At 41.5% G+C, this 57,671-nt stretch carries 45 protein-coding genes and 1 pseudogene (1 of these 46 cut by a window edge); 25 read left to right on the forward strand and 21 right to left on the reverse strand.

Going from position 1 to position 57,671, the window contains the following annotated elements; translation table 11 throughout:
- Positions 1 to 432 precede the first annotated feature (432 nt).
- The 8 genes from lepA (at position 433) to typA (ending at position 10,564) form a co-directional block, all read left to right on the forward strand.
- Positions 433 to 2,247 (forward strand): translation elongation factor 4, encoded by a 1,815-nt coding sequence (lepA, locus tag A4U55_RS05260; protein WP_003657149.1) that lies wholly within the window; start codon positions 433 to 435, stop codon positions 2,245 to 2,247.
- Positions 2,248 to 2,304: 57 nt separating this feature from the next.
- Positions 2,305 to 3,399: a signal peptidase I gene (gene lepB / locus A4U55_RS05265; protein ID WP_003658710.1), complete on the forward strand. Its 1,095-nt coding sequence runs from the start codon at positions 2,305 to 2,307 to the stop codon at positions 3,397 to 3,399.
- Between the two features lie 14 nt (positions 3,400 to 3,413).
- Positions 3,414 to 4,202 carry a ribonuclease III gene (gene rnc / locus A4U55_RS05270; protein ID WP_003658709.1) on the forward strand — a complete coding sequence of 263 codons (789 nt, stop codon included), beginning with the start codon at positions 3,414 to 3,416 and terminating at the stop codon, positions 4,200 to 4,202.
- Between the two features lie 45 nt (positions 4,203 to 4,247).
- Positions 4,248 to 5,243: a GTPase Era gene (era, locus tag A4U55_RS05275; protein ID WP_003670660.1), complete on the forward strand. Its 996-nt coding sequence runs from the start codon at positions 4,248 to 4,250 to the stop codon at positions 5,241 to 5,243.
- 23 nt (positions 5,244 to 5,266) lie between these two features.
- Entirely contained in the window at positions 5,267 to 6,076 is an 810-nt protein-coding gene (recO, locus tag A4U55_RS05280) for a DNA repair protein RecO (protein ID WP_003657141.1), read from the forward strand.
- A gap of 25 nt (positions 6,077 to 6,101) precedes the next feature.
- On the forward strand, positions 6,102 to 6,851 hold the full coding sequence (locus A4U55_RS05285) for a pyridoxine 5'-phosphate synthase (protein ID WP_003657140.1): 750 nt from the start codon (positions 6,102 to 6,104) through the stop codon (positions 6,849 to 6,851).
- Positions 6,852 to 7,102: 251 nt separating this feature from the next.
- Positions 7,103 to 8,464, forward strand: a complete 1,362-nt coding sequence (locus tag A4U55_RS05290; RefSeq protein ID WP_003662682.1) for an OmpA family protein — start codon at positions 7,103 to 7,105, stop codon at positions 8,462 to 8,464.
- Between the two features lie 255 nt (positions 8,465 to 8,719).
- Complete coding sequence (typA, locus tag A4U55_RS05295) at positions 8,720 to 10,564, forward strand: translational GTPase TypA (RefSeq protein WP_063454096.1); 1,845 nt, start codon at positions 8,720 to 8,722, stop codon at positions 10,562 to 10,564.
- Between the two features lie 224 nt (positions 10,565 to 10,788).
- Here typA and glmU read toward each other — a convergent pair whose 3' ends face one another.
- The 7 genes from glmU to A4U55_RS05330 form a co-directional block, all read right to left on the reverse strand.
- The gene (glmU, locus tag A4U55_RS05300; RefSeq protein ID WP_003663922.1) at positions 10,789 to 12,150 is read right to left on the reverse strand and encodes a bifunctional UDP-N-acetylglucosamine diphosphorylase/glucosamine-1-phosphate N-acetyltransferase GlmU; all 1,362 of its coding nucleotides are present in this window, start codon (positions 12,148 to 12,150) and stop codon (positions 10,789 to 10,791) included.
- Positions 12,151 to 12,177: 27 nt separating this feature from the next.
- Positions 12,178 to 12,891: an ABC transporter permease gene (locus A4U55_RS05305; RefSeq protein ID WP_063454097.1), complete on the reverse strand. Its 714-nt coding sequence runs from the start codon at positions 12,889 to 12,891 to the stop codon at positions 12,178 to 12,180.
- A complete protein-coding gene (locus A4U55_RS05310; RefSeq protein WP_003657130.1) occupies positions 12,888 to 13,610 on the reverse strand; it encodes an ABC transporter permease in 723 nt (240 codons plus the stop codon). The genes A4U55_RS05305 and A4U55_RS05310 overlap by 4 nt, the downstream gene beginning before the upstream one ends.
- 188 nt (positions 13,611 to 13,798) lie before the next feature.
- On the reverse strand, positions 13,799 to 14,596 hold the full coding sequence (locus A4U55_RS05315) for a transporter substrate-binding domain-containing protein (protein WP_003657127.1): 798 nt from the start codon (positions 14,594 to 14,596) through the stop codon (positions 13,799 to 13,801).
- 81 nt (positions 14,597 to 14,677) lie between these two features.
- On the reverse strand, positions 14,678 to 15,475 hold the full coding sequence (locus tag A4U55_RS05320) for a transporter substrate-binding domain-containing protein (RefSeq protein WP_003657125.1): 798 nt from the start codon (positions 15,473 to 15,475) through the stop codon (positions 14,678 to 14,680).
- Positions 15,476 to 15,543: 68 nt separating this feature from the next.
- Positions 15,544 to 16,332, reverse strand: a complete 789-nt coding sequence (locus A4U55_RS05325; RefSeq protein WP_003657124.1) for a transporter substrate-binding domain-containing protein — start codon at positions 16,330 to 16,332, stop codon at positions 15,544 to 15,546.
- Positions 16,333 to 16,371: 39 nt separating this feature from the next.
- Positions 16,372 to 17,145: an ABC transporter ATP-binding protein gene (locus tag A4U55_RS05330; protein WP_003657123.1), complete on the reverse strand. Its 774-nt coding sequence runs from the start codon at positions 17,143 to 17,145 to the stop codon at positions 16,372 to 16,374.
- A 379-nt stretch (positions 17,146 to 17,524) separates the two neighbouring features.
- On the opposite strand from A4U55_RS05330, the gene A4U55_RS05335 reads away from it, so the two are divergent.
- The 3 genes from A4U55_RS05335 to topA all read left to right on the forward strand — a co-directional run bounded on the left by A4U55_RS05335 (position 17,525) and on the right by topA (position 23,515).
- Positions 17,525 to 20,125 (forward strand): DNA translocase FtsK, encoded by a 2,601-nt coding sequence (locus A4U55_RS05335; RefSeq protein WP_063454098.1) that lies wholly within the window; start codon positions 17,525 to 17,527, stop codon positions 20,123 to 20,125.
- A gap of 9 nt (positions 20,126 to 20,134) precedes the next feature.
- A complete protein-coding gene (locus tag A4U55_RS05340; protein ID WP_013108205.1) occupies positions 20,135 to 20,731 on the forward strand; it encodes a hypothetical protein in 597 nt (198 codons plus the stop codon).
- 156 nt (positions 20,732 to 20,887) lie between these two features.
- Positions 20,888 to 23,515 carry a type I DNA topoisomerase gene (gene topA, locus A4U55_RS05345; RefSeq protein ID WP_063454099.1) on the forward strand — a complete coding sequence of 876 codons (2,628 nt, stop codon included), beginning with the start codon at positions 20,888 to 20,890 and terminating at the stop codon, positions 23,513 to 23,515.
- Positions 23,516 to 23,849: 334 nt separating this feature from the next.
- Here the strand turns inward: topA and polA are convergent, their stop codons facing one another.
- Positions 23,850 to 26,729, reverse strand: a complete 2,880-nt coding sequence (gene polA, locus A4U55_RS05350) for a DNA polymerase I (RefSeq protein ID WP_063454100.1) — start codon at positions 26,727 to 26,729, stop codon at positions 23,850 to 23,852.
- 104 nt (positions 26,730 to 26,833) lie between these two features.
- The gene (locus A4U55_RS05355) at positions 26,834 to 27,142 is read right to left on the reverse strand and encodes a hypothetical protein (RefSeq protein ID WP_003662663.1); all 309 of its coding nucleotides are present in this window, start codon (positions 27,140 to 27,142) and stop codon (positions 26,834 to 26,836) included.
- A gap of 283 nt (positions 27,143 to 27,425) precedes the next feature.
- Here A4U55_RS05355 and A4U55_RS05360 point away from each other — a divergent pair, with 283 nt between their 5' ends.
- From A4U55_RS05360 to A4U55_RS05370, 3 genes and pseudogenes are all read left to right on the forward strand, one after another.
- Positions 27,426 to 29,012, forward strand: coding sequence for a peptide chain release factor 3 (locus tag A4U55_RS05360; protein ID WP_063454101.1), 1,587 nt, complete (start codon positions 27,426 to 27,428; stop codon positions 29,010 to 29,012).
- A 17-nt stretch (positions 29,013 to 29,029) separates the two neighbouring features.
- On the forward strand, positions 29,030 to 29,914 hold the full coding sequence (locus tag A4U55_RS05365) for a DMT family transporter (RefSeq protein ID WP_003657107.1): 885 nt from the start codon (positions 29,030 to 29,032) through the stop codon (positions 29,912 to 29,914).
- Positions 29,915 to 30,011: 97 nt separating this feature from the next.
- Positions 30,012 to 30,817 (forward strand): annotated as a pseudogene (locus A4U55_RS05370) (putative RNA methyltransferase).
- A 108-nt stretch (positions 30,818 to 30,925) separates the two neighbouring features.
- On the opposite strand, the gene parC reads toward A4U55_RS05370, so the two are convergent.
- Both parC and A4U55_RS05380 read right to left on the reverse strand, forming a co-directional pair.
- Positions 30,926 to 33,163, reverse strand: a complete 2,238-nt coding sequence (parC, locus tag A4U55_RS05375) for a DNA topoisomerase IV subunit A (RefSeq protein WP_003658691.1) — start codon at positions 33,161 to 33,163, stop codon at positions 30,926 to 30,928.
- A 133-nt stretch (positions 33,164 to 33,296) separates the two neighbouring features.
- Positions 33,297 to 33,581: a 4a-hydroxytetrahydrobiopterin dehydratase gene (locus tag A4U55_RS05380; RefSeq protein WP_003657103.1), complete on the reverse strand. Its 285-nt coding sequence runs from the start codon at positions 33,579 to 33,581 to the stop codon at positions 33,297 to 33,299.
- 514 nt (positions 33,582 to 34,095) lie between these two features.
- Here A4U55_RS05380 and A4U55_RS05385 point away from each other — a divergent pair.
- The 4 genes from A4U55_RS05385 (at position 34,096) to A4U55_RS05400 (ending at position 39,045) form a co-directional block, all read left to right on the forward strand.
- Complete coding sequence (locus A4U55_RS05385; protein ID WP_013108203.1) at positions 34,096 to 36,054, forward strand: DUF4407 domain-containing protein; 1,959 nt, start codon at positions 34,096 to 34,098, stop codon at positions 36,052 to 36,054.
- A gap of 42 nt (positions 36,055 to 36,096) precedes the next feature.
- Complete coding sequence (locus A4U55_RS05390; protein WP_063454102.1) at positions 36,097 to 37,494, forward strand: MotA/TolQ/ExbB proton channel family protein; 1,398 nt, start codon at positions 36,097 to 36,099, stop codon at positions 37,492 to 37,494.
- Between the two features lie 98 nt (positions 37,495 to 37,592).
- A complete protein-coding gene (locus A4U55_RS05395) occupies positions 37,593 to 38,207 on the forward strand; it encodes an OmpA family protein (RefSeq protein WP_003657096.1) in 615 nt (204 codons plus the stop codon).
- Entirely contained in the window at positions 38,194 to 39,045 is an 852-nt protein-coding gene (locus tag A4U55_RS05400) for an HNH endonuclease signature motif containing protein (protein WP_003657094.1), read from the forward strand. Before A4U55_RS05395 ends, A4U55_RS05400 begins: the two co-directional genes overlap by 14 nt.
- Before the next feature lie 129 nt (positions 39,046 to 39,174).
- On the opposite strand, the gene A4U55_RS05405 is transcribed toward A4U55_RS05400, so the two are convergent.
- The 4 genes from A4U55_RS05405 to A4U55_RS05420 form a co-directional block, all read right to left on the reverse strand.
- On the reverse strand, positions 39,175 to 40,704 hold the full coding sequence (locus A4U55_RS05405; RefSeq protein WP_003672045.1) for a PepSY-associated TM helix domain-containing protein: 1,530 nt from the start codon (positions 40,702 to 40,704) through the stop codon (positions 39,175 to 39,177).
- A 105-nt stretch (positions 40,705 to 40,809) separates the two neighbouring features.
- A complete protein-coding gene (locus A4U55_RS05410; RefSeq protein WP_003657091.1) occupies positions 40,810 to 41,283 on the reverse strand; it encodes a hypothetical protein in 474 nt (157 codons plus the stop codon).
- Positions 41,284 to 41,615: 332 nt separating this feature from the next.
- A complete protein-coding gene (locus A4U55_RS05415; protein WP_003657089.1) occupies positions 41,616 to 41,876 on the reverse strand; it encodes a GNAT family N-acetyltransferase in 261 nt (86 codons plus the stop codon).
- A gap of 73 nt (positions 41,877 to 41,949) precedes the next feature.
- Positions 41,950 to 42,270: a hypothetical protein gene (locus A4U55_RS05420; protein WP_003657087.1), complete on the reverse strand. Its 321-nt coding sequence runs from the start codon at positions 42,268 to 42,270 to the stop codon at positions 41,950 to 41,952.
- 388 nt (positions 42,271 to 42,658) lie between these two features.
- Here A4U55_RS05420 and ettA point away from each other — a divergent pair, with 388 nt between their 5' ends.
- The 4 genes from ettA (at position 42,659) to A4U55_RS05440 (ending at position 47,434) form a co-directional block, all read left to right on the forward strand.
- Positions 42,659 to 44,320, forward strand: a complete 1,662-nt coding sequence (gene ettA, locus A4U55_RS05425; RefSeq protein WP_003658683.1) for an energy-dependent translational throttle protein EttA — start codon at positions 42,659 to 42,661, stop codon at positions 44,318 to 44,320.
- A gap of 416 nt (positions 44,321 to 44,736) precedes the next feature.
- Positions 44,737 to 45,546 (forward strand): FKBP-type peptidyl-prolyl cis-trans isomerase, encoded by an 810-nt coding sequence (locus tag A4U55_RS05430; protein WP_003665494.1) that lies wholly within the window; start codon positions 44,737 to 44,739, stop codon positions 45,544 to 45,546.
- Positions 45,547 to 45,715: 169 nt separating this feature from the next.
- Positions 45,716 to 46,366: a leucine efflux protein LeuE gene (leuE, locus tag A4U55_RS05435; protein WP_003657084.1), complete on the forward strand. Its 651-nt coding sequence runs from the start codon at positions 45,716 to 45,718 to the stop codon at positions 46,364 to 46,366.
- A gap of 72 nt (positions 46,367 to 46,438) precedes the next feature.
- Entirely contained in the window at positions 46,439 to 47,434 is a 996-nt protein-coding gene (locus A4U55_RS05440) for a hypothetical protein (RefSeq protein ID WP_063454103.1), read from the forward strand.
- Positions 47,435 to 47,565: 131 nt separating this feature from the next.
- Here A4U55_RS05440 and A4U55_RS05445 read toward each other — a convergent pair whose 3' ends face one another.
- The 3 genes from A4U55_RS05445 to A4U55_RS05455 all read right to left on the reverse strand — a co-directional run bounded on the left by A4U55_RS05445 (position 47,566) and on the right by A4U55_RS05455 (position 49,518).
- Positions 47,566 to 47,943: a rhodanese-like domain-containing protein gene (locus A4U55_RS05445; RefSeq protein WP_003657082.1), complete on the reverse strand. Its 378-nt coding sequence runs from the start codon at positions 47,941 to 47,943 to the stop codon at positions 47,566 to 47,568.
- Positions 47,944 to 48,007: 64 nt separating this feature from the next.
- Positions 48,008 to 48,568, reverse strand: coding sequence for a DUF302 domain-containing protein (locus tag A4U55_RS05450; RefSeq protein WP_003670277.1), 561 nt, complete (start codon positions 48,566 to 48,568; stop codon positions 48,008 to 48,010).
- 155 nt (positions 48,569 to 48,723) lie between these two features.
- Positions 48,724 to 49,518 carry an acetoin reductase gene (locus A4U55_RS05455; RefSeq protein ID WP_003657080.1) on the reverse strand — a complete coding sequence of 265 codons (795 nt, stop codon included), beginning with the start codon at positions 49,516 to 49,518 and terminating at the stop codon, positions 48,724 to 48,726.
- Between the two features lie 499 nt (positions 49,519 to 50,017).
- Between A4U55_RS05455 and A4U55_RS05460 the strand changes: the two genes are divergently transcribed.
- Complete coding sequence (locus tag A4U55_RS05460; protein WP_063454104.1) at positions 50,018 to 51,361, forward strand: FAD-dependent oxidoreductase; 1,344 nt, start codon at positions 50,018 to 50,020, stop codon at positions 51,359 to 51,361.
- A gap of 103 nt (positions 51,362 to 51,464) precedes the next feature.
- Here the strand turns inward: A4U55_RS05460 and A4U55_RS05465 are convergent, their stop codons facing one another.
- Positions 51,465 to 52,493 (reverse strand): bifunctional nicotinamide-nucleotide adenylyltransferase/Nudix hydroxylase, encoded by a 1,029-nt coding sequence (locus A4U55_RS05465; protein ID WP_063454105.1) that lies wholly within the window; start codon positions 52,491 to 52,493, stop codon positions 51,465 to 51,467.
- Positions 52,494 to 52,733: 240 nt separating this feature from the next.
- Between A4U55_RS05465 and nfuA the strand changes: the two genes are divergently transcribed.
- Positions 52,734 to 53,345, forward strand: a complete 612-nt coding sequence (gene nfuA, locus A4U55_RS05470; RefSeq protein ID WP_003657076.1) for a Fe-S biogenesis protein NfuA — start codon at positions 52,734 to 52,736, stop codon at positions 53,343 to 53,345.
- 134 nt (positions 53,346 to 53,479) lie between these two features.
- On the opposite strand, the gene A4U55_RS05475 is transcribed toward nfuA, so the two are convergent.
- Complete coding sequence (locus A4U55_RS05475; protein ID WP_063454106.1) at positions 53,480 to 54,499, reverse strand: adenosine kinase; 1,020 nt, start codon at positions 54,497 to 54,499, stop codon at positions 53,480 to 53,482.
- Between the two features lie 134 nt (positions 54,500 to 54,633).
- Positions 54,634 to 55,083 (reverse strand): universal stress protein, encoded by a 450-nt coding sequence (locus A4U55_RS05480; protein ID WP_003658675.1) that lies wholly within the window; start codon positions 55,081 to 55,083, stop codon positions 54,634 to 54,636.
- A gap of 272 nt (positions 55,084 to 55,355) precedes the next feature.
- On the opposite strand from A4U55_RS05480, the gene A4U55_RS05485 reads away from it, so the two are divergent.
- Positions 55,356 to 57,671, forward strand: the 5' portion of a protein-coding gene (locus A4U55_RS05485; protein WP_063454107.1) for an insulinase family protein. The gene runs 654 nt beyond the window's last position; only the first 2,316 of its 2,970 coding nucleotides appear in the window; the start codon lies at positions 55,356 to 55,358; its stop codon lies beyond the right edge, outside the window.

A 57,671-nucleotide genomic window follows, 5' to 3' on the forward strand; every position in this document is an offset into this window, starting at 1 on the left:
GCTTTTGGGCAAAGGCGATAATATTTAAAACCTATATAGCCTTTAGCATACTTTAGTTTAATTAATATTTTATTTATATTTACGAATGAAACAAATTTTGATTAAAGATAAGTTATTAAAGATAATAAAAACATAAAGCGATCAATTGACCAGTTTGGTTTGCCAAAGTATGTGGCTAACTATGATTTGGCTTGGGGATTGTTGTGGTGTTTAGAATGGCTGCTTTAATCTGATAAAACTGTTTTGATTTATCGTGAAACTATATAAAAATATTGTTTTTGGCTGCCGTTTTTGGAAGAGTGTTTAATTTTTGTGCTGTTTATTCTACCTGCTAATTACCCATAAAATCTGTGAAATTGATGGCGAAACATTGTCAGATAAGGTAGAATATTCTGTTATCTGATTTTTATTTTCTTTTGATAAGCACTTTATATGACTGCAAAAAAACCAACTGATATTTCCCATATTCGTAATTTTTCTATTATTGCTCATATCGATCATGGTAAGAGTACTTTGGCCGACCGTTTTATTCAAGTTTGTGGTGGTTTGTCAGACCGTGAGATGCAAGCTCAAGTGCTAGATAGTATGGATATTGAGCGTGAACGAGGAATCACGATCAAGGCACAATCGGTAACTTTGTACTATAATCATCCCAATGGCGAAACATATCAACTCAATTTTATTGATACACCCGGCCATGTGGATTTTAGTTACGAAGTATCTCGTTCATTAGCGGCTTGTGAAGGTGCATTGCTTGTTGTTGATGCTGCTCAAGGTGTTGAGGCGCAAAGTGTTGCAAATTGTTATACAGCAGTAGAACAGGGGCTTGAGGTTTTACCTGTTTTAAATAAAATTGATTTACCCCAAGTTGAACCTGAGCGAGTGATTGAAGAGATTGAAGATATCATTGGTATTGAGGCTGTGGAAGCACCGAGAGTATCTGCTAAAACTGGGGTTGGTATCGAAGAATTATTAGCAACATTGTGCGATGTTATTCCTGCTCCAAAAGGTAATCGTGAGGCACCGCTGCAGGCTTTGATTATTGATTCTTGGTTTGATAATTATTTGGGTGTCGTGTCATTGGTGCGTGTGCGTGAAGGTCAGGTATCCAAAGGCGATAAAATTTTTATTAAATCAACTGGTGAGACGCACATTGTGACCTCGGTTGGGGTTTTTACACCAAAATCACTAGAAACCGATGTGCTACATGCAGGCGAAGTAGGTTTTGTCATTGCAGGGATTAAGGATATCCAAGGCGCTCCTGTGGGCGATACCATTACGCATGCCAAAACACCAGATGTAGAAAATATTCCAGGATTTCAAAAAGTTACGCCTCAAGTCTATGCAGGGATGTTCCCGATTGATTCCAGTGATTTTGAAAAATTTCGTGAGGCATTACAAAAGCTTCAAATTAATGATGCAGCACTATTTTTTGAGCCTGATACTTCTGAAGCACTTGGGTTTGGTTTTCGCTGTGGATTTTTGGGCATGCTGCACATGGAAATCATTCAAGAGCGGCTTGAGCGTGAATATGATCTTGATTTGATTACGACAGCACCATCGGTCATTTATGAAATTGTCAAGAAAAATGGTGATATTATTTATGTAGATAACCCATCCAAACTACCTGATACAGGTGTCATTGCTGAGTTTCGTGAGCCGATCGCTCGTTGCCATATCTTGGTACCTCAAGAATATTTAGGCAATGTCATTACCTTGGCGATTGAGCGTCGAGGTGTGCAAGTGGATATGAAATTTATGGCACGGCAAGTACAGGTTATATTTGATATCCCAATGGGTGAGGTTGTGATGGATTTTTTTGATAAATTAAAATCTGCCAGCCGTGGTTTTGCATCGTTAGATTATGGTTTTGAGCGTTATGAAGCGGATAAATTGGTTCGTGTTGATGTGCTGATTAATGGCGAAAAGGTGGATGCATTGGCGATGATTTGCCATCAAGAACATGCACGCCGCCGTGGCAATCAGTTGGTTGAAAAAATGAAAGAGTTGATTCCTCGCCAAATGTTTGATGTGGCCATTCAAGCAGCGATTGGCAGTCAAATCATTGCAAGAAGCACGGTTAAAGCCATGCGTAAAGATGTCTTGGCAAAGTGCTATGGTGGCGATGTCAGCCGTAAGAAAAAATTGCTTGAAAAACAAAAAGCAGGTAAAAAACGCATGAAGCAAGTTGGCAGTGTTGAAATTCCCCAAGAGGCTTTCTTGGCAGTCTTGAAAGTTGACAGTTGAATAATTTTGATGCTGTGTCGCTGTATAAATTTGGTGCATTTGCCGTAGGAGAATTTGGTGAATTTTGATATTAATTTAGTGATCGTACCGATAACTTTGGTGTTTTTGCTGATTTGGTTGGTGGATAAGCTTGTCTTAAAACAACATTTTGCCATCAAGCATCATGCCAAAGAAGTTAAGTTTACTGAAACTCAACTTTCAATGCATAAACAAAAACTTGAGCTGGCTTTAGCAAATTATGGCATGCGTAGTGATGCCCAAAGTTATACACCTGATGCTCATGCTCCAAGTGATTTGTATAGCGCCTATCAGGATTATCAGGCAAGCCGTGTCAAACTTGCTGCTTTGGTAGGCAATCCTCCCAATCATATTGCAGTTGTACGGTGGGCTTATGAATTTTTGCCCATTTTGTTGGCGATTGTGATTGTACGAGCATTTGTGATTGAGCCGTTTAATATCCCATCATCTTCTATGGTGCCAACTTTATACACAGGCGATTTTATTATTGTCAATAAAGCAGCTTATGGGCTTCGTTTGCCAATTATACATACTAAGATTTTGGATACAGGCAACCCCAAACGAGGCGATGTTGCTGTTTTTCGTTATCCTGTGAATGATAATATTTATTTTATAAAGCGAGTAATTGGCTTGCCTGGAGATACGGTAAGCTTTAATCGTGGGGTGTTGTCGATTAATGGTGAAAAGGTAGAAACGACGGCGGTGAATTATCAAATGCCAAGTGTGTTATTGGATAAAATGTTGCCCAATATGATTCATGGTCAAACACTTAGCGATGCAGACCGAGCAGGTTTTGGGCGTCAAGAAGAATATTTGGCACGCTATCAAACTGAAAATTTGGGCAACCATACTTATACTGTACGATATGTTATAAATTCAAACTCATCAGCAGAAGCACCATTTTTAATTGAGCACTCACCAGAGGTGGTTGATTCTCATGGAGAACAATGGTCAATTGTGATTCCTGAAGGTCAATTTTTTGTGATGGGTGATAACCGTGATCGTAGTGATGATGGTCGTTTTTGGGGTTTTGTGCCAGAATCTAATCTGTCGGGTAAGGCAACTTATATTTGGATGCATAAAGAGTCAGGTTTTAGATTACCAAGTTTTGGGCGTAATGGTACAATTGATTAAGATTGGAGTATGTGGTGGCAAATAAATCACCAAAAACCATGAAGATGTCACAAAAGGTGACCAAAACTCCTGATCAGATGCCTTATTTTTCTGATTTTGAACAAGGGTTGCCTGTGCTTTATGCTAAGCTTGGTTATACTTTTAAAGATGTGTCGCTACTTTGTCGTGCTTTAACCCATCGTTCTTATGATCCTAAAAAAAGCTATGAGCGTCTGGAGTTTTTGGGGGATGCACTGCTAAGCTCAATTATTACAAAAGCGTTATTTGCACAGTATCCTAAGCATGATGAAGGCAAGCTTACACGAATGCGAGCAGCTTTAGTACGCCAAGAAACCCTCGTGCAGATTGCTGACCACCTTGAATTGTCTCGGTATCTGATTTTGGGAGTTGGCGAGCGTAAAGGTGGGGGTCGCCACCGTGCATCAATTTTGGCGGATGCAGTCGAGGCACTCATTGCTGCTGTGTATTTGGATAATTTAAACAGCGATGGCGAAAATATTATTCATCGTATGGTGATGGATTGGTACAAAGATCTGATTCAAGAGGTAGGTCAAGAACAGGTACTCAAAGATGCCAAATCTCGTCTACAGGAGCTACTTCAGGGCAATCGCTTACCATTACCAACTTATGAACTTATCCAAACTTTGGGTAGTGCGCCTAATCAAGTGTTTGTCGTTCGCTGCCATTGTACGGTTGTCGGCGTTGACCCCATTATCGAAACAGGTGCCAGCCGCCGTATTGCTGAACAAAAATGTGCCGAAAGAATGATTAATCAATTAAATAAATTATTGCCTAATAGTTAAGTTTGCTTTAAAGATATTAGCCAAAGTGCAATCATAAGGAAAAATATGTCTGATAATACCAAGACCCATAGCAATGAAGATACCATTTCGGCGTTTTTTGAGAATCGATCAACACCAAAAAATGAGTCTTTTAGGGCAGGGTTTGTTGCAATTGTTGGGCGTCCCAATGTTGGCAAATCAACGCTTATGAATCACATGCTTGGACAAAAGCTGTCGATTACTTCAAGAAAGCCACAGACAACCCGCCATCGTATTCATGGTATCTTGACAGATGAAGATAGGCAAATTGTGTTTGTTGATACACCCGGAATTCACGGTAAAGAGGTGCGTGCTATCAATGAGCGAATGAATAAAGCTGCCATTTCTGCGTTAGCTGATGTGGATGTGGTGCTGTTTGTGGTTGATGGCATTCAATGGCGAGAAGATGATTTATTAACGCTTGAGAAGTTATCAGCGACCAATTTACCCGTTATCTTAGTCATTAATAAAGCAGATACCGTTAAAGACAAATCAAAACTTTTGCCTGTCATCGAAAGCTTTAGCGAAAGTTTTGATTTTGCAGATATCATCCCTGTTTCTGCACTTCGTCGCCATAATCTTGATCGATTACAGTCTGTCATTGGTGAGTATTTGCCAATCAGACCAGCCATTTTTGATGCTGAACAAATTACCGACCGCTCAGAGCGTTTTTTAGCATCAGAGATTATTCGAGAAAAAATCATGCGTATCTCTGGTGATGAAGTGCCTTATGATTTGACGGTACAAATTGATACCTTTAAAGATGAGCCTGCACATAAAGACCCAGAGACAGGAAAATGGCGTAAAGCGGTGACATTCATTGATGCGACAATTTTTGTAGAGCGTGCAGGTCAAAAATCAATTATCATTGGCGATAAAGGGGCAAAAATCAAACAAGTTGGTATTGATGCCCGTAAAGATATGGAAGTGTTATTTGACCGAAAAATTATGCTGACTTTATGGGTAAAAGTTAAGCGTGGTTGGAGTGATGATGAGCGCGCCCTCAATAGTTTGGGTTATTAAGTCAAATATTTTGAGATACATTCATGCGTGCCACTGCACTTAATGGCTATCTGCTTCATCAGCGTCCTTATCAAGAAAAGCGGGCAATTTATCAATTCTTTTCGTATGAAAAGGGCGTGGTACATGGTATCGGTGGGCGTGGCATGCCTTTGTTTACGCCCATTTGGCTTATGTCAAGTGGTACAAAGTCATTAAAAAGCTTTGGTCAAATCAGCTTGGGATTTTCAGATGAATTTGTGCGGCAACTAACAGCACAGTCAAACGAAGCGGCTTATCATCCAGCAAGTTATGGTTTGATGACAGGGCGAGTGCAGTATGCACTGTTATATATGAATGAGATACTTGATAAGCTACTTGCCACCGAAAGTCCTTGTCCTAAGCTGTGGCAAGTTTATCATACCAATATGACCAAACTTCATGCATTGGATCGGTTATCGCTGATGGCAGTAGATAAGATGCAGGCAATGAAGCTTTACTTACGCAGCTTTGAAAGAGGACTGTTTTCAGAGCTTGGGGTTATGATGGATTTTTGTGTTGATGGGCATGGTGTGCCCATCAATGCCGATGCCATGTATTGCTTTATACCTCAAATGGGTTTTATGTTAGCACATCTTGTACGGACGCAAATTGACCCTAAGATTCGGTTTGATGGCGTATGTTATACAGGCTCACAAATTTTACAGATGGGTGCTGCAATGGAAGAACCAGAACTTGCTTTGGAGTTTTTGGATCAATTTAGCCAAATCCAAAAGGCAGTTTTGGATAATTTATTGAACCATCAGCCCTTACATAGTCGCACATTATGGCAACAAAGTATCCAATATTTGCAATAGCGATTTAACTACATTAAGGAATATGATGAATATACCATTATTAGGTGTCAATATCGATCACATTGCCACATTACGAAATGCACGAGGTGTCGGCTATCCTTGCCCCATTAAAGGAGCGCTGATTTGTGAGCAAGCGGGCGCATCAGGGATTACCTTGCATTTGCGAGAAGATCGTCGACATATTCAAGATGAAGATGTTTATGAATTGATTGGGCAATTGACAACACGCATGAATCTTGAGATGGCAGTCACTGATGAGATGCTAAATATTGCCCTAAAGGTACGACCAGCATGGGTGTGTTTAGTACCAGAAAAACGCCAAGAGCTGACTACAGAAGGTGGGCTTGATATCGCCAATTTATCAAATATTCAAGCATTTATACACAGTCTTCAGCAGGCGGATATTAAGGTTTCTTTATTCATCGATCCAGATCCGCATCAAATTGATGCTGCAATTGCTTTGGGTGCTGATGCGATTGAACTGCATACGGGAGCTTATGCTCAAGCGACTTTACAAAATAATCAAAAGCTTGTTGATAAAGAGCTTGACCGTATTCAAAAAGCCGTTGCAATGGCACAAAAAAAATCATCATTATTGATTAATGCAGGTCATGGTTTGACGCGTGATAATGTTGCAGCGATTGCCCAAATTGATGGTATTCATGAGCTGAATATCGGGCATGCATTGATTTCAGATGCGATATTTATGGGGCTTGATAATGCAGTCAAGGCAATGAAAATGGCTTTTGTTCAAGATAAAACGACCAATCATTGATGCGTTAGAAAGAAAATCGTAAATAATGATGACTATTGTGTAATATTATGTATTTTTGTTCAAAAAAAGGTTGTAAAAAAATTCATTTACCATTAAGCTAAGCCCACAAGCCAAAATGAATACCTATTGGTTTGACTCATTAGTCACTAAGAATCTGCAAAATTTTGTAACAGATTATTGGCAGGTCTTGGATCGCTATGCTAAAATAGGTGCGGTAATCTTGAAAAACCAACCATTCCTTGGAGGAATTTATGAAATTTAATAAAATCGCTCTTGCGGTCATCGCAGCCGTTGCAGCTCCAGTTGCAGCTCCAGTTGCTGCTCAAGCTGGTGTGACAGTCAGCCCACTACTACTTGGCTATCATTACACTGACGAAGCCCACAATGATCAACGCAAAATCTTACGCACTGGCAAGAAGCTAGAGCTAGATGCTACTAATGCACCTGCACCAGCTAATGGCGGTGTCGCACTGGACAGTGAGCTATGGACTGGTGCTGCGATTGGTATCGAACTTACGCCATCAACTCAGTTCCAAGTTGAATATGGTATCTCTAACCGTGATGCAAAATCTTCAGACAAATCTGCACATCGCTTTGATGCTGAGCAAGAAACCATCAGCGGTAACTTTTTGATTGGTACTGAGCAGTTCAGCGGCTACAATCCAACAAATAAATTCAAGCCCTATGTCTTGGTTGGTGCAGGTCAATCTAAAATTAAAGTAAATGCAATTGATGGTTATACAGCAGAAGTAGCCAATGGGCAAAACATTGCAAAAGATCAAGCTGTAAAAGCAGGTCAAGAAGTTGCTGAGTCTAAAGACACCATCGGTAACTTAGGTCTTGGTGCTCGCTACTTAGTCAATGATGCCCTTGCACTTCGTGGTGAAGCCCGTGCTATCCATAATTTTGATAACAAATGGTGGGAAGGCTTGGCGTTGGCTGGTTTAGAGGTAACCTTGGGTGGTCGTTTGGCACCTGCAGTACCAGTAGCACCAGTAGCAGAACCTGTTGCTGAACCAGTTGTTGCTCCAGCACCCGTGATTCTTCCTAAACCAGAACCTGAGCCTGTCATTGAGGAAGCACCAGCTGTAATTGAAGATATTGTTGTTGATTCAGACGGAGATGGTGTGCCTGATCATCTGGATGCCTGCCCAGGAACTCCAGTAAACACTGTTGTTGATCCACGCGGTTGCCCAGTACAGGTTAATTTGGTAGAAGAGCTTCGCCAAGAGTTGCGTGTATTCTTTGATTATGATAAATCAATCATCAAACCACAATACCGTGAAGAAGTTGCTAAGGTTGCTGCGCAAATGCGTGAATTCCCAAATGCAACTGCAACCATTGAAGGTCACGCATCACGCGATTCAGCACGCTCAAGTGCACGCTACAACCAGCGTCTATCTGAAGCTCGTGCTAATGCTGTTAAATCAATGCTATCTAACGAATTTGGTATCGCTCCAAACCGCCTAAATGCAGTTGGTTATGGCTTTGATCGTCCTATCGCTCCAAATACTACTGCTGAAGGTAAAGCGATGAACCGTCGTGTAGAAGCAGTAATCACTGGTAGCAAAACAACGACTGTTGATCAAACCAAAGATATGATTGTTCAATAATTGCACATGAGTATTTGGTAATCAGCTTGAATTCTCAAGCCTTATCGATAAAAAAGCCACCTTTTTGGTGGCTTTTTTATTTGGTGTAAATTTTTGGTTCAGTTAGACTGATTTATGTTATAATAAGCGGTTTTCTTAGCTTTTGAATAAATCAGATGAGTTAAGCCAACTGACTGATTTTATCAATTGAGTTATTTTTAAGCCTTTTATCAGTTCGGGCATATCGCACGACTATTAATCTTTATATGAGTATTTATGGCAGACGACATTAAGCATTTACGCAATATTGCAATCATCGCTCACGTTGACCACGGTAAAACTACCTTAGTTGATAAACTTTTACAGCAATCAGGCGCTTTGGGTGAGCGTTCTGGTGAAATCGAACGCGTGATGGACTCAAATGCCCTTGAGTCTGAACGAGGGATTACGATTCTGGCAAAAAATACCGCCATTCGATGGACTGATAAGCGTACTAACACTGAGTATCGTATCAATATCGTTGATACCCCAGGGCATGCCGATTTTGGTGGCGAGGTTGAGCGTGTCATGTCGATGGTTGACTGTGTATTATTATTGGTGGATTCTCAAGAAGGTCCCATGCCACAAACACGATTTGTGACTCAAAAAGCATTTGCTCGTGGACTTAAACCGATTGTTGTCATTAACAAAATTGACAAGCCAGCCGCTCGTGCAGATTGGGTAATTGACCAAGTCTTTGATTTGTTTGACAGTTTAGATGCGACTGATGAGCAGTTAGATTTTCCTATTGTCTATGCATCGGGTATTAATGGGATTGCAGGACTTGAACCAGATAATCTTGCTGATGATATGACGCCACTATTTGAGACGATTGTTGATATCGTTGAGCCTCCTAAGGTGGATGTCGACGGTCCATTTCAAATGCAAATATCAAGCCTTGACTACAATAGCTTTGTTGGGGTGATTGGGGTTGGTCGTATTCAAAGAGGCTCTGTAAAAACAAATACGCCCGTTGCAATCATTGATAAAGATGGCAATAAACGCAATGGACGAATTTTAAAAATTATGGGCTACCATGGTCTTGAGCGTGTTGATGTTGAATCGGCTCAGGCAGGAGACATTATCTGTATTACAGGTATTGATTCTTTGAACATCTCTGATACGATTTGTGACCCACAACATGTTGAAGCCCTGACAGCACTGTCTGTTGATGAGCCGACGGTCTCGATGACTTTTCAGGTTAACGACTCACCATTTGCTGGCAAAGAAGGTAAGTTTGTAACTTCTCGTAATATCCGTGAACGCCTTGACCGTGAATTGATTCATAATGTTGCACTGCGTGTTGAAGATACAGACAGCCCTGAAAAATTTAAAGTTTCAGGTCGTGGCGAGTTACATTTGTCGGTATTGATTGAAAATATGCGTCGTGAAGGTTTTGAGCTTGGCGTATCACGCCCGCAAGTCATCATGAAAGAGATTGATGGCGTCATGTGTGAACCGTATGAAAATGTTACTTTTGATGTTGAGGAACAGCATCAAGGAGCAGTCATGCAGGAGATGGGCAACCGTAAAGGTGAGCTGACGAATATGGAGGTTGACGGCAAAGGTCGTATTCGTATTGAAGCTACTGTGCCTTCTCGTGGCTTAATTGGTTTTCGTTCGGCGTTTTTGACCATGACTTCAGGCACAGGTATTATGACTTCCAGCTTTAGCCACTATGGCCCTGCCAAAGATGGTACGGTAGCCAAGCGTCAAAATGGTGTGCTGGTATCAATGGTAACAGGTACCTGTTTGGCTTATGCTTTATTTAGCCTACAAGAGCGTGGTCGTTTGTTTGCTAAGCCACAGCTTGAAGTGTATGAAGGCATGATTATTGGCATTAATTCTCGTTCAGATGACATGGTGGTAAACCCGACCAAGGCCAAGCAATTGACTAATATTCGAGCGTCAGGCTCTGATGATGCGATTATTTTAACCCCAGCGCTGGATTATACACTTGAGCAGGCACTTGAGTTTATCGAAGATGATGAATTGGTTGAGGTGACACCTAAATCGATCCGTATCCGCAAGCGGTATTTGACTGAAAATGAGCGTAAGCGTTTTGGTCGTAAAAAAGATTGATAATTTGGTGAATTTTCATCATATTTAAGTCATTTTATAAAGACAATTTTAAAAAGGGTTTAGTTAATAAACCCTTTTTTTGATAATTTTTTTGTTCAAATGGTATGACTTTTAGGCATAATCATGGTCAGCTTTTGATTTTTATGCTTTAACCTTTGGTTTAGCTGGCTTTTATTGAAGATAAAAACTTTTTCATGATTAAATCAAAAATCAATACCAAAGCACTAAACTTGATTTTTTTTGGGGCGTGACCAACCGATAATGGTGGCTTGTTTCGCTCTAGCCAAGGTCAAAGCATTGTCTTTGGCATCTTTGGTGATGACTGATCCTGCACCGATTGTTGCACCCATACCGACAGTCACAGGAGCAACTAAGCTTGAATTACTGCCGATGAACGCACGATCACCAATTGTGGTGGTAAACTTATTGATGCCATCATAGTTACAGGTAATTACACCAGCACCAATATTGACATTTTGCCCGATGATACTATCGCCAGCATAGCTTAGATGATTAATCTTACTGCCAACACCTACGGTCGTTTTCTTAGTTTCTACAAAATTACCAATTTTAACATCATCTGATAGTATGGTTTTTGGTCTTATATGGGCAAATGGTCCAATGCTAACATTTTGACCAATCATACTATCATCAATGACACAGTTGGGTTTAATGTGTGTTTGGTTGCCAATATGACTATTTGTAATGACATTGCCCGCATCAATCTGCACGCCCATGCCCAGATGGACATCACCGACAAATACTGTATTAATATCAATAAAAACATCTCGATCGCAGGTCAATTTGCCACGAATATCGACACGATTTGGGTCGGCAAACTGTACGCCAGCGATTTGTAATTGATGAATTTGGTGTGATTGAAAATCTCGCTCAAGATTGGCAAGCTGAATACGATCATTCACGCCTTCAATTTCAAAGGCAAACTTAGGTTCAATGGTTACAATTTCAACGCCATCATCAACAGCCAATTTGATAATATCTGTCAAATAATATTCGCCTTGAGCATTGTTATTGTTCAGTATGGGTAGATATTTATGAAGCAACGCATTATCCACACAATAGATGCCACTGTTAATCTCTGTGATTAATTTTTGTTGTACATCGGCATCTTTTTCTTCAACGATGGCAACGACCTTGCCCTGATCTCGGACAATCCGACCCAAACCAAACGGCTGTTTCACAGTTAAAGTCAGCATTGAGATACCGCTGGTATTGGCTTTAACAAGGTTTTGTAAGGTTTCGGCCTGAGTTAAAGGTACATCACCATATAAAATCAGGCTTTTACCTTCTTTTGGCAGATGGGGTAATGCCATCTTGACCGCATGACCTGTGCCTAACTGCTGTGTTTGTTCGGCAAATATAACTGTATGGGTAGATAGTGCCTCTTTGACCATCTCACCGCCAAAGCCATAAACCAAAATCGTACCATCTGCTTGAATTTGTGTACAAGTATCCAAAACATGCTGAACCAAAGTCTTGCCTGCCAAGGTTTGTAAAACTTTGGGTCGGTTGGATTTCATGCGTGTGCCTTTACCAGCAGCTAAAATAATGGTATGTAGTGTCATCAGTCTTCCTTAAATTAAATCGGTGGATTAGGATTTACCGCAGGTGGGATTATAGCGTTTATGACGATTGACACGGTGCTCAAATTGGCGAAAAATGAATAAAAACACCCAGCTGATCACCAAATAAATCATACCAGCGGCAAAAAACATCTCCAAATGAAGATAAGTAATGGAAATGATGTCTCGTGCCTTATGCGTCAGCTCAACCACCGTAATTGATGCTGCCAAAGCACTCCCCTTTAGCATAAATATCACTTCATTGCTATAAGCAGGTATCATGATACCAAAGGCACGAGGTAGGATGACACGGTGTAATTTTTGCTGTTTTGACATACCAATGGCGTCGGCGGCTTCCAATTCCCCAGTAGGCACAGCTATGACCGCACCACGAACGATTTCACCGATATAGGCCGAAGTATTTAAGGTAAAGGCGATGATGGCACACCAGTATGCTTGACTAAAAATTGGATCCCAAAGAAAGGACTCTTTGAGTGCGGTAAACTGACCCAAGCCATAGTAAATTAAAAAAATCTGAACCAATAAAGGCGTGCCACGAAAGAAAAAAATATAAGTCGCTGGAATGGCACGAAGCCACAATACTGGAGACAGTCGCCATAGCCCAAGAATCACACCAAATACAAGACCCAAAGCACAAGACAGGACCACAAGCTCAATGGTCGTAACCGATGCTGCGAGTAAATCTGGAAAATAGTTAATAATTGCTTGCCAATTCCAATTCATGATTGACCCCCTGAGCGTTTGTGAAGTAGCTTGGCATACCGTGCGGCAGGGTTGGCACGAGATTCACACCACATGATAAAAAGTGTAATCACCGAAGTCAAAGCCAAATAGATAAAAGCAGCAGCTAAATAAAATGTAAAAGGTTTTTGGGTGGATTGTGCTGCACGCTGTGCAAAATACATTAAATCTTGTAAACCAATCAACGAAACCAAGGCTGTATCTTTAAGTAGTACCAAAGTTAAGTTGCCAAGACCAGGTAGTGCCACCATCCACATTTGAGGTAGAATAATGCGTGTCAATGTCTGTATTGGCGTCATACCGATGCTTTGGGCAGACTCCCATTGTCCTTTGGGAATGTCTTGAATTGCCATGCGAAAAACTTCGGTCGCATAAGCACCAAACATGATAGATAGGGCAGTAACGCCTGCCCAAAATTGACTCACATCAATGCGTCCTGTATAGCCCATTTGCTTTGCAATGGTGACTAAAATGATACTACCGCCAAAGAAGATGAAAAAAACCATCAAAAGCTCAGGTATGCCACGGACGATTGTTGTATAGGCATCGGCAATTTTTTGTAATATCCAAACGCCAGAAAGCTTGGCAAGTGCACCAAGCAAACCGAATAACAGACCAAATACCAAACTGGCAAGCCCAAGCTTTATGGTCAGAATTGTACCTTGCAATAAAATTGGGCCGTAGCCTTGTAAGTCAAACACGCTAGTACCTTAAATTATAAAATACCATCAGTTGATTGCTGTGGTTTGTTTTATTTTAAGCAACCTGCTTAGCCAATCATTAAAAGATGGTGTCACAAAAATCAAATTACCATATAAAAAGCAACTTTCGGCGATGGATTTTACCGCCGAAAGCACAGCATTTTATGCCTTTTTGGCAGTCTTATTCATTATTCAATATTAGTTGGCATACCTGCTTCACCAAAGTGCTTAATGACAATTTGTTTATAGGTGCCATCAGCCTTGATTGCAGCCAAAGCCTCATTGAATTTTTGTAATAGTGCGGTATTGCCTTTATCGACAGCAATGGAGACTTTATCATTGATATTAATGTCCCCACCTTTGATCTCAAAATTTTGACCCAAGTCCGAGCTAAGCCAAGTTAATGCTGGCAGTTTGTCAGAAATCATAGCATCAGCACGCTCATTACCTAAATCAATAAAAGCATTGTCCAGCGTATCGTACAGCTGTGGCTTGCTGTTTGGATAAGTTTGGGTTAACCATTGACTTGAGATGGTTGAACGCTGAGCAACAATTTTGGCATTATTGATGGCATCGGTGCTGCTCGGATCAAAATTTGAACCTTTTTTTGCCAAAAATACCAAAGAGTTGACAAAATAAGGCTCGCTAAAATCCACCTGCTCACTACGCTCAGGGGTGACTGACATTGCTGCAACAATGGCATCAAACTTACCTGTTTTTAATGCTGGTATAATACCGTCCCAATCTTGGGCAATGATTTGGCATTCGGTTTGCATTTTGTTGCATAACGCATTGGCGATATCCACATCAAAGCCGCCCAAACTGCCATCTGGATTGGTGTAGTTAAATGGTGCATAAGTGCCTTCGGTCGCAATACGCAAGGTGTCACCACTGGCTTTTGTGCTTTGTTCGTTTTGACCGCTACAAGCTGAGATACTAAATGTACCAACAATGGCTGCCATAAGTCCAAATGTTTTAAATTTCACAATCTACTCCTTGATTTGGTGTGACTTAAATTTTGATGGTGTAGCGTGACTTGACTAAAACCAAACACCATCGGCTTAAAATTATTGACCTAATGCTTGGCTGTTAAAGTATTTGGCAACAATCTCATCATATTTGCCATTAGTTTTTAGGCTGGCAAGTGCAGCGTCAAAATCCGCTTTTAGGCTGCTATCTTTACGCACAGCGATACCGACTTTATCACCGATATCAATGGGCATGCCTTTGATCTCAAATTCAGAGCCAGCTTCAGTGGCAAGCCAGTCAGTAGCAGGCACGACATCAGACAACATAAATTCAACACGCCCAGCGGTCAAATCAAGATAAGCGTTGTCTTGCTTATCATAAGTTTTGATGTTGGCGTCTGGATAATGTTTTTGAAGATATTCCGCTGAAACAGTTGCCTGCTGCGTTGCAACAGCTTTACCAGCGATGTCATTGATGGTGGCGGTATTGTCTTTCTTACCAATCAAAACAAGCGTATTATCAAAATAAGGCTCACTAAAGTCCACTGCATTTAGGCGTTCTTCGGTAATGGACATACCCGCCATGATGGCATCAGACTTATTGGCGTTCAAGCTTGGAATAAGACTGTCCCAGTCTTGGCTTACGATTTGACAATCTGCTTGCATCTGCTTGCATAGTGCATTTGCCAAATCAATCTCAAAGCCGACCAATTGACCTTGCTTGTCAAGATAGCTAAATGGCTTAAAGCTAGATTCAGTAGCGATAATCAATTCTTTTTGTGAGGTCGAGCTGTTAGGTGCAGCAGCAGTTTTGGTATTGGTCGTAGACTCATTGCTACAAGCAGCAAGTAAAGAAACACAAAATGCGGCTGTGGTAAATTTTAACACGGTTGTCATGATCACCTCTTAATATGCTTAATATGCAAGAATGGATAATCGACACACCAAAAGTAGGTGTGCCAAACTTAAAAAGTATCTGATTGAAAGTGAGCTTTTTCAATTTCTGCCAATTTACCGCTTTCTTTGATTTTTGCTAAAGCTGCATCAAACTCAGCTTTTAGGCTGTCGCCTTTGCGTACGGCGATACCCAAGTGATCGTTATTATCAATCTCTTCGCCGATTAAGCCAAACTCACCATTGCCCTCTTGCTTTAGCCAGTCAATAGCCGATACTTTTTCAGCCATGACTGCATGATTGCGTCCTGCTTTTGTGTCCAAATAAGCATTGGTGTAGGTGTCATGCAGCTGAACACGATTGCCATCTTTACCATCATATTTTTCGGTGATATAGGCAGCACCAGTAGTACCACGCTGACTGGCAAGGGTTTGATTGGTGATATTATTGGGATCAAAGCTGCCATCACTTTTGGCAAGCCAAACGATCGTATTTGAAAAATAAGAGTCCGAAAAATCTACTTGTGCTTGACGCTCTGGGGTGATGGACATGCCTGCGATGATGGCGTCATATTTGCCTGCCAATAAGCTTGGGATTAAGCCATCCCAATCCTGAGCAATTATCTGACAGTGAGCGTGCATTTCGGCACATAAGGCATTCATCACATCCACATCAAAACCGATAATCTGACCGCTGGCATCCGTGTCATTAAATGGTGGGTAGGCGGCTTCAGTTGCGATCACAATGCTTTTTTGGCTTGGCTGAGCGGGTGCTGTTGTTTGGGTGCTGGTTTCTTCTTTGGTACAACCCGCCAAAGTAACACAAGCGACAGTTGCCAAAGTGGCAAATGGTTTTATCATGATAATTCCTTGGGTTAATAAAAATTGGCGACAATAAAATTAGCGGTGCGATGCCATAAATTCTCGTACGCGTGCAGATTTTGGGTGGTCAAATACTTCTTTTGGTGTGCCAATCTCTTCAATGCGACCTTGGTGTAAAAATACCACTTTGCTTGAGACTTCACGAGCAAAACGCATCTCGTGCGTGACAATGAGCATGGTACGACCCTCGTCGGCCAGCTCACGCATGACAGCAAGTACTTCATTGACCAGCTCAGGGTCTAGTGCCGAGGTGGGTTCATCAAACAGCAGTACTTGTGGCTGCATGGCAAGCGAGCGAGCGATTGCGACACGCTGACGCTGACCGCCTGACAGATTGTCAGGATAGGCATCTTTTTTATCCAAAAGACCAACCTTGGTCAAAAGCCGTTCGGCATCTTTGATGGCGTCAGCTTTTGAGATACCAAGCACTTGCGTAGGGCCTTCGATGATATTTTGTAAAATGGTTTTGTGCGGCCACAAATTGAAATTTTGAAACACAAAGCCAATTTTTGAGCGTAGTTTTTCAAGTTGTTTATTATCGGCTGCAACCAATTCGCCTTTATGTGATTTAAGTTTTAATGTCTCTTGACCGACAATGATTTTTCCCGAGGTAGGCTTTTCAAGCAGATTGATGCAGCGAAGTAAGGTGGACTTACCAGAGCCTGATGAGCCTAAAATACTGATCACATCACCATCGTATGCGGTCAAAGACACACCTTTTAACACCTCAAGTGAGCCATAGCTTTTATGAATGTCTTGTAAGTCCAGAGCAATGGGGCGTGAATCGGTCATGAAAAATCCTAAAAAGGTGCAAATTAGTACAAAGGTCAGAAAAAATCTATACAGTTTCATAAAAAAATTTATCAAGATAATTCTACCCTAAAAATGCATAAAGACAAAATATTTTTCGTAATTTTTTCTATATTTATTACTATTATCAATAATTCAGGGCGTGCTTTGGGTATCGGAGAAGCAAATATGCCCTTAGGGTGATCGCTATTAATTTTGATAAACAAGCAATTTTATAAACAAGCCAATGGCATAAGCGGTATAAAGGCACGGCTTTATTTGATACTGTATAACAATTTGCAAATGTTTGGCTAATTGAATCAAATTCGCTATAATAGACAGTTATGTCAAAAAGACACCCATCGCCTGCCAACGAGTCATCATGAGTAATCTATTTCAAAATCCGACCATTGCCCGCTTTATGGGTAAGCTGCCTACCATTAAGCAATTGATTTTTAGCATTTTTGGCATTGTATTGTTGGTATTTTTATTTTTATCGCTGCTGTCTTATGATCAGACGGATTCGGCATGGTCACATGTTGGCAGCCATTCAACCATTAATAATGTCGGTGGGCTACTTGGTGCTTGGGTATCAGATATTTTGCATACCTTATTTGGTTTTGGGGCATGGGTGGCTGTGCTGGTGCTGGCATATGAGCTGGTTCGGCTATGGTGGTCGCATGTTAAGCTATTTTGGGTACTAAGATTATTTGCCTATGGGCTGTTGATATTATTTGTCAGTGCCTTGCTTGCTTATATTGGTGAGATGACAAATGCTTTGCTTGCAACCCGTTTGGGCGGGGCGATTGGGTTTGAGCTACAAAAAAGCTTGGCTGGTATTTTTGGCGGGACGGTAACGGCTCTACTTTTGATCGGAATAATTATCCTCATCTCTTTGTTGAGCTTTGAGATTCGTTGGCGTTATCTGATGGGTCTGGTTTTTCATTGGATTGGCGGCGATAAATCCACCCCCAAAGTAGACTTGGAGCCTAAACCAGAAAGTGCAAACAGTACCATCAGTACCATACCAGATGAAAGTACAAGCCCTGTTACATCGGCGGTGGTAAGCACACCGCATAATCATGAAGGTGTGCTTGAGAGCTTTTTACGCCATTCTGGATTGCGTGATGAGCTAATCGCTGAGCGTGATAATGAAGCCAGCAAACAAGCTGCCAAAGCAGAAGCGGAAAACATTTACCAAGAAACGCAACAAGCAGCTACAACTGACCCGATGAAGTATCGTCATGATAAGTTGGATGACGCAACGCATTTGGGTGAGCCAAATGAGTCGTCCAACCAGATCGTCATTAATAACAACCCATCAACCGTAGAGCGATTTAAAACAATTCAAAAAGTTGGCCCCAACTTTGATGAAAATCAGGCGACTGAAGTTAAAACAGCCAAGGACACTAAGCCTACCCAAGAGCAGACGCATCAGACACCCAAACCAAAACAGTCAGCAACGCCTGTACAGTCTCGTGCGATGGATACCTTAAGCTATCGTTTGAGTTTAACACCGATTCCTGAGCTGGATTTATTGGATAAGCCCAATTTATCCAATAAACCTAAAGTGAGCGATGATGAACTGCAGCAAGCTTCAGAGCTTTTGGAGATTAAACTTCAAGAATTTAATATTCAAGCTCAAGTTGTCTCAGCCATGGTTGGTCCTGTGGTCACACGCTTTGAGGTTGAGCTTGCACCAGGTGTCAAGGCAAGCCGAGTCACACGCATCTCTCAGGATTTGGCACGCTCGATGTCCAAAGCATCTTTGCGTGTGGTTGAGGTGATTCCAGGTAAGCCGTATATTGGTATTGAGGTACCCAATCAAAAGCGTGAGATGGTGCATTTGCTTGAGCTGTTGGATACTAAAGATTATCAAAGTCCAAATAACCAAATTGCCATCGCTGTCGGTAAAGACATCAGCGGCAAGCCTGTGATTGCTGATTTGGCAAAAGCACCCCATATGCTGGTGGCAGGCACGACAGGGTCGGGTAAATCGGTATTGGTGAACTCATTTTTATTATCTATGCTACTAAAATACACGCCCGATGAGCTTAAACTTGTACTCATTGACCCAAAACAGCTTGAACTTGCCAACTATGGCGACATTCCGCATCTATTGACCCCTGTCATCACTGATATGAAAGATGCGGTTGCTGCTTTGACTTGGTGTGTCAATGAAATGGAACGCCGTTATCAGCTGATGAGCAAGCTTCGAGTGCGAAAAATCAGTGAATTTAATAAAAAAGTGGAAGTCGCCGAAGCTGAGGGTGAACCAATTTATGACCCTTTATGGCACATTAATCAAAGTGTCAGCCAAGATAAGCCGCCCAAGCTTAAGCCACTGCCAACGATTGTGATTGTGGCGGATGAATTTGCCGATATGATCATGCAGCTTGGTAAAACTGCCGAAGAGCCGATTGTGCGTTTGGCACAAAAAGCACGCGCCGCTGGTATTCATTTATTGCTTGCTACCCAACGCCCGACGGTGAATGTGGTAACAGGTTTGATTAAGGCGAATATTCCTGCTCGTGTTGCACTGCGTGTCAGCTCTAAAGTTGATAGTCGCACAATCATCGAAGAAGGTGGCGCTGAGGATATGTTGGGGCATGGCGATATGATGTTCATTGGGCCGGGTAAAAATCATCCTGAGCGTGTGCATGGTGCTTATGTGGATGACGATGAGGTCAATCGAGTCTGTGATGCTTGGCGTGAGCGTGGCAAGCCTGACTATATTGATTTATCTGACAGTTATTCTTTTGAAGGTGAGGGTAGCGGTGATGCAGGTGGTAGCGTTGCAGGCGATGAGTTATATGAGGCGGCAGCGGCTTTTGTGGTTGAGACTAAAAAGCCATCCATCTCATCGGTGCAGCGTAAGTTTAGCATCGGATACAATCGTGCTGCGCGTCTGCTTGATCAGATGGAAGAGCGTGGACTGGTCTCATCGATGGATAACAGTGGCAAGCGTCAGCTGCTTTTGTAGGATGATATGATGTCACTATCAAGCGAAAGTATCGCTATTATTGTTGTGCTTGTTGTTGCTGGTTTTTGGGTGGGCAATTTTATGGCAGCTCGCCCCAATGCCAATCAAATGCGAGTGGCAGATTTTCGGCTGATGGCGCGTCATTTTGGTATTTTTCCCAAACTGATTACTTGTCCAAATTGGCTTAAAGATAGGTATGATACGCTCAAACCCACCAAAAAAGATGCGTATGCCAGAGCAGATAGCATGCCTTGGGTTGCTCAGTACACTGTCATCATAGAAGACCTTAGGCTACCAATGGCTCAATATCATGTCATGGCAGATTGTTGGCATCTGATACCGCAGCAGTTTTATACGCCAAAGATGCTGACACAAGTACGCCGCCTTGATGAGCAGCCCATACATCTGCCTGAACATATCAAGGCTCAAGTTCTGGGACTGTCAATGAAAGCAAATCATATCTCGCTTTACTGGTTGGATGATAAATACCAACACAGCCAAAAGGCTTATAAGCTGGATAAAATAAAAGCTCAATCCGACTTAAACGACATCAAAACCCAGCTGATGGCTTGGGCAAAATTGATTGATGGTGGCAAATCGCCCTGATGGGCGTGATTGTTTTTGCGAAAACTTTGAGCAAATTTTTATAAAATGATTGACAAAACCACATTTGCACCCTATAAATGTACATGGATACCCATTCACCCTAGGGATTCTGGATAAATTCTCAGATATTTAGCAAATTTAAATAAAGGCATAATCATGGCAACTTCTAAAAAAACGACCACCAAAGCTGAGGCAGCATTGACCAAAGCCAATGCTCGGGGCAAATCCTTAGTGATTGTGGAGTCGCCTGCCAAAGCCAAAACCATTAATAAATATTTGGGTAAAGATTATGTGGTGCGTTCAAGCGTGGGTCATGTGCGTGATCTACCCGTTGGTGGCAGTGCGACCAAAACCAACAAAACCCAAGATGTTGGCTTGTCTCGTGAAGAAAAAGCCCAAAAAGCATTAGTTCGCCGTATGGGTGTTGACCCTGAACATGACTGGGCGGCGGTGTATGAGATATTGCCAAACAAAACCAAGGTGATTCGTGAACTAAAAGCACTTGCCAAGGAGGCCGATAAAATTTATCTTGCCACCGATTTAGACAGAGAGGGTGAGGCGATTGCGTGGCATTTAAAAGAAGTGATTGGCGGCAGTGATGATAAATACAGCCGTGTGGTATTTAATGAAATTACCAAAACAGCCATCCAAACAGCCTTTGAGCATCCTGATCAATTAAACATTGATCGTGTCAATGCACAGCAAGCTCGCAGATTTTTGGATCGTGTGGTGGGCTTTATGGTATCACCACTACTTTGGGCAAAGATTGCCCGAGGTCTGTCAGCGGGCCGAGTGCAAAGTGTCGCAACTCGTTTGGTGGTTGAGCGTGAGCGAGAAATTCGGGCATTTGTCCCTGTTGAATATTGGAAAATTCACACCAATAACACCGCAGCAGGCGAGACGCTAAACCTTGAAGCGGTCAAAAAAAATGGTAAAACGCTAAAACTTGGCAATAAAGCACAAGCCGATGAAGTTGTTTTGGCGTTAGGCTCATCAGACTTTATTGTGTCAGCGATCGAAGAAAAGCCCACTCAGTCTCGTCCATCAGCACCCTTTATCACTTCAACGCTCCAGCAAGCCGCCAGTACACGACTTGGGTTTAGTGTCAAAAAAACCATGATTTTGGCACAGCGTTTGTATGAAGCAGGGCATATTACTTATATGCGTACCGACTCTACTTTTTTGAGCCAAGACGCCCTAAATTTGGTGCGTGAATACATTACAGATCATTTTGGTGATGACTATTTGCCCCAAAAACCCAATTTTTATGGTAATAAACAAAATGCTCAAGAGGCGCATGAAGCGATTCGGCCTTCTCATGTTTTGGTAAAATCCTCGCAGCTGACTGGCATGGAGCGTGATGCTCAGCGTCTTTATGAGTTGATTTGGCGGCAGTTTGTGGCATGCCAAATGATGCCAGCACGCTATCAGTCAGTCAATTTTATGGTTGCCGCTGACGATATAGAGCTTAAAGCCAAAGGACGGACTTTGGTTTTTGATGGCTATACAAAGGTGCAGCCGCCTGCTAAGACTGATGATATCTTACTGCCCGCTGTTAAAGTGGGTGAAAAGTTGCCTTTGATTGAGATTTTGCCAACACAGCATTTCACCAGCCCGCCTGCTCGCTACAGTGAAGCAAGCTTAGTCAAAGAGCTTGAAAGCCTCGGTATCGGGCGACCATCAACCTATGCGTCTATTATCTCAACCATTCAAGAGCGTGGCTATGTTAAGCTTGAAAATAAACGCCTATATGCTGAAAAAATGGGAGATATTGTGACAGAAAGGTTGGTAGAAAGTTTCCCTGATTTGATGGATTATGCCTTTACCGCAGGGCTTGAAGATAAGCTTGATGAGGTGGCGGTTGGCGAGGAAGATTGGAAAGCGGTGCTTGACAGATTTTATCATGATTTCAAACACAAGCTTGATTATGCCAAGACCACCGATGGCATGCGTCCTAATAATCCAACCAATGTGCCTGATATTCACTGTGATTTATGTCATCGCCCAATGCAGATACGCACAGGTTCAACGGGTGTATTTTTGGGTTGTACAGGTTATAATCTACCACCCAAAGAACGCTGTAAAGGTACCAAAAATTTGATGCCAGTTTCGGCATTTGAGTTTGATGCTGATGATGATTCAGCAGAGGTCAACGCCCTCATGGAAAAAAAGCGTTGCCCAAAATGCAATACTGCGATGGATGGCTACATTGTCGACGGTGGGCTAAAGCTGCATATCTGTGGTAATAACCCTGATTGCGATGGTCATGTGCTTGAAAAAGGTGTATTTGAGATTGGGGGTGCAACCAGTGATACACCGACCATTGATTGTGATAAATGCGATGGTCAAATGGAGCTTAAAACAGGGCGTTTTGGTGCATATTTTGCTTGCCGAAAGTGTGATAATACCCGAAAAGTACTCAAAAATGGTCAGGCGGCCCCTCCTCGTATGACACCCATTGATATGCCCAAGCTGCGTTCACAAAAATTTGATGACCATTATGTGCTGCGTGAAGGTGCAGCAGGGCTATTTTTGGCGGCATCTAAATTTCCTAAAGTTCGTGAAACTCGTCCACCAAAGCTAAGTGAACTTCGTGAGATTAAAGATCAGCTTGAGCCAAAATTTTATTATTTGTTTGATGCACCAGATACAGATGATGTTGGTAACCCAACAATTTTACGATGGAGCCGTAAAAATCAAGAGCAATATGTTGGTTCAGAAAAAGACGGTAAAGCGACCCGTTTCGCCTTGGTTTGGCGTGATGGTGCATGGGTACAAGCCTAGTTATTTTACGCACTTTGGGAGTTTTGTAGGAAATATCGCACAAAGTTTGACGATTTTGGCGTATTTTCATCAGCATGGTTTTATTGCATAATATACCCATAGCAAAGGAGAACCCTGATGGATTGGGGCAAGGATGAAGTGCTATTCATGGAAGGTTGATAAGGATATAGATTTTACGGTGGTAAAATCATGTAAAGTAGCAAGCTGCATTGGTGACGATGCAGCTTGTTGCTTTTATATTGGCGAAAATTAAATTAATTAAATTCATCCAGACAAAAAGGCAAAAAATATGCGACCAATTTAGTCGCACATTGTACGGTTTCAGATGATGGCTTTAGTGTGCCTGCTCCCAGTTTTCACCGATACCTATTTCAACCACGAGTGGGACAGCAAAATCAACCGCCCAGCCCAGCTTTTTCGCTGTATCGGTTAGGGCATTTTGCATCGCTGTTTTGATCAGGTTGCCGATATCATGTGCCTTGTCAGTATCAACCTCAAAAACCAGCTCATCATGCACTTGTAGTAACAACTTGGCATCATCTTTGGGTAATACTTCATCCACCGCAATCATGGCAAGTTTGATAATCTCAGCAGCTGAGCCTTGTAATGGTGCATTAATGGCTGCACGCTCGGCAGCATCTTTAATCATACGATTGCTACTTTGGATATCAGGTGAGTAGAGTTTACGACCTAAAATGGTCTGCACATAGCCTAACTGTTTTGCCATCGTCTTGGTACGCTCCATATACTCTAAAATGGCGGGATATCGTGCAAAATACCGCTTGATATAATCTTGGGCAACGGCTCGATCAACCTCAATCTGTTTGGCAAGCCCAAAAGCACTCATGCCATATAATAGCCCAAAATTAACCGCCTTAGCAGCGCGTCGCTCACTTGGTGTCACCTCGCTGATATCTTTACTCATAATCTCAGCGGCGGTTGCCGTATGAATATCTAAATTATGATTAAAAGCACGGATCAAGCTTTCATCACCGCTAAAATGAGCCATCAGCCTAAGCTCAATTTGTGAATAATCTGCTGCCAAAATCATACGACCTTTTGGTGCGATAAATGCCTCACGAATCAGTCGCCCCGTATCTGTGCGAATGGGGATATTTTGTAGATTTGGATCGGATGATGACAGGCGACCTGTGCTGGTAAGCGCTTGATGGTAACTGGTGTGGACTCGCCCTTGCTCATCAGCGGCGTTTGCCAGCGTATCGGTATAGGTGCTTTTGAGTTTTGATAAGCTGCGATGTTCAAGTACCACATCAATCAGCGGATGTTCAATTTTTGATAATACAGCTTCTGAAGTGGCGTATTGCCCTGTTTTGGTTTTTTTGCCGCCTGCAATGCCCAGTTTGTCAAATAAAATCTCACCAAGCTGTTTTGGGCTTGCCAAATTAAACGGCTCATCTGCAATGCGTTCAGCCTCAATTTGTAGTGCCATAATTTTTTTATCAAATTCATCTGATAATTGCCCCAAAAAATCAGTGTCAATTAAAATACCATCATGCTCCATTTGGGTTAGAATTTGGGCGGTGGGCATTTCTAGATGGTATAACAGTTGGGCAGCCGTTTTATCTTGATTGATGTGTTGATTAAATCTATTAAATAGCCGAAAGGTAATATCTGCATCTTCACATGCATAATGGCTTGCCACATCCATAGCGACCTTATCAAAACTAAGCTGTTTGGCACCTTTGCCTGCAACATCTTCAAAAGTTGTGGTCTGTACGCCCAAATAATGCTTAGCCAGTGCATCCATACCATGACGAGTTGCAGCAGCATTGATGACATAGCTAGCAAGCATGGTATCCATTTGCCAAGGAGATATGTTGATGCCATACTTTTTAAAAATATGGGCATCATACTTTAAGTGTTGCCCGATTTTACCGATATTTGGATTTTCTAAAATGGGTTTAAATGCTGATAATACGGTATCAATCGGCAACTGATTATCAAGTAAAACATCAAAATCTGCTGTATGGCCGACAGGAATGTAGTAGCCTTCATAATCAGCGGTGCTCACTGAAATGCCAACCAGTTTGGCGTGTTGCCAATTGATATCAGTGGTTTCGGTGTCAATGGCAAAGTAGGGCGTATGATTTAATTTATCCAACAGTTTGGTAAAATCCTGTTGGGTTGTAATGGTGTGATAAGAGATATCTTTGATGGGTAGTATTGGGGTTTGGCTTGAAAGGGTGTTGTCATGGATATCAATAGATACGGCTTTATCGGTTGGCTGATGGGGCAAATTAAGCAGCTCGGCGGTTTGAGCCATTTCTTTTTTAAATTCTAATTCTTCAAAGAGTGCATACAAGGCAGGTGCACGCTCGATTGTTGTTTCTTGGCTGTGGTCAAGCGTAATATCATCAAAGCTTATGGCAAGTTTTAGGTTGGTAACGATGGTCGCTAAAATGCGATTGAGTGGAATACTGTCTTGATTGTCGGCAATGCTTTTACCAACTGCCCCTTTGATATTGGCAAGATTGGCTAAGATGCCATCGATATTTTGGTATTCATTGAGTAATTTGGCCGCTGTTTTTTGACCAACTTTAGGAATACCAGAAATACCATCAGACGCATCACCCATCAAGGCCAGATAATCGGCAATTTGTTCACTGGTCACACCAAATTTTTCTATCACACCTGCGTTATCGGTCAACTTACCAGTAAAACTGTCTTCAAGCATGACACAATCATTCACCAGCTGAGCCATGTCTTTATCGCCTGTGGAGATGATGACCCGATGGCCTTGTTGGCAGGCTTGATAGGCCAATGTGCCGATGATATCATCCGCTTCAAAACCATCAATCTTAATGAGTGCAATGCCCAGTTTTTCAATCATCTCATGAATATAAGGAATTTGGATGCGTAATGCTTCGTCCATCGGAGGACGATGTGCTTTATAGGCTTCGGACAAATTGTGGCGAAAAGTAGGCGCTTTGGTATCAAATGCAACTGCCATATGGGTGGGATGATATTTTTTAATCAGCTTGTTGAGTGCATTTAGTACGCCACGGATGGCATTGGTTGGCAATCCTTGAGAATTTGATAGCGGTGGTAGACCATGAAAGCAGCGAAATAAATAATAAGAACCGTCTACCAAAATCACAGGCGGACGAGTGGTATCAACTTGGTCTGTGGATAGTTTGGCAAGACTTGGGATACTGTTAATATTTGGGTAAGCGGTATTCGTCATGGCAGTCATTGGATTTAAAAATTGGATGAAGAATTTGATATTATAACCAAAAAATCACCGCTTGGGGCATTGGATATCAAAAAGCCCACCGCTTGGATGGGCTTTGGCTTGGATTAGTGATATTCGGTACATTCAATGATGTTATCACGGCAAAACATTTCATGGTTAGCGGCAAGACATTTTTTCTTAACTGCCAAGCGAGCCTTGCCACGGCTCTGATTTTCGGCAGTAAAGGTATCTGTAAATGCCTTGAGTTTACAGACATGGACGGTGTCATCTTGATGGTTGTGGGTGGATTTGTCGATAAGAACAGGCACGCCAACAGGCACGCCAATGATCATTGCACTACCTTGGTCGCTGACTGGTGCAACGCAGGCGGATAAACCTAAAGCGGTAGCGATTATAAGGGCAAATTTATTCATAAGATAACCTTGAGTAACTTAATCATTGCTAATACTAAATTAAAATAGAGTGAAATATGGCTTAGATAAAATTATAGCATAAATTTAGGTTTGGCGTGTTAAGTTGTGATAAAACAAGTGTTTGGATGAATGGTTTGTACTATGTCGTTGCTACCTAAGCGACTGTAATCGTGTCATCACTTGATGTGATTTATGGTATAATAATTTTCATTTTATTTGACTGGTTTAATTTTGTATCTCACCGTACACATCAATGTATACATCATCTACAAAAAGGCAAGCAATGACAACCCATTTAACCAATGAAATCAACCAACGCAGAACATTTGCCATCATCAGCCACCCCGACGCTGGTAAAACCACCATGACCGAAAAGCTGCTGCTTTGGGGCAAGGCAATTCAGGTAGCAGGCGAGGTGCGTGGACGCAAAGCCGACCGCCACGCCACATCCGATTGGATGAGCATGGAGCAAGAGCGTGGCATCTCTATCACCACATCGGTCATGCAATTTCCCTATAAAAATCATGTGGTTAATCTGCTAGATACCCCAGGACACGCCGATTTTTCAGAAGATACCTACCGCACGCTGACCGCTGTGGACTCTGCCCTTATGGTGATTGACGGTGCTAAGGGCGTTGAGGAGCGGACAATTAAGCTTATGGAGGTGTGTCGCATGCGTGATACGCCCATCATCTCATTTGTCAATAAACTTGACCGTGAGATTCAAAATCCGCTTACCTTGCTTGATGAGATCGAAAGCGTCCTAAAAATCAAATGCGTGCCATTTGCTTATCCCATTGGTATGGGTCAGGACTTTGTGGGGGTATACAGTTTTGTGGATAACAAGACTTACTTTTATAAAAAAGGCTTTGGTTCACAAATTGTAGAGATTGAGAGTAAAGATGGCTATGATCATGCTGACATTAAGGACAGGCTTGGGCAGATTTTATGGGATGAATTTATAGAAAACATTGAACTTGCCCAAATGGCGTATGAAGATTGGGATGAGCGTGAATTTTTGGCAGGTCGTCAAACGCCTGTGCTGTTTGGTACGGCGTTAGGCAATTTTGGTGTGAACATGATTTTGGATGTGCTGACCCAATATGCACCGCCCCCAAAAGACCATGTGGCAGTAGAGCGGACGGTAAAAGCGGACGAACCTGCCTTTACAGGTTTTGTCTTTAAAATCCAAGCCAACATGGACCCTAAGCACCGAGACCGTGTCGCCTTTATGCGAGTATGTTCGGGCAAATACGAGCGTGGCATGAAAATGAACCATGTGCGTCTTGGCAAAGAGGTGCGAGTGTCGGACGCTCTCATGTTTTTGGCAGGCGACCGTGAGACGCTAGATGAGGCGTATGCTGGTGATATCATTGGTCTGCACAATCATGGCACGATACAAATTGGCGACAGCTTTACCAGTGGCGAGACCTTGAATTTTACAGGCATTCCGCACTTTGCCCCTGAGCTGTTTCGCCGTGTGGTGCTAAAAGACCCGATGAAATCCAAACAATTACAAAAAGGCTTACAACAACTCTCGGAGGAGGGGGCAACCCAAGTGTTTATGCCTCAAATCAACAACGATTTGATTTTGGGGGCGGTGGGCGTGCTACAATTTGAGGTGGTGGCACACAGATTATTAGAAGAATATAAAGTGCAATGCACCTTTGAACCGATTAGCATTGCAACGGTGCGATGGGTTTACTCTGATGATAAAGTCGCTTTTGAAAAATTTAAGAAAAAAGCCCACGACCAGCTGTCGGTAGACGGCGGTGGTTATCTGACTTATCTTGCTCCCAGCCGTGTCAATTTACAACTCATGCAAGAGCGATATCCAGAGGTTGAGTTTCGGGCAACAAGGGAGCATTAGTCGCACGATAAGATCGCATGAAAAAAGATCACATGAAAATTACCACACATACCGATACAGGCTCGGTCATAGGTTCACTTTGGATGGTAGTCGGTGCGATTGGTTTTAGCATCATGGGACTGCTGGTCAAGATGACAGGCACGCGCTTTGAGATGCATGAATATGAGTTGGTTTTTTGGCGTGTTGTTTTTGCTGCAACTGTTTTAGGTCTGCAAGCTGCACTGACAAAAAAACAATTTTCAACACGCTATCCACAAGCACATTTTTGGCGTTCTTTGGCTGGTACAATCAGCTTATTTATGTTCTTTTTTGGTTTGGTGCATTTGCCGCTGGCAACTGCCATTACCTTTAGCCACACATCAGCGATATTTTTGGCAATTTTTTCAGTCATTCTTCTGAAGCAATTTCCCAGTCGCCTAACTTGGTTTGCACTCATGTTGGGTTTATGTGGCATTATGCTAATTTTAAGACCCAGTATCCTTGGACATGGGCTATTGCCAACGCTCATTGGGCTGACAAGTGGTGCCATGGCAGGCTATGCGTATCTACAGGTGCGTGAGTTGTCTTTATTGGGCGAACCTTCTTGGCGAATTGTGTTTTATTTTGCAGTACTTGCAACACTCATTTCAGCGATCGCCAGTACAGTGGTAGGATGGACACCCATACAGCCCCAAATGCTACCTTATTTATTTGGTATTGGTCTATTTGCGATGATAGGGCAGTTATCGATGACACATGCCTACAAGGTTGGGCGTAAATTTATGGTATCAGCATTGGGCTACTTGGTGGTGGTACTCTCGATGCTATATGGGGTCATATTTTTTGATGAAGTCTTACCCGTCATGGCGATGGTTGGTATCGTACTTGTGATTGCAAGTGGCATTTTGGCAGGTAAAAAATAAGTGTTTGGCTTAAGCGTCGTGATCTCACATCGCTTAAGCCTTTTGTTTATTGATAACTGTGTTAAACTATCTGCCACATTCCTTAATTCTCAATGCCATGCTTATCTGTCCAATTTGTCATTTATCGCTAAATTTTACAAAGAAAACCTACCAATGTGCCAATCAACACAGTTTTGATGTTGCCAAAGGCGGTTATGTAAACTTACACTTAGTACAACATAAAAAAAGTAAACATCCTGGTGATACGCCTGCTGCTGTGCAAGCACGGCGTGCATTTTTATCAGCGGAGCATTATCAACCGCTCAAATCAGAAATTTTAAACATGATTGGAAATATTCGCCCCAAAACGATACTTGATATTGGGTGTGGTGAAGGTTATTATACCCAAGCTTTGGGCAGCATTTGTGATCATGTGATTGGGCTTGATATTGCCAAATCAGCCATTCAGACTGCCGCTAAAGCTGATGGGTCAAACCAAATCACTTGGGTGGTGGCAACAGGGTCTGTATTACCTGTTGCTGATAAGTCTATGAATGTGTGTACCAGCTTTTTAGTCCGCTACCAAAAGATGAAATACGACGAGTGCTTTGTGATGGTGGCTACTTGATGGTGGCAGTTGCTGCACCCAATCATTTGTATGATATGCGTGCAGCGTTATTTGAGACGGTAGTTGCACATCACCCCAACAAATCCATACAAAGGCTTGCACCTGAATTTTGTTTGGTTGACCAGGCATATATCACCGCACCAATGCACTTGGATAATACGGCTCTTAAAAACTTAATTGCTATGACGCCTTACGCCTATAAGGCAAAATCTGAGCGGCGTGCTGCACTTGAATGCTGTGAGAGCTTTTTTGTACAAGGTGAATTTTGTATATTTTTATTTAAAAAATTACAATGATTTTGCCATTGCTATGGCAAATATAAAAGGCAGGTTTGGGTTAACAAATAAAAACTGCCGATTTTGCCCAAGCGGTCTTAAGATGGCTTGGGCGGTGAAATCGCAGCGTTATTCGGTGTCTTTTTTAAGCTTTGTCATATTGGAGACTTTGCCAAAACCTTTTGGTAATGGGTTGCCACGGTTGGCACGATGTGCAATATAATTGGCGATATCATTAGGATTAAGCGTTAAAGTACGCTTACCTGCTGTAATCACCAAGGCATCAGTATCCGATAAAGCTGTGATGGCAGTGATGGTTTCGCCAGCTTTTAGGTTGGCAAGCTTATTGCCTTTACCCTTAGCAAGTTTGGGTAGCTCATCGCTTGCAAAGATAAGCAGGTTACCATTTGATAAGCTGACAGCGACCAAACTGTCATCATCTTGCATGACAACAATGGGCAAAAGTACACCATCAGCAAGATTAATGCTACTTTTGCCTGATTTTTGGGCAGTGTCTAAGTTTGCAAGCTGATTGATAAATCCATAACCCAAACTGCTTGCCATTAAGACATTTGGGCTACCATTGGTCTGATTATAAAAAAGCAATTGATCAATTTTGGCACCCGCAGGCAAGTTTAAAAGACTGGTAATAGGGTCGCCTTGGGTGCGTGCTGATGGTAGATGTATGCTATCAAGCCCATAACTGCGACCAGTATTATCAACCAAAATAAGCCGCTCGGTAGATTTGCCTAAAGCGTGTGTTAAATAAGCATCACCGGTACGGTAGTTCATCTCGGCAGGGTCTGCATGATGACCCTTGGCAGCTCGAATCCAGCCAGCTTGAGATAAAATAGCAGTAATTGGCTCACTGGCAATCAAATCCACTGCTTTTAGGCTACTGGATTCTGCTCGCTGTACCACAGGTGAGCGACGAGCATCGCCATGCGTTTTGGCATCGGCTGTCAGCTCATCAATAAGTAGCTTGGTGAGCATTTCGGGGTTATTTAGCTGCTCGCTGATGAGTAGACGCTCAGCTTCTAGGCGATCGTGTTCGGCAGTTAGCTCAATTTCTTCTAATTTGGCAAGCTGGCGAAGTTTGATATCTAAAATGGCATTGGCTTGAGTTTGGGTGAGTCCAAATCGTGTCATCAGCTCAATCTTGGGGTCTTCTGCGGTGCGAATGATGTCAATAATCTCGTCAATATTCAGATAAGCGATCAGTAATCCTGCCAAAATGTGCAATCGTTCATTGATTTTATCCAAACGATACTGCAAGCGGCGAATCACCACACTTTTTCGTACCGATAGCCATTCTAGTAAGATACTTTTTAGGTTTTTTACCTCAGGCTTGCCATTGATACCAATCATATTCATATTGACCCGATAGCTGGTTTCAAGGTCGGTGTTGGCAAATAGATGGCTCATGATTTTATCAATATTAAGCTTGCTTTTTTTAAGCTCAATGACAATACGGCAAGGATTAAGGTTATCTGATTCATCACGGATTTCGGTAACCCAAGGCAATTTTTTATCCATCATCAGTTTGGCGATTTGCTCGACAACTTTATTACCTGAAACTTGATAAGGCAGGGCGTTGATGATAACAAGGTGGTTTTGTTTTGGGTCGGTGTGATAAGTGGCACGCATCTTATAGCTGCCCTTGCCTGTTTCGTACATGGCGATCATGTCGTTTTTGGGCGTGATGATCTCAGCCGTTGTTGGTAAATCAGGTGCAGGCAGTGTTTGTACAAGCTGTTTGGTGGACAGCTCTGGATTTTTTAATAAGCGAATACAGGCTTTGACAACCTCGTGTAGGTTATGCGGTGGAATGTCTGTTGCCATGCCCACGGCGATGCCTGTCGTGCCATTTAATAAAATATTAGGCAGGCGGGCGGGCAATGTGACAGGTTCGGACAATGAGCCATCAAAATTGTCTTGCCAATCAACCGTGCCTTGCTCAATCTCACCAAGCAGTATATCGGCATATCGGCTCATATTAGCTTCGGTATATCGCATAGCAGCAAAGGATTTTGGGTCATCAGGACTGCCCCAGTTGCCTTGTCCAGTAATCAGCGGATAGCGGTAACTAAACGGCTGTGCCATCAGCACCATGGCTTCATAGCAGGCACTGTCGCCATGTGGGTGATATTTGCCCAAGACATCGCCAACCGTACGAGCGGATTTTTTGGGTTTGGCGGTATGTTTTAATCCAAGCTCACTCATGGCATAGACGATGCGTCGCTGGACAGGTTTTAGTCCATCAGCAATGTGCGGCAACGCTCTATCCATGATGACATACATGGCATAATTTAGGTAAGCGTATTCGGTAAAGTCGCTCACCGAACGAGTATCAATCTGTGTTGTCATAAACTGCTTTATTATTACTTAATCAAAATGTATCGGCTATGATACCAAGATTGGTTATAAAAAAGCAATGGCACACCGCTTGGCATCTTAAAGAAGGCGGTTTGTTTTAAAAATGATTTGGGTAAAAGTAAAATTAGGCAGCAAAAGCACTTTGCATCCGCTTGGCTAATTGGACATCACGGCTTTGAACGGCATGCTGGTCAGCTGTACCGATGCGTACCAAAATGCTGGTGTGATTATTTTCCCAAATGGGGTAGTGTTCTAGTATTTCAGCATAAAATGCCACACGCACCATAAAGCTTATGGCATCAGCAAAGCTTTTAAAATGATAAGTTTTAACCAAGCTATGACCATCAAGCGACCATCCTGGTAAGCTGTCAAGTTGAAGGGCGACCTGATCGGCGGTAAGGCTACTCATATGAACTCCAAAAATAAGCAAGATGATGGCACAAGTTTAGCATATTCTTTAGCAGATGTATTAACTATTTATTGACGACTATTTATTGATTATTGACGACTATTTATTGATTATTGACGACTATTTATTGATGACTGTATTGATTAATCAATGTACGAAATATACTAACTGATGTATTGCTTAATTGTAAGTGATACTAAGCTTTTTGTCTTGATTGGCAAATTAAAGCGTGCGATAATACGCTATTGGCTTGCTTAATTTTTCTTAACCAACCTTGATTGATTATTTTTTTTATTTTAATTAAGCATTGATTATACAATCCTCGAAAAACTTAATTTAATCTTTTTAACTTAAAAATACCCCTATTTTGTTGGCAAAAATTTACCAAATTCACCCGATATTGGGCGGGTTTTGATGGATAAGCCAGACAGTTAACATCATGGAGATGATATAAAATGAACCAAGTTCTCCCCCCCCCGATAATTTAGCAAATATCAATAAAAAACCCAGTATTTTGTTGCGTTTTTGGTATTGGCTGACTTTAAAAGTGTACTATGATAAGCTTTTAACCAAAGGGGCAGCAAGTTATTTGACCATTATCTCGGTTCTTGTTTTTATGGCTGCATTTGCTGAGGGTTTTGCATGGGGGCATTTGGGCAGTACTTTTACTCATGATAACCCATGGCTGGGTAGAATTGGCTTGGGCTGCTTTGTTGGCTTTGCGTTGCTATTTTTTGATCGGCAAATGATTACAGCCGATTTTTTAGAAGATAAACATAAAAGACAGCTATTACCATATCTTCACAATATTGAAAAGCCTCAAGCGTCTTCTGGTTTTGTGGGTAAGGTGCAGGGTTTTTGGTATTATTTAAGAAGCCTTAAAATTTATCTATTCTTGGTGTGCCGTTTGGCTATTATTCTTGGCTCTTTGTATGTTACCGCACCATTTTTAACACAAATTTTATTTAAAACCGATATTGAACAAAAACAATTTGAACAATACGAACAGAGTATTGAGTCTGCTAAAAATGAGATCATCGGTAAAATTGATGATGAAATTCGTGCCAAAAAAGAGAAAATTAATAGCCTGCGTGTCAAATTGGATACCGAAATTAGTGGTGGGCGTGGTACGGGTCGAGGCAAAGGCCCTATTGCCCAAAATTTGGAAAATGAAATCCTTGAGCATAAAGTAGAATTAGAGACACTCATCAAAGATCGTAATGACAAAGAAAAGAAAATTGAGGATGTCATCATTGGGTATAATGACAAGACATTAGATGAAGGTGTATTAACAGCACTTGGGATTAAGGTTGCCAAAGACAGTCCATTATTTCGTGAACGAGCCATTGAGCAGTTAGAAAAAGACTCCGCCTATCAAAAAGTTAAACAAGCAGTGGATTTTTTCTTACTGGGTTTGGGCTTAATTTTGATTTTAGGTAAGTTTTTTCAGACCAAATCTGTACAGCTTTATTTTTCAGAAATTCTACAAGAAAAATGGCTAAAATACGAGCGAGGGGTTTTTGATGAATATTTAAACCCTACCGAGCGAAGCAGTAGCCTTTTACCTACCACAACAGCATTTCCTGCTGAATTTGAAGCCATGATGGTCAGGTATAATAACAATATTTCTGAATATGAGTCTCAAGAAAGACAAAAACGGGATAAAGAAAAATCAGACCATATGGCTCAGCAAGCTTATTTTTTGGGGCGTGCCAAAGAATATAAAGACTCACATGCAGAGTTTCATAACCGTGCGTATAATCAAGAAGTGACAGACTTGGCATTGGCAGAAATAGATGCACAAGAGCGGGCTTATTTGGCAAAGTATGGTAAAAATTATTATAAATGGAGTCATGAAAAACAGGCGTTAAGTGATGAGTTACAAGCCATCGATAAAGAATACAAAAGCAAGCAGAATGGTCGTCAGGAATATGAAGAAGAACGGCTTGCTAAGCTTGAACAAGTCCAAAGGGATTTGGATATTTTAAAGGTTAAAGTTGTAGGATCAGAGCATGATTATACGCTAGAGGGAACAAAAACCTATGAGCATATCCAAAAGTCTATTGCTTATCATAAGCAGCAAATCAAAGCGTTGGAAGATGCACATTTAGAGTATGATGAAAATTTGGTTAAATTGGCAAAACAGATGACCTATTTGACCCAAGAGATTGAGGGGCTAAACCTTAAACTTAAACCTTATTATGATAAGCTGGCAGAGTTTGAACAGTATCGTGAGGTAATTTATCAAAAACGCCTTGATTATATGTCTGATCATATCAAACATAACCCTTATGATGATTATAATACAGAAGAGGATTTGGCGTATTATGCAAAGCATCTACAGCAAGAAGCCAAAAATAGTGAAAGTGGTTTACTGGGGGCACGCACCCACTGGCATCGAGTACCGAGCGACCCCCAAGTAAAAATACCGTCTCATCAGGCAGAAATGCTATCTCATGAATCACAAGATTAGTGATAAGATGCCCACAATTAAGCACTCGGATTAAGGTGAATTATGTCTACTTTTGCACTTTTATTTGATGTCATCACGGCACCTATTAATATGGCATTTTTGTTGGTCATGTTAGGGTTATTTATCATAGGGTGGGTTGCTGTCGGTCGTGATGATGGTCATAAACCTAGGCATTTTATCGACAGTATTCCCACATTGCTGACATCCATCGGCATTTTGGGAACTTTTTTTGGTATTGTATTGGCTTTACTTGCCTTTGATGATAGTGATATCAAATCTCATATCAATGACATCATCTCGGGCATGAAAACCGCCTTTATTACTAGCGTGACGGGGTTATTATTATCAATTATCCTAAAAATTTGGGCATCTATTCATCAAGATAAAAGCGAAAATCTTGATTTAGACCAAGTGGATGCCAGCAATATACTTAAATTTATTGAACACCATCTTACAGAGCAAACCAACACACAAAAAAAGACTGCTGTTATTCATGAAGAGTTGTTACAAGTATTAACCACGCATCATGAATATGTCAAACAAAATAATCAGCAATTTGCTGCTAATTTGTGGGATAAACTTGAGAAAACTGCCCAAATTCTGACCAAATCTGCCACCGAAGAGGTGATTTTGGCACTCAATCAGCTTATCAAAGACTTTAATCATCAGCTAACCGAACAGTTTGGTGAAAACTTTAAGCAGCTTAATCATGCCGTCTTTGAGTTGATTCAATGGCAAGAAAATTATAAACAACAGCTTGAACAAATGCAGGTTCAGTATCAAAATCATACCAATGCTGTTGCAGCAACACAACAAGCCATTGACAATATTCATGATAATTTATCACATATTGCACATCATGCTCAGAGCATTCCAGATTCTATGGAAAGGCTTGCCGTTGCTATTGAGTTGAGCCATACGCAAATTGATACTTTGTATGATCACTTGGCTGCTTTTGCTGATATGAAAGATAAGGCAGTTGCTGCTCTACCGAGCTTAAGTGAGCAAATCGATACCATGCTTCAGGGCATGGATGATGCCAGCCAAAAGCTGACCGAACAGTTTCATCAGATTCATCAATCTATCAAAGCACAGCCTAGCATCATGCAAAGCACCACTCAAGAGCTAAAAAACACACTGGAGCGGCTGGTTGGTCAACTTGAGATTGATATCAAAAATATCACAGAAAAGCACGCCGGCAGTATCAAAGAGCAGATGAATCAGTTATCAAATATCGCTGCCCAAACCTTAGAGGACATCAGTGACAGCATAGAGGGTCAAATTAATAATTTTAATACCGCTGAAGCCAAAAAAATTGAGTCAGATTTGCAGCAAATGGGTAGTGCCTTAATTAGTATGACAAGCCAATTTACCAAAGATTATAAAGAGTTGGTCAATCATATGAATAATATCATTCGTCACGGAAGACCAATGCGATGACAATAATAAACAAGATGAGATTAAGTGTGCTATCTTCAAGACAGTCATCAGAAGAGAGTACTCAGTGGTTGCCCATATCAGATTTGATGAGTGGATTAATGGTGTTATTTTTGTTCATTGCCATCAGCTTAATTTTGCAAGTGCGGCAAATCGCTGAAGAATATCAGGATACCCAAGAGCAAATTTATAAAGCATTGTTACACGAATTTGCAGACGATTTGCCCAAATGGGGAGCAAAGATAGATAAAGATACATTAACCATCTCATTTTTGTCTCCTGATATTTTATTTAAAACAGGTCAATCTGATTTGCAGGATAATTATAAAGAAATTTTATCTGATTTTTTCCCACGCTATATCAAAGTCATCGACCGCTATAAAGATAGCATTAACGAAATCCGTATCGAGGGTCATACCAGCAGCGAATGGGCGGCGGGAGTGGATGCTGATATTGCTTACTTTGAGAACATGCGGTTATCACAAGACCGCACCCGTACCGTTTTACAATTTGCTTATGCCATACCTGAGGTCAGTCAGTATCGTCCATGGATAAAGACACATTTGGCAGCAGTGGGCTTATCTTCTGCCAAAACCATCAAAAATGAGTCTGGACTAGAGAATGCTGGTGCATCAAAAAGAGTGACTTTTCGTATTTTGACCAATGCCGATGAACAAATACAAAAAATAAGCAAGAGTTCTTATGAAGAAAACTAATGTATTTGATGAGCTGATAAATAACACCAAAAGGATGGTTGATCATCTTGTTGAATTTAAGCTTCAGCCAAGAGGCCCTCTTGATTTACAGTTAGATACGAAGCTTGCCACACCAAAGGGAGTGCAGATTGATAGTTTATCTGAGCTGGCGACTGATGAAACAGGTGTGTTTGCCTATCATGGCAGAAAAGTCGTGTTATTTATTCCTGACCATGGCTATGGGAATAGTTTTGATCAAGTTAAAAATGGTGATTTGAATGTAGGTAAAAAAGTACATTTTACCCAATGTAAGACACTTGATGATATGGCTAACAATGGTCGGTTGAATCGTTATCACATTAATAAAAATCAAAATGGCTTATTTGAAATTGTTAATAATGTTGGCGATACGCATACAACCAAGCTGATGCCATGTCATAATTGTTTAAAAATTCTTAATTATAATGATTATTTATCAATCAAAACACCAGCAATTTTTAGGCAAAATTTTGACTTTTTGGCATTTTTTAATGGTGATTATCAGACCAAATTTACCAAATTGCCCGAATATGTGGGACAAAATAAGGGTGGTTATACAGAAGATTGGTCGACAATAAGTCGTAATTTTAAAAAAAGCAAAGACTATCTTTGTCAAGTCTGTGGCGTTAACTTATCTGGGTATCAGCATTTGGCCGATGTGCATCATATTGATGGCGTAAAACAGAATAATAGCCAAAATAATTTGATGTGCCTGTGTAAATTATGCCATGTTAATCAGCCAAATCATGCCCATATGAGTATCGGTGATGAGATCAAAAACCAGATACAACAACTAAGATGGCAGCAGCGACTGCTGTGAGTATGACCGTGATGGTGGCTGATGATTGATAATGTCAGTCAGGCTGGTTATTAATGACAAAAAATAATAAAAAGTGGCCAATTAAGCTAAGGCCACTTTTTATATGATAAACGATATTGTCAGGCTTGGTTATTTTAATAGTTTACTTAATAATGGAACTCGGCTGATGATGAGCCAATCTAAAATGACGATAACCAAGATGGCAAACAACCCCATGGGAAAGAGTGCTGAAATTAACAATAACACCCCACCAAAACCCCACCAAATGGGAATGTTTTTTTGACTGGCTGGGGGGATTAAGCCCATCGGTAAAGCGGATTTGTTGTTTTTATGCAGGTTGGTGGCGGGTCTGCGTTGCCACCACATCACAAGACCGCTGATACAAATGGCAATGACGCTTAAGCAAAATAAGAGGTTTGCCAAAATACTAAAAATTCCTGCTGTCCCCATATGCAGTGCAATACCAACCGCCATAAACTTGCCAAATGCTGAATAGTCATGGTAGCGAATGTCTGCCAATACCTCGCCAGAATAACGGTCAATATGTACTGTGCGGTCAGCGGTTGGATTGGGGCTGTCATAGCTCATCGAATCTTGGCTGATGCTCCAAACGCCTGTTGGTGTTTTGGGGTAGTTGATTTGATATCGTCCCACAAAGCCCATGTTTTTAGCCATGTTATCAATAAAATCAATATCTGGTTGCGTCATTTGCCATGCGTTTGATGTGGGCGTGGAGCTTGGCATGGGGGTTTTTTCAAGTACCCAGGGCACTTGTTTTGTGCCATCATTAAGAGCGTCACCGTGTGTGGGTGCTGAGATATCTGTGGCATGATGGGGTGTATCTGCTGTATTTTGTTGCTGGTATGATGCGTCATCATGGGCAGTATCAACGGGTAAACTGGAGGTAGGTACAGGTTCTACGCCCCATTTGCCAGCAGGAAACTGATTCCATGCTTGCATGATTTTTTCTCCCCAAATCCCAGCCCAAGCCAAGCCTGTGATACAAAAAAATAACAACACAATGGCAGTCCAGCTGCCTAAAACTGCGTGTATTTCACGCCATAAGTTGCGTTTTGTTTTGGTGTCTTGTACGGTCAGCATTTTTATCACACTTTTGCGTTTTTGCCACCAAAGATAAATGCCAGTGATGATTAATAAAATGGTTAAAGAAGCCGCTGTTTCAAGCAATAAATCTCCTGTTTTACCCATCAATAAATCACCATGAATGCTGTCTAATGTGTGATATAAGCCAGATTTTTGCGGTTGTGTGCCAACGATTTGGGCCGTGTAGGGGTCTATGGCAACCCAGTTGGCAACTTGCGTATCATGATTTTTAACTAAAAAAGCGGCGGCATGATGATCATCTTTTGGAGCGATGTATTGCGTCACTTGTCCGCCAGCGATGTTTGATGTGGCGATGTGAGCTTGATGAGATACTGCCATACTGGTGTTTTGTGGCGATACGCTGATAAGCTCACCTTGTTTGCCAACCGTATTGGATAATATAATCATGCCAAGCCCTGTGCCGGCCAAAATCACCAAAAATGGTATGACAAATAACCCTGCATAAAAATGCCACCGCCAAATGCGTAAATAATGCTGCGGTGTTGTTGATTGACTGTGTTTTGATGAAAGATTGGATTGGATGCTTTTGTTCATAACTATTCTCAGTAAAATTGTGTGAATTGGTTTTATAGACCAAAATAAATCTGCTTTTGTCAATGTAATGATTGACAAATTGTGATGAATTTTGGAGTGATTTGATTAAGAATAATCAGGAGAAGCACGGCTTGGTGGGCGTAAGAAAAATAAAAACTGCAAACGCAACTGACGATAAAAAGCACCCAATTGTCTGTTGAATTGTAAAATATGACCAGACAAACCCAAAGCACCCGCTGGCAATGCAAAAGACATGGCACTTAGACAAATATCGCAGTCATGTTGATGGGGAGTTTGGTTATCTTTTTTTGAAAAATGCGTGTGTGCTTGGTGAAGGTGAGTATGGGTTTGGTGCGACTGATTGATATGATTGATAATGGGGGCAAGCTTAATACAAATATTATAACCAATCTTTGGTTTTTCCACCCACAGTGAAGATGTCATGGGCATCAGTAGCATCAACCAAGCTAAAACCGCCAATACCCAGCCAAACCACGATCGGTGACGCTTAGACAATTGATGAGGCTTGGCGTTTGGATAAAACTTAATGTTTAAAAGGTGATAAGAACGATGCCACATAATCAGCCTTATAAGACCATCAGACAATCACTTAACACACCAATCAGTTAATGTACGGGTTGGTATGATGATAAAATCAGTCATTGATAAAATGATATTATACCATCAATTAACAACACTTAATGAAAATTATGTTACTTATATGTATGTCACTTAAATGCAGCTTAGCCAATCATATACACGCTTGATAATCCTTGATCACTAAAATTAACAATAATTAAAATCGATGATACTTAAAATCACAGTGAGGCACTTGAGAATGTCTAAGTCATCAGACCGATTATGTTGATTAATGAAGCTGCAAAATCAGCGGTATGTTAGATTGCTCGGTTTTATGTTGTGTGCTGCTTATTGATGTAATGTGCCACAAAACTACAACTTGGTATGATGGTTTTATTATTTTGATTGGCATATTGAACAGCGTATTTCACCAATGCCGTACCAACACCACGACCGCCTAACTGTGGCGGAACAAAAGTATGATGATAATTTAGCGTATTATCATCAATAATGGCATAGCTGAGATACGCAGTATGCCCATCAATGGTCGTTTCAAAACGCTGAGTATCGGGGCTGTGGGTGATGGTTGGCATTAGATCTACTCCAAAATTGCGGTAAAATACTGATTATTATTTTAGTATTTTACCGCAAATGTCTAATTTGGTATTATTGACAGTTTTTCTTTGAATACAAATCTGTCAATAATGCTTGACGTTCTTTGGCGGCAGTAATTGCTTCTTCGGTATTTGAGTATGTGCCAATTAGGGCTGGCCAGAAAAATACTGCTGCTGCAACATTTTTGCCAGTTATTTTGCGTTCGGCACGCGCTTTCTTCTCAAATTCCTCAGCTTCAGCAATTTCGCTCTTGATTTGACTGCAGGTCAGCTCGTTGTCTGTAATTTTTTTGGTTTGAACCACGTGTGGCGTTGCACAAGCTTGTAATAATAATGCCAATGCGCCCAATGTAGCAATAGCTTTTAACTTCATATATACTCCGAATTTTGATAAGTATGTGATGATGTAAGTTTGTCTTGCTCACTGTCAAGTAAGCGTTTAACACTTTTTACTGTGCCAATATTATCAAATGTGGATTTGAATCGGTTGGGATAGCTGACACATTGCGAATAATATTTAACACGAGCTATACAGTACTATAACATAATATTATAGTCAAGTTAAATTATATCTTTAATGTTAAAATTTAACCTCTTTTCTATAGCCATCATTTTCAGATATTTATCAAATGAATAACCTTGCCCCACTTTCTAAAGCATGCGATAATAAAGCATTAACTTGTTTTACTTTTTAGCTTAACTATTTTTATCAATAATCATTTAACTCAATCCAATCAAAAATTAACTAATTAAGGCTTATTATGGCTCAATATATCTACACCATGAACAAAGTGTCAAAACTTGTTCCGCCAAAGCGTGAAATTTTAAAAGACATCAGCTTGTCCTTTTTCCCAGGTGCCAAAATTGGCGTGCTGGGTCTAAATGGTGCTGGCAAATCCACGCTGCTGCGTATCATGGCGGGTGTGGATACAGAATTTAGCGGTGAGGCACGAGCGGCAACAGGCATTAAAATTGGCTATCTGCCCCAAGAACCACAGCTTGACCCTGCCAAAGATGTGCGTGGCAATGTGGAAGATGGTGTGCGTGAGGCCTTAGATGCCCTAGAACGCCTAAACCAAATCTATGCTGAATATGCCGAGCCTGATGCTGATTTTGACAAATTGGCAGCCGAGCAAGGCAAAATGGAAGACATCATTCAAGCGTGGGATGCCCACAACCTAAATACTCAGCTTGAAAAAGCAGCGGATGCCCTTCGCCTGCCACCGTGGGATGCCGATGTCTCCAAGCTGTCAGGGGGTGAAAAACGCCGTGTTGCTTTGTGTCGTTTGCTGCTGTCCAAGCCTGACATGCTACTTTTGGATGAACCGACCAACCATTTGGATGCAGAGTCTGTGGCATGGCTTGAACGCTTCTTAAAAGACTACTCTGGTACGATTGTGGCGATTACCCATGACCGCTATTTTCTTGACAATGTCGCTGAGTGGATTTTGGAGCTAGACCGTGGTTATGGCTATCCCTACCAAGGCAACTACACCGAGTGGCTAGAACAAAAGAACAAACGCTTAGAACAAGAGCAAAAACAAGAAGAGGCCTTTGCCAAGGCACTAAAACAAGAGCTAGAATGGGTGCGTAAAAACCAAAAAGGTCAGCAAGCCAAATCCAAATCTCGCCTAGAACGCTTTGAGGAGATGAACTCTCGTGAGTTTCAACAGCGTAACGAAACGGCGGAGATTTATATCCCACCAGGGCCTCGTTTGGGCAATAAAGTCATTGAGGTCAATAACATCTCAAAATCTTTTGATGGACGCTTGTTGTACGAAAACTTATCATTTACCGTGCCACCCATGGCAATTGTCGGCATTGTGGGTCCAAATGGTGCTGGCAAAACCACACTTTTTAACATGATTACAGGTAAAGACACGCCAAATACAGGCACAGTAGAGGTTGGCGAGAGCGTGAAAGTTGCCTATGTGGGGCAGGTCAGAGATGAGCTGGATGATAAAAAAACCGTGTGGGAGGAGGTCTCAGATGGGCTTGATATGATTACTGTGGGTGAGTATACCACGCCTAGCCGTGCCTATATCGGACGCTTTAACTTTAAAGGGCAAGACCAACAAAAACTCGTTGGTAACTTATCAGGCGGTGAGCGTAACCGCTTGCAACTTGCCAAAACCCTAAAACAAGGGGCAAATGTCATCTTGCTGGATGAACCATCCAACGACCTTGATGTGGAGACCTTGCGTGCCTTAGAAGATGCGGTGCAGGTGTTCCCTGGTACGGTCATGGTGGTATCGCATGACCGTTGGTTCTTAGACCGTATTTGTACGCATATTTTGTCATTTGAGAACGAAGCGCCAGAGTTTTTTGATGGTAATTATAGCGAATATGAAAAATGGCGTAAAGAGCGACTTGGGGCAGATGCCGCACCCAAGCGTATGAAATATAAGAAGATTGGTGGATAGAGCTTGATGACTATATAGGTGATTTAAATTTACTTTGTCATAGCCCTAATAAAAACCTGTCTAAAGTCTTAGGCAGGTTTTTTGTTACTGTGATGACTGCCTAAATACTCAAAAGCAACACTGTCATCAAAAATTTGCACAGATGGATAAATTGGGCAAAATGGGAAAAAATCTTTTTTTGAAATGACACCGCTTAGCCCAAGAGATTAAATGATTTTTGGCTTATTTTATAAGAAGCCATAAGTAAGAATATTCACAAGAACGATACAAGATTGTTATCAAATCTGCTTCAAAAACCTTACTTAAGGCATGGTAAACGATGGTAATTTTTGGTATGATTAGCCAACTTTATTTATATCACACTTTTTATATTACATCACTTTTTATATTACATAGAAATCATGCAGAGACCATTTATGAAAAAACATGCACTGGTTGCCACCATGGCAGCAACATTGATTTTGGTAGGCTGTCAAAAAGACACTTCAGCTTCGCTGCCTAAAGCAGGCGAAAAGTCAACCGTCGTTAGCGATAAAAGCACAGAGATTGAACAAGTCAGCTATGTGTTTGGCTATGACGCAGGCGAGTCTATGAAAAAAATTGAAGAAAATTTAGACATCGATGTTTATATCAAAGCGTTTAAAGATGGCTATGCAGGTGTTGATAGCGCTTTAACGAAAAAGCAGATTCAGACATTGGGTCAAGCATATGAAAAGCGTAAAACCGAAGAAGCCATTCAAAAACAACAACAAGCTGCCGTTACCAATAAGGCTGATGGCGAAAAGTTTTTGGCTGAAAATGCTAAAAAAGATGGCGTAAAGACAACACCATCAGGTCTTCAATATAAAGTTATTACTGAGGGTACGGGCAAATCTCCCACGGCCAAAGATGGTGTTTATGCAGCTTATGAAGGCAGATTGATTGATGGTACGGTATTTGATTCATCTGAAGGCGAGGCTGTGCCATTTATGCTAAGTCAGGTCATTGAAGGCTGGTCTGAAGGCTTGCAACTGATGAAAGAAGGTGGCAAATATGAGCTGTATGTTCCAAGCCAAATGGCATATGGTGAACACGGTATGTACAATGCTGGCATTGGTCCAAACAGTGTTTTGGTCTTTGTGATTGACCTAAAAAAAGTTTCTGATGAAAAAGCCATAGCTGCCGAACAGCAGGCAATCATTGATGCTCAAATGCAAGCCATTCAAGAATCGCAAGGTCAACGATAGCCTTTAGCCGTATTGGCATTGACTCAAAAATTGTAAAAAATTGCAATCACCCCAAAAGTTAGATAATTTTTGGGGCATTTTTATAACTAAAATTTACGAAATGATTGCAAGTAAAAAATAAATTCGCTATAGTGAGCAAATTTTGATAAGCTGTTAATATGGATGTGTAATGTTCGGTACAATCAATTTATTGACTTATTTTTTGGCGGTGGTTGTGGTCATCGTTTTACCTGGCCCAAACAGTTTGTATTGCTTATCGGTATCAGCATCACATGGTTATACAGCAGGTTTGCGGGCAATTGCAGGCGTTTTACTGGGCGATCTCATACTGATTATGGCAACAGTTTTTGGTGTGGGTGCCATACTGAAGCAATATCCACAAGTTTTTGATGTCATCAAGCTGATTGGTGGTACTTATTTGGCTTATCTTGGCACTCGCCTGATTATCGGAGCTTACCATACCTTTAAAAATCGCCAAGCCATCATGAAGTCAGAGTTATCAATTAAGCCACCAAAAAAACAAAATTATTTTTATCGTTCACTCAGTCTTAGCGTAACCAACCCTAAAGCGATTTTATTCTTTTTGTCGTTTTTTGTACAATTTGTTGACCCAAATTATGATAAACCATTGCTAAGCTTTTTGGTGTTGGCGGTGATTTTACAGATGGTAAGTGTTAGCTATTTGACTTTATTGGTGTATACTGGTAAGGCGTTGGCTGAAAAATTTTCAAAACGCCCCGTCTTGAGTAGCCTTGCGATGTTTAGTGCTGCGATGTTATTTATTGGTTTTGGGGTAAATCTATGGATCAGCCAAATTTAGCATCTTGATTGATTGGTGGAGTTAAGAGAGGGCATCATGCAGTGTAAAATAGCTGTTGTATGTGTGCTGATAATGGCGGGTACACCTCTGGTATGGGCAAATCAAACAGCAAAAGCGGCGGTTGATGAGCTGGCACAACCAAAGGTAAAAACTGGCATAAATGCCATAAAACCTGACATCAATACCATGGGCTGGATTGATAAAAATCATCAAGGTTTTCAAGATTGGCTTCAAAATAGTGCTGTTAATATAGATGGATGGTTTGGAGAAAATCAATCAACAAAACCTGCTAAGGCAAGCTTACGAGTGATGATGGACACCACATGGAATAAATATGATGGTATAAAAATTAAACCTCGTGTGCGAGGTCGTATTAAATTGCCAACCCTTGAAAATCGCCTTAGTTTGGTTTTTGGTGATGATTCATTGGATTATGAAACCCGTGATGGTGCGCTGAGTGATGATCGTAAAGTTATGCCAAATGCTAATGATCACCGATACGATCGCCGTGAAACACGAGAGAGTAACTCTTCTTTGGCACTCAGATGGTCTAAATTTCGTCGTAATAAAGATATTGATATAGATTTGGGCGTCAGGTCAAATGATGTCTATATCCGTGCCAAAGCCGAAAAGAAATGGGAAATGCCGCATGATATTACGATGCGTTTTGAGCAAATGTATCGTTATGGCTCACATACGGAACATACTGCTGTTTCAACGCTTGAGTTCACTCAGCCACAATCTGGGCATAGTGATTTGGTCAGTCGTAGCCAGCTGCATTATACTCACAAAGGAGAAGAAAATCTTTATTGGCACAGCAGTTTATTTCAGCGTCATTTTGTGCCTGTCAAGCATGGCAAATCAGAGCTGAATTATGGTTTATATGTGGGTGGTAATATCCAAGATAAAAAAGTATACCTAAATACTTATGGACCTTATGTAGGCTATCGCCAACCTGTATGGCGACCATGGCTATTCTTACAAACTGATGTGAGTTATTACAACAGTAAACATGACGCTCGCAGTCATCACACATCCATCTTTGGGCGTGCCGAAGTTATTTTTTAAAGTTATTTTTTAAAGTTGTTTTTTAATACATTAGATTTTAAAATCACTATCACCAAAAAATAACTGGCACACTCATTTTATCAGCCTAAGCTGATGGTTGCTCTTACTGTCTTATTGGCATTTACTAACCATCAACGATAACCTTTATCATACAAGTCTTGATAGCCGCCATGGTTAACCACATTGGTATGGCCCATTTCTAAGAGTGTCTTACGAGCCACCTCAGCACGGCGACCAGAACGACAGTACAAATTGATGGGGGCGTTTTTATTCGGCTCAATGGCTTCAATATGGCTTGCGATTTGGTCAGGCGTGATGTTTAATGCCCCTTGTAAATGCCCATCGGCATACTCTTCGGCACTACGAACATCAATCCACACACCCACGGCTTTGGCAGGGGGCTGGCTTATGGCAGTTGTTGTGGTTGGATTTTGGGCGGTGGCATTGAATGAGCAGGCACTTAAGCCAAAAGTTGCCACGGATAATGCCAATAAAACGGCGTGTTTCATCATCGTATCCTGATGTAATGGATTGATTCTGAAGTTATTAAAACTAAAAGTTATTAAAACATCACTATTGAGTTACGGTTTTTTCAATTAATTTTTCAGCATTGGCAAGCGTGTCTTTAACATCATCAAAGCCAATCTGACTGCCTGCTATCAGTGCGTGCGTGTCTTCAAAGCTGACCCAAACCTGACCATCTGTTTCGGTAACCAACACTTTCAGGGGTAATTTTAACGCAAAATGAGGGTCTTTTTTCATCAATGGCGTGCCTGCTTTTGGTGTGCCAAAAACGATGACTGTGGCAGGTTGCATGTCCAAATCCACTTGTTGGGCAGCGTGCTGGTGGTCAATGGTGGCAAAGATGGTCATGTTTTTCTCTTTAAAAGCAGACTGCAAGCGACTGACGGTGTCATTAAAATCATAACGGCTGGCGATGGTTTTGGTGGTGTATGTTGTGTTCATGGCGTGATGCTCCATGGTTTGGGTGGGTATGGTTTTAGCAGAGCTGGGTTGTGATGTCAGGTGGTTGCCATAAGCGGTCAATGCCATCATGGCAGTCAACGACATCACCATGGGCAAAAAAAACCGCTTGGTTTTTTTAACTGAGTGTTTCACTGAGTGTACTGTCATAAATCATCTCTCTGGGTTTAATTAAAATGTTTTTAATGACTTTCTTATTATCCACAAAAAGCATTGGGCAACTCTCCCAATGCTTTTTTAATGTTGCTTTCAATGTCGCCAATGTTATTATGTCAGTCATCACATTGTCAATTATCTAAACACCATTATCTAAATACCATGCCACCATCGGTCAGTATGGTTTGACCTGTGATGTAATCGGCATCTTTGGATGCTAAAAATGACACCAAGTTGGCAACATCTTCTGGCTGTTGTGGACGACCAACCAAGATGCCTTGGGTAAACTCTTTCCATGCTTGTTTTGGTTCATAGCCTTTATGCTCAACAAAAGCAGCATCAATACGCTCCCACATCGGCGTGTCAGCAACCCCTGGGCAATAAGCATTGACACGGATATTATGCTCGGCAAGTTCTTTGGCGGTAGAATGGGTGAACGAACGCACCGCATGCTTGGTGGCACTGTATAAGCTTAGCATCTCATAAGATTCATGTCCTGCAATGCTGCACGCATTGATGATTTTGCCGATGCCGTCTTGTTTTTTCATCTGCTCAGCCGCCGCTTGGGTGCCAAAAATCACGCCTTTGATGTTCACTCCAAGCACACGGTCAATCTCTTTTTCTTCAATTGCCAAAAATGGCTCAACCGACTCAACCCCTGCGTTATTGACAAACACATCTACCTGTCCAAATGCCTTGACCGCTTCATCAACCAAGCGGATTTGGTCGTCTTTTTTAGAGGCATCACCAACAACGCTGATGCTCTCATAGCCTGCTTTGTCAAATTCATCTTTGGCCGTTTTTAAATTGTCTTCGCTGATGTCATGCAACACCACTTTAAAGCCATCTTTTGCCAAACGAGTGGCAATGGCATTGCCCAAACCTGCGGCAGACCCTGTTACGATGGCAACTTTGCCGTTTTGTTGATTGTTTTGTGTGGTCATCATGTTATCCTTATATTCATGTGTGATAAACAAATAAGTCAATTTTTATTGAAATTCTTAACTTAAATTTAAAATTTAACCAAATCTAAGTCAAATGATTGATTTAAGTGGGCAGCATTTTTAAGCAGGCAACATTGCTAAACTAAGCCGTTATTTAAAAAAAGCCACTTAAAAACGGTAAAACAGTAAAAAATTCACTTACCCTTTGATTATAACAACCAATCATTTTTAAAATAGGCATGATGCGTTATTGGCTTGTGTTGTTTATGTAACAGTGTTTGGAACACCTTAATGATTGGTTGATAAAAGGTGATTTGGTTATGATTTGGCTGGATAACAATGCTCAATTTGGGTAAAATCTAAAGCCTTGGCTTAGGTTTGGTTTTAGCTTAAGTTCGGTTTTTTAGGTTTTTTTAAGTTGTTTGGTTTAACAGCCATTTTGGTTTATTTTCATTTTTTAAGGGCAATTTATTTAAGGGTAAATATTTAAGGGTAAGTTATGACACATTCTCACAATATCCGCCACACTGAGCATCTCATCATCGGTTTTGGTAAAGCAGGGAAAACTTTGGCTCAAACCCTTGCTAAAGCAGGTAAAGAGGTCATCTTGGTAGAAAAATCTGCCGATATGTATGGGGGTACTTGCATTAATATTGGGTGTATTCCATCAAAAAAATTGGCATTTTTATCACATGAGCGTGATGTGTCATTAAGCGATGCCATTGCCCATAAAAATCAACTGATTGCTAAGCTCAATCAAGCCAATTTTGATAAAGTCAATGAATTAGATAACGCCACGGTCATCACAGGTGAAGCCAGTTTTATTGATGATAAGACCGTGCAGGCGGTGACAGCTGATGACACTCTAAAAATCACCGCTGACCACATTCATATCAATACAGGAGCGTATAATTGGCAACCACCCATTGATGGGCTAAAAGACAGCAAATTTGCCCATGACAGCACCAGTATCATGCAGTTAACCCAATTGCCAAAACAGTTGGTCATCATTGGTGGGGGATATATTGGGTTGGAATTTGCCTTTATCTTTGCTGGGTTTGGCAGTGTGGTCACGATTTTAGAAACTGCCGATACTTTTTTACCAAAAGAAGATGCTGACATTCGCCAAAATTTGTTGGGCATTATGGCAAACAAACAAATCACTGTCAAAACCAAGCAACAAATTAAGCAGGTTAATGATGCCAACAATCATGCGATGGTTGTAACCGAAGATGGGGAATTGATGGCAGATGCGATTTTGGTGGCAACAGGTCGTCGGGCAAATACGCAAGGGTTAGACCTTGATAAAGCAGGCGTCATATTGACGGATAAAGGCAACATTGCCGTTAATGATAGGCTACAAACCAGCGTGCCACATATCTATGCGATGGGTGATGTGGCAGGCAGTCCACAGTTTACTTATATTTCCTTGGACGATTATCGGGTGGTCAAAAGTCAAGTGTTGGGTGATGGCACATATACCACAAAAGGACGCACTTTTGCCTATGCGGTGTTTACCAATCCACCGCTTGCCAATGTTGGCATGACCGAGCAAGTTGCCAAGGAGCAAGGGCATACCGTTAAGACGGCTGTTTTAGAGGCGGTCAACATTCCCAAAGCCAAAATCTTAGAGCAAACCGATGGACTATTAAAAGCGGTGATTGATGCCAAAACCGATAAAATACTGGGTGTGCAGTTGTTATGTGACAATGCCCATGAGTTGATTAACTTTATGGATTTGGCAATTCGTCAGGGTCTGACTTATCAAGAGGTTAGGGATTATATTTTCACTCACCCAACGATGAGCGAAGCGTTAAATGAGTTGTTTGCACAGTTTGGGTAAGCATCGCTCATGGCGGTGTATGGCTGAGTACAGTTTATTGATGTTTTGGCATGAGTTTAAGATGTGGAAAAAACCACATCTTAAACTTTGTATAGTATCGCAGTCAAATTTTAAGTAACTGACAGATGATGCCATAATGGTCTTCAAACATCTGTACCGCATTTAATTCGGATAAAGGTAGCCAAAAGGCACGATTTGCGTCATCACCAGCTTGGACATCAGGTAGGGTTTGCTGCTTTGGTAGCTCAAAATAATACACCATCGTCACCGTACGAGCTCTTTGGCTGCGTTTGGGTGCATCAAACAAAGTTGCTGTTATCAGACTGTTTTTGAGCAAGCTGATATCTAGATTTGTTTCTTCGTGAACTTCACGCAAACATGCTTGATAAAAATCTTCATTGGTATCCACAAAACCGCCGGGTAAAGCGTACAGTCCTTGCCCATATTCACCGCCACGCTCAATAAGCAAAATATGCCCCGATTGCACAATCAGTGCATCGCTGGTGATGAAGTTGGGTGGATAAGGTGCTGTCTGCCAAGCTGCTTGATAGGCTTGAATGTGCTGATACTCTTGCTTGAGGCGATGGTAAGCTTTGGTATGCTCAAAAGCTGTTAAAAATTCAACACAAGCTTTAGTCAGTTGGCTAAAGCTTGCCTGTTTTTTGGCACTATCATCACCAAAATATGCTTCTCTGATTGGTGTTGCTGATATGTATTCAAAATTTTTGACCATAAATGTCTTATATTGAGGAAAAAGTGCCAGATAATACGAACTTTCATCCTTGTCATGCCCAATAATACCAATGCGTTCATTGGGTGTATTGGCTGTGATGCTGACAATGGTATTTTGAACTTCAATGAGCCATTTATTATCATTATAAGTGGCGTCATTGATACCAAGACAGTGAATGCGTTCACGATTTTTTTTGTCAAAACTGTTTAAAATCATTGCTTGTCGCTCATTGGGATGAAATGGATTTTTAATCGTGCGAGGAGAATTTGCTGAACCCATCAAAACAATCACTTGCCGTGCGTGTGCTAATGCCTGCGTGATGACATAATGATGACCTTGGTGAAAAGGTTCAAAGCGTCCGATAAAAATCAGATAGTCAAACTGTTGCGATGAATGCATGGTTTTATCCAAGAATTGTCAAGAATTTAAAAAATTTGGGTTGATAAAGTTAAGTTATGTTACCATATAAATTGATGTTAGCATACAAGCCAAAAAAGATATTGGTCGTTTAAGCTTGCAGGCTGTTTGCATTCTCATCTGACAAATACGCACCATAACCACAGCCAAATGATTTGCTAAAAAGCCAAAAAGTTTCATAAAACACAATAAATTAAACCAATTAAACAAAAGAGAGTTGCCATGAGTGAAGCATTAACCAGTAATATCAAAATTACCGAACCCGCCCAAGAGTATTTAGCTGATTTGCTTGCCAAGCAAGAAGAAGAGGGGATTGGTGTGCGTATTTTTGTGGAACATGCAGGCACGCCCCGTGCTGAATGTTGCATGAGCTATTGCCATGCTGATGAAATCGATGACCAAGATTTGCACATTGATTATGCCAAGTTTACCGCTCATATTGATGCTGATAGCATTCCTTATTTGCATGATGCGGTGATTGATTATAATAAAGACCGATTCGGTGGTCAGTTGACTTTTCGTGCGCCCAATTCCAAAGTTCCGCAAGTGGGCGAAAATGCCAGCATTGAAGAGCGTATTAATTATGTGCTGCAATCAGAGATTAACCCCAATCTTGCCAGCCATGGTGGTTCGGTAGATTTGTTGGAGGTGATTGAAGATGAAGCAGGATTAACAGCCGTTTTGAAATTTGGCGGCGGTTGCCAAGGGTGTTCGGCGGTTGATGTGACTTTACGCCAAGGGGTGGAAGTGCAGTTAAAACAACAAATCCCAGAGCTTACCCAAGTGGTAGACGATACCGACCACAGTATCTCAGATCATGCTTATTACAAATAATTTTTTGGCTATTGTTGGTTTGGCTATTGTTTGATAGAGCCAATCAAATAGATTATTGTTAATTAGTTTATCATGATAATAAAACCCCTTTTTTAGCTTATGGCATTTAAAAAGGGGTTTTTAAGAAGATTGATTTATGTCAATGATACGGTGCGTTTTTTAATGGTTTGATACTCTGCGATGCTTAATCGTGGTCCAAACTGACCCACCACAGCTGCCGCCACAGCCGACGCCAAGCGTCCACAATTTGGCAAATCAAGATTTTGCGATAAACCATATAAAAAAGCACCTGCGTAATTATCACCTGCACCATTGGTATCGATGACTTGACTGACAACACAGCTATCAATGTGATGCTCGATAATGCCATCATCGATGCGACAGGCAATGGTGGTTGGTTTATCTGAATTGGTAATGACCACCAAGTCACTGTATTTTAATAGTGTATTGACAGGATCGGCATCACCATCTGCATCGGCAAACAATGCCGCTTCCTCAGCATTACAAAATATCGCATCTACACCACGGTTTAAGATGGCACTTAACCCTTCTTTGGCAAATTTTACCACAGCAGGATCAGCAAAGCTCACCGCAACTTTAGCACCAGTTTTGCGTGCATGCTCGTACAGCTGGCTTAGTGCATCAGTGGCTGAAGGTGACATGGCAAGATACCCTTCTAAATACAGCCATTTTGCGTCTTTGAGTGTCTGAAAATTAATATTGTCAGTATTAATTTCACTGCTTGTACCCAAATGCGTTTGCATGGTGCGTTCTGCATCTGGTGTGACCAATACCACACAAGAGCCTGTTGTCCCATCTGCTTGCACAGCGTAGGTGGCATCGGTTGCAACGCCCAAATTGGCTAAATCACCCAAATAAAAATCACCCATATCATCACCACCAACACGGCAATGATAATAAGCACGACCGCCCAGTGCGGCAAACGCCACCATGCTATTGGCTGCTGAGCCGCCACCTGCTTGTTTGGCAGGTTTTAGGTTTTGTTCATTTAGGGCGGCAAACAGCATATTTTGACCATTGGTATCTACTAAGGTCATATTGCCACGAGCCAAACCTGTGGCATCTAAAGCGGCATCGGATAGGGTGAATTCGGTGTCAACCAAGGCATTACCAATAGCAACGACATCATACATAAAACAGTCTCTTTGATGATTAATTTAACGATGAAATTTAACGATGAAATTTAACGATGAAATGATTTTAATTTAACCGATATGGATGATGGATATCGGTTATGTTTTAGATTTGGCTGGTTAATCTTTGGTTATTAATCTTCGGTTAATTGTACAACCAATAAATCGCTGTCAATATCTGGCAAAATACTATCTGCGGTCGCTCCAGCAATCCAAGCTGATAAGCCAGTTCGCTTATGACGACCAATTACGACCAAGTCCACTGCATGAGCTTGGCAATAGTCAACAATACCTTTACGCCCTGAAATGGCGGTTTTGATATTAATATGATGTGCCTGTAAATGATTGCGTGCTAGCACATCGGCCAAGCGTATGCGAGCCGTTTGGCAGCGTTCATCATCAATGTGTTCGTGCAAGGCTGATGCAGGAATCAGCTCATAACCAAAACCAAGCATGGTTTCTTCGACAATATGTAGCACCGAGAGCTGTGCTTGTGGCTGCAGATCCAAAATCCATTTGGCCTTTTGAGCGACCAAATCGGTATCATCTTTTAGGTCGGTTACGAGTAATACATGCTGATACATCACTTTCTCCTGAGTTTGCCAAGTTGTTTGATTAATTTTAGTATATCAAAAGCCTTGTCATAAATCATCTTGGATTTGATAAAAAGCCAAATTGATTGATGAGTTTAATTTTGGTTAAGAATTTTGATTAATCTGGTATCTCAAATAACATGGATCATCAAACGCCATCAGCCAATCTTATTTTCTCATCGCATTAAAAATTAATCTGATGAAATGATGATGTCTTTAAAAGTGTGTTAAAATGAAAATTGGTTAAAATTTTGGACAGTTTTATGACGACACTTCATTCAAGTTTTGAGTTAATTGACAAGCGTAGCATTGAAGCACTTGACATCACAGTTTTGACATCACGCCATCGTTTAACTGGCGCGACTCATTATCATTTGGCGTGCGATAACAGTGAAAATGCATTAATGATTGGCTTTGCAACTCAGCCGATGACTTCTCGTGGTGAGGCACATATTTTAGAACATGTTGTGCTGTGCGGTTCTCAAAAATATCCTGTGCGTGACCCATTTTTTAGTATGATTAAGCGTTCTTTGAACACTTTTATGAATGCCATGACAGCAAGCGACTGGACAGTTTACCCATTTGCCAGTCAAAATAAAAAAGATTTTTTTAATTTATTGTCTGTTTATTTAGATGCGGTATTTTTCCCCAATATTCATCCGCTTGATTTTGCCCAAGAAGGCGTTCGAGTTGAGATTAATCAAGATAACCAGCCTGAGTATCATGGCATTGTCTTTAATGAAATGAAAGGGGCGATGAGCGGCGAGATTGATCAGCTGTATTATGCCTTGATGCCACATTTATTCCCAACGACCACTTATCATTATAATTCTGGTGGCGACCCTGCTCAGATTCCAAAGATGACGCATGAGGATTTGGTGGCATTTCACCAGACGCATTATCATCCAAGCAATGCCATTATCATGAGTTTTGGTAATATTGCCGTTGATGAAATTCAAGCTAAAATTCATGACGAGGCTTTGTCGCATTTTGATGATATTCAAAAACCTGCACAAGGCAAAAAGTTCACTGGCGTCATTGAAAAGCCGTTAAGCCAGCCGATTCAGGTGTATGATACATACAGTGCAGATAGTGATGATAAACAGATGACCCATCATGTTTTGGCATGGCTTTTGCCAACCATTACCGACCCACGCCTACGCCTATCACTGCGGCTGATGGAGGGTGTGTTAGCTGAACACAGTGGTTCGCCTTTGCGCGCATATTTAGAAAGTCATCCGCTGGCAGTTGCACCCAGTCCCTTGCTTGGGCTGGATGATAGCCATTACCAAATGGTATTTTATGCAGGGGTGCGTGGCTCAGAGCCTGAACACGCCGAAGCGTTAGAAAAGGGGATTTTGGCACTATTAAACCAAATTGCAGACAACCCAATTTCCCAAGAAGTCATTGAAACCATTTTGCATCAAATTGAAATTGATCAGCGTCATATTGGTGGTGACAGTATGCCGTATGGACTGACCTTGATGCTAGAGGCATTTAGCACCGCAGTTCATGGCGGTAATCCCTTAGATGTTTGGCAGATTGATGAGCATTTGGCATGGCTAAAACAACAGGCAGGTGAACCAAATTGGCTACAAAATTTGATTCGCCAATATTTGATTGACAATCCGCACCGTGTACGCTTAACCTTATCTGCTGATACCAAAAAAGCGGCTCGATTGGTTGATGAGGAAAATCAAGCACTGGCAACGCTTGATACCACGCTTAGTGATGATGATAAACAAAATCTGCTCACACAAGCCGCTCAATTAAAAGCTCGGCAAGCAGCCCCTGATGATGTGAGTCTTTTGCCAAAAGTTGGACTTGAGGATATTCCAAGTGAGGTGGCATTTACCAAGGGCATCAAAACAACCTTAAGCTTGGATGGTGAAACTTATCCAGTGCATTTGTATCATACAGGCACCAATGGATTATATTATTATCAAGTCATCACACCGCTGACCGATAAGGTGGCAGATGAGGTGATTAATAACCCGCTGCTGCCGCTGTATTTGACATTGTTATCGGAAGTGGGAACAAACAACTACGATGCCCGTACTTTTCAGGCGGTGCAAGCATCGCATTCATCTGGCGTAACCGCTCGTATCAGTCAACGGACACAATTAACCGACAAAGAGTCTTTGAGCAGTTATTTTGTGGTTGCCACCCGTGCCTTGAATCGTAAACTTGAAGCCATTGAGCTGGTCAGTGAGGTGATGAATGAGACTGTATTTAGCGAAACAGACCGTATCCGAGAACTGTTACAACAAAAACAAAGTAGCTGGCAGGCTCGTTTGGCAAGTGCAGGGCATGCTTACGCCATGCAAACCGCTTCTTCTCGGATGAGCCACCAAGCACGCATTGAGTATGCTTATTCAGGATTGCCTGCGTTGGTAGCACTCAAATCATTTTTGGCATCAGCACAAGCCGATGACAGCCTATGGGATACCTTATGCCATCGACTCAGTGAGTTGCACCAAACTTTAATAAGCTTGCCAAAACAGGTATTGCTTGTTTGTGAAGAGCAGGTAAGTCCAGATTTATTGGATGAAATCTCAAAACATATCAGCACCAAAAAA

Source organism: Moraxella catarrhalis, assembly GCF_001632285.1.
Taxonomy (GTDB): Bacteria; Pseudomonadota; Gammaproteobacteria; order Pseudomonadales; family Moraxellaceae; genus Moraxella; species Moraxella catarrhalis.

Excerpts from the sequence above, each read along its gene's own strand:
- A4U55_RS05390 (WP_063454102.1), top strand. The coding sequence starts at position 36,097 with ATGTCTACTTTTGCACTTTTATTTGATGTCATCACGGCACCTATTAAT.
- A4U55_RS05465 (WP_063454105.1), bottom strand. The coding sequence starts at position 52,493 with ATGCATTCATCGCAACAGTTTGACTATCTGATTTTTATCGGACGCTTT.
- A4U55_RS05335 (WP_063454098.1), top strand. The coding sequence starts at position 17,525 with ATGAGTAATCTATTTCAAAATCCGACCATTGCCCGCTTTATGGGTAAG.
- A4U55_RS05410 (WP_003657091.1), bottom strand. The coding sequence starts at position 41,283 with ATGTGGCATCGTTCTTATCACCTTTTAAACATTAAGTTTTATCCAAAC.
- A4U55_RS05325 (WP_003657124.1), bottom strand. The coding sequence starts at position 16,332 with ATGATAAAACCATTTGCCACTTTGGCAACTGTCGCTTGTGTTACTTTG.
- A4U55_RS05360 (WP_063454101.1), top strand. The coding sequence starts at position 27,426 with ATGACAACCCATTTAACCAATGAAATCAACCAACGCAGAACATTTGCC.
- A4U55_RS05440 (WP_063454103.1), top strand. The coding sequence starts at position 46,439 with ATGGCGGGTACACCTCTGGTATGGGCAAATCAAACAGCAAAAGCGGCG.
- A4U55_RS05365 (WP_003657107.1), top strand. The coding sequence starts at position 29,030 with ATGAAAAAAGATCACATGAAAATTACCACACATACCGATACAGGCTCG.
- nfuA (WP_003657076.1), top strand. The coding sequence starts at position 52,734 with ATGAGTGAAGCATTAACCAGTAATATCAAAATTACCGAACCCGCCCAA.
- A4U55_RS05305 (WP_063454097.1), bottom strand. The coding sequence starts at position 12,891 with ATGAATTGGAATTGGCAAGCAATTATTAACTATTTTCCAGATTTACTC.
- A4U55_RS05330 (WP_003657123.1), bottom strand. The coding sequence starts at position 17,145 with ATGACCGATTCACGCCCCATTGCTCTGGACTTACAAGACATTCATAAA.
- A4U55_RS05420 (WP_003657087.1), bottom strand. The coding sequence starts at position 42,270 with ATGAAGTTAAAAGCTATTGCTACATTGGGCGCATTGGCATTATTATTA.
- topA (WP_063454099.1), top strand. The coding sequence starts at position 20,888 with ATGGCAACTTCTAAAAAAACGACCACCAAAGCTGAGGCAGCATTGACC.
- A4U55_RS05430 (WP_003665494.1), top strand. The coding sequence starts at position 44,737 with ATGAAAAAACATGCACTGGTTGCCACCATGGCAGCAACATTGATTTTG.
- ettA (WP_003658683.1), top strand. The coding sequence starts at position 42,659 with ATGGCTCAATATATCTACACCATGAACAAAGTGTCAAAACTTGTTCCG.
- lepA (WP_003657149.1), top strand. The coding sequence starts at position 433 with ATGACTGCAAAAAAACCAACTGATATTTCCCATATTCGTAATTTTTCT.
- A4U55_RS05340 (WP_013108205.1), top strand. The coding sequence starts at position 20,135 with ATGTCACTATCAAGCGAAAGTATCGCTATTATTGTTGTGCTTGTTGTT.
- A4U55_RS05320 (WP_003657125.1), bottom strand. The coding sequence starts at position 15,475 with ATGACAACCGTGTTAAAATTTACCACAGCCGCATTTTGTGTTTCTTTA.
- A4U55_RS05450 (WP_003670277.1), bottom strand. The coding sequence starts at position 48,568 with ATGACAGTACACTCAGTGAAACACTCAGTTAAAAAAACCAAGCGGTTT.
- typA (WP_063454096.1), top strand. The coding sequence starts at position 8,720 with ATGGCAGACGACATTAAGCATTTACGCAATATTGCAATCATCGCTCAC.
- leuE (WP_003657084.1), top strand. The coding sequence starts at position 45,716 with ATGTTCGGTACAATCAATTTATTGACTTATTTTTTGGCGGTGGTTGTG.
- polA (WP_063454100.1), bottom strand. The coding sequence starts at position 26,729 with ATGACTGCCATGACGAATACCGCTTACCCAAATATTAACAGTATCCCA.
- A4U55_RS05480 (WP_003658675.1), bottom strand. The coding sequence starts at position 55,083 with ATGTATCAGCATGTATTACTCGTAACCGACCTAAAAGATGATACCGAT.
- parC (WP_003658691.1), bottom strand. The coding sequence starts at position 33,163 with ATGACAACACAGATTGATACTCGTTCGGTGAGCGACTTTACCGAATAC.
- A4U55_RS05415 (WP_003657089.1), bottom strand. The coding sequence starts at position 41,876 with ATGCCAACCATCACCCACAGCCCCGATACTCAGCGTTTTGAAACGACC.
- recO (WP_003657141.1), top strand. The coding sequence starts at position 5,267 with ATGCGTGCCACTGCACTTAATGGCTATCTGCTTCATCAGCGTCCTTAT.
- A4U55_RS05290 (WP_003662682.1), top strand. The coding sequence starts at position 7,103 with ATGAAATTTAATAAAATCGCTCTTGCGGTCATCGCAGCCGTTGCAGCT.
- A4U55_RS05395 (WP_003657096.1), top strand. The coding sequence starts at position 37,593 with ATGGTGTTATTTTTGTTCATTGCCATCAGCTTAATTTTGCAAGTGCGG.
- A4U55_RS05475 (WP_063454106.1), bottom strand. The coding sequence starts at position 54,499 with ATGTATGATGTCGTTGCTATTGGTAATGCCTTGGTTGACACCGAATTC.
- A4U55_RS05405 (WP_003672045.1), bottom strand. The coding sequence starts at position 40,704 with ATGAACAAAAGCATCCAATCCAATCTTTCATCAAAACACAGTCAATCA.
- A4U55_RS05455 (WP_003657080.1), bottom strand. The coding sequence starts at position 49,518 with ATGACCACACAAAACAATCAACAAAACGGCAAAGTTGCCATCGTAACA.
- A4U55_RS05460 (WP_063454104.1), top strand. The coding sequence starts at position 50,018 with ATGACACATTCTCACAATATCCGCCACACTGAGCATCTCATCATCGGT.
- A4U55_RS05355 (WP_003662663.1), bottom strand. The coding sequence starts at position 27,142 with ATGAATAAATTTGCCCTTATAATCGCTACCGCTTTAGGTTTATCCGCC.
- era (WP_003670660.1), top strand. The coding sequence starts at position 4,248 with ATGTCTGATAATACCAAGACCCATAGCAATGAAGATACCATTTCGGCG.
- A4U55_RS05400 (WP_003657094.1), top strand. The coding sequence starts at position 38,194 with ATGAAGAAAACTAATGTATTTGATGAGCTGATAAATAACACCAAAAGG.
- A4U55_RS05445 (WP_003657082.1), bottom strand. The coding sequence starts at position 47,943 with ATGAAACACGCCGTTTTATTGGCATTATCCGTGGCAACTTTTGGCTTA.
- A4U55_RS05380 (WP_003657103.1), bottom strand. The coding sequence starts at position 33,581 with ATGAGTAGCCTTACCGCCGATCAGGTCGCCCTTCAACTTGACAGCTTA.
- glmU (WP_003663922.1), bottom strand. The coding sequence starts at position 12,150 with ATGACACTACATACCATTATTTTAGCTGCTGGTAAAGGCACACGCATG.
- A4U55_RS05285 (WP_003657140.1), top strand. The coding sequence starts at position 6,102 with ATGAATATACCATTATTAGGTGTCAATATCGATCACATTGCCACATTA.